General features: G+C 72.7%; 55 protein-coding genes (2 of these 55 only partly in view). 9 read left to right on the plus strand and 46 right to left on the minus strand.

The window, feature by feature from the left end; translation table 11 throughout:
* The 9 genes from H1226_RS19135 to H1226_RS19175 all read right to left on the minus strand — a co-directional run.
* Positions 1-881 carry the 5' portion of a M24 family metallopeptidase gene (locus H1226_RS19135; protein WP_258341940.1) on the minus strand. Its footprint begins 229 nt before the window's first position, so only the first 881 of its 1110 coding nucleotides appear in the window; it begins with the start codon at positions 879-881; the stop codon falls past the left edge of the window.
* Between the two features lie 109 nt (positions 882-990).
* A complete protein-coding gene (locus H1226_RS19140; protein ID WP_258341941.1) occupies positions 991-2493 on the minus strand; it encodes a glycoside hydrolase family protein in 1503 nt (500 codons plus the stop codon).
* 115 nt (positions 2494-2608) lie between these two features.
* Positions 2609-3049 (minus strand): type II 3-dehydroquinate dehydratase, encoded by a 441-nt coding sequence (gene aroQ / locus H1226_RS19145; protein ID WP_224956587.1) that lies wholly within the window; start codon positions 3047-3049, stop codon positions 2609-2611.
* The gene (gene aroB / locus H1226_RS19150; RefSeq protein WP_224956588.1) at positions 3046-4158 is read right to left on the minus strand and encodes a 3-dehydroquinate synthase; all 1113 of its coding nucleotides are present in this window, start codon (positions 4156-4158) and stop codon (positions 3046-3048) included. The genes aroQ and aroB overlap by 4 nt, the downstream gene beginning before the upstream one ends.
* Before the next feature lie 76 nt (positions 4159-4234).
* Positions 4235-4780, minus strand: a complete 546-nt coding sequence (locus H1226_RS19155) for a shikimate kinase (protein WP_258341942.1) — start codon at positions 4778-4780, stop codon at positions 4235-4237.
* Positions 4780-5985: a chorismate synthase gene (gene aroC / locus H1226_RS19160; protein WP_258341943.1), complete on the minus strand. Its 1206-nt coding sequence runs from the start codon at positions 5983-5985 to the stop codon at positions 4780-4782. Before aroC ends, H1226_RS19155 begins: the two co-directional genes overlap by 1 nt.
* A gap of 53 nt (positions 5986-6038) precedes the next feature.
* The gene (locus tag H1226_RS19165) at positions 6039-6692 is read right to left on the minus strand and encodes a prepilin peptidase (protein ID WP_258341944.1); all 654 of its coding nucleotides are present in this window, start codon (positions 6690-6692) and stop codon (positions 6039-6041) included.
* Between the two features lie 128 nt (positions 6693-6820).
* Positions 6821-7276: a PTS sugar transporter subunit IIA gene (locus H1226_RS19170; protein WP_224956592.1), complete on the minus strand. Its 456-nt coding sequence runs from the start codon at positions 7274-7276 to the stop codon at positions 6821-6823.
* A complete protein-coding gene (locus H1226_RS19175; RefSeq protein ID WP_224956593.1) occupies positions 7273-7509 on the minus strand; it encodes a glucose PTS transporter subunit EIIB in 237 nt (78 codons plus the stop codon). The genes H1226_RS19170 and H1226_RS19175 overlap by 4 nt, the downstream gene beginning before the upstream one ends.
* A gap of 289 nt (positions 7510-7798) precedes the next feature.
* On the opposite strand from H1226_RS19175, the gene H1226_RS19180 reads away from it, so the two are divergent.
* The 3 genes from H1226_RS19180 to H1226_RS19190 are packed head-to-tail and all read left to right on the plus strand — an operon-like array spanning position 7799 to position 10250.
* Positions 7799-8575, plus strand: coding sequence for a GntR family transcriptional regulator (locus H1226_RS19180; protein ID WP_258341945.1), 777 nt, complete (start codon positions 7799-7801; stop codon positions 8573-8575).
* Positions 8572-9936 carry a PTS transporter subunit EIIC gene (locus H1226_RS19185; protein WP_258341946.1) on the plus strand — a complete coding sequence of 455 codons (1365 nt, stop codon included), beginning with the start codon at positions 8572-8574 and terminating at the stop codon, positions 9934-9936. The genes H1226_RS19180 and H1226_RS19185 overlap by 4 nt, the downstream gene beginning before the upstream one ends.
* A 44-nt stretch (positions 9937-9980) precedes the next feature.
* Positions 9981-10250, plus strand: coding sequence for an HPr family phosphocarrier protein (locus H1226_RS19190; RefSeq protein ID WP_224956596.1), 270 nt, complete (start codon positions 9981-9983; stop codon positions 10248-10250).
* A 65-nt stretch (positions 10251-10315) separates the two neighbouring features.
* Here H1226_RS19190 and H1226_RS19195 read toward each other — a convergent pair whose 3' ends face one another.
* The 14 genes from H1226_RS19195 to aspS form a co-directional block, all read right to left on the minus strand.
* The gene (locus tag H1226_RS19195) at positions 10316-11119 is read right to left on the minus strand and encodes a S1 family peptidase (protein ID WP_258341947.1); all 804 of its coding nucleotides are present in this window, start codon (positions 11117-11119) and stop codon (positions 10316-10318) included.
* 112 nt (positions 11120-11231) lie between these two features.
* On the minus strand, positions 11232-12092 hold the full coding sequence (locus H1226_RS19200; RefSeq protein WP_258341948.1) for a shikimate dehydrogenase: 861 nt from the start codon (positions 12090-12092) through the stop codon (positions 11232-11234).
* The gene (mltG, locus tag H1226_RS19205; RefSeq protein WP_258341949.1) at positions 12079-13296 is read right to left on the minus strand and encodes an endolytic transglycosylase MltG; all 1218 of its coding nucleotides are present in this window, start codon (positions 13294-13296) and stop codon (positions 12079-12081) included. The genes H1226_RS19200 and mltG overlap by 14 nt, the downstream gene beginning before the upstream one ends.
* A gap of 11 nt (positions 13297-13307) precedes the next feature.
* Positions 13308-13790 (minus strand): Holliday junction resolvase RuvX, encoded by a 483-nt coding sequence (ruvX, locus tag H1226_RS19210; RefSeq protein ID WP_258341950.1) that lies wholly within the window; start codon positions 13788-13790, stop codon positions 13308-13310.
* Complete coding sequence (gene alaS, locus H1226_RS19215) at positions 13787-16462, minus strand: alanine--tRNA ligase (protein ID WP_258341951.1); 2676 nt, start codon at positions 16460-16462, stop codon at positions 13787-13789. The genes ruvX and alaS overlap by 4 nt, the downstream gene beginning before the upstream one ends.
* Positions 16463-16602: 140 nt before the next feature.
* A complete protein-coding gene (locus H1226_RS19220; protein WP_224978431.1) occupies positions 16603-16944 on the minus strand; it encodes a hypothetical protein in 342 nt (113 codons plus the stop codon).
* Positions 16941-17342 (minus strand): DUF948 domain-containing protein, encoded by a 402-nt coding sequence (locus H1226_RS19225; RefSeq protein ID WP_224962481.1) that lies wholly within the window; start codon positions 17340-17342, stop codon positions 16941-16943. Before H1226_RS19225 ends, H1226_RS19220 begins: the two co-directional genes overlap by 4 nt.
* Positions 17343-17466: 124 nt before the next feature.
* The gene (locus H1226_RS19230; protein ID WP_258341952.1) at positions 17467-18426 is read right to left on the minus strand and encodes a 2-hydroxyacid dehydrogenase; all 960 of its coding nucleotides are present in this window, start codon (positions 18424-18426) and stop codon (positions 17467-17469) included.
* Between the two features lie 43 nt (positions 18427-18469).
* A complete protein-coding gene (locus tag H1226_RS19235) occupies positions 18470-19822 on the minus strand; it encodes a replication-associated recombination protein A (RefSeq protein ID WP_258341953.1) in 1353 nt (450 codons plus the stop codon).
* Positions 19823-19910: 88 nt separating this feature from the next.
* Positions 19911-21428 (minus strand): SulP family inorganic anion transporter, encoded by a 1518-nt coding sequence (locus H1226_RS19240; RefSeq protein ID WP_258341954.1) that lies wholly within the window; start codon positions 21426-21428, stop codon positions 19911-19913.
* A 310-nt stretch (positions 21429-21738) separates the two neighbouring features.
* Entirely contained in the window at positions 21739-22353 is a 615-nt protein-coding gene (locus tag H1226_RS19245) for a carbonic anhydrase (RefSeq protein WP_258341955.1), read from the minus strand.
* A gap of 65 nt (positions 22354-22418) precedes the next feature.
* Positions 22419-22769, minus strand: a complete 351-nt coding sequence (locus tag H1226_RS19250; RefSeq protein WP_224962492.1) for a hypothetical protein — start codon at positions 22767-22769, stop codon at positions 22419-22421.
* A 495-nt stretch (positions 22770-23264) separates the two neighbouring features.
* Positions 23265-24482, minus strand: a complete 1218-nt coding sequence (locus H1226_RS19255; RefSeq protein WP_258341956.1) for an aminoglycoside phosphotransferase family protein — start codon at positions 24480-24482, stop codon at positions 23265-23267.
* Between the two features lie 310 nt (positions 24483-24792).
* Positions 24793-26601 carry an aspartate--tRNA ligase gene (gene aspS / locus H1226_RS19260; RefSeq protein ID WP_224962496.1) on the minus strand — a complete coding sequence of 603 codons (1809 nt, stop codon included), beginning with the start codon at positions 26599-26601 and terminating at the stop codon, positions 24793-24795.
* Between the two features lie 430 nt (positions 26602-27031).
* Here aspS and H1226_RS19265 point away from each other — a divergent pair, with 430 nt between their 5' ends.
* Complete coding sequence (locus H1226_RS19265; RefSeq protein WP_224962498.1) at positions 27032-28051, plus strand: hypothetical protein; 1020 nt, start codon at positions 27032-27034, stop codon at positions 28049-28051.
* An 821-nt stretch (positions 28052-28872) separates the two neighbouring features.
* Here H1226_RS19265 and H1226_RS19270 read toward each other — a convergent pair.
* A complete protein-coding gene (locus H1226_RS19270) occupies positions 28873-29934 on the minus strand; it encodes an Rv2578c family radical SAM protein (protein WP_258341957.1) in 1062 nt (353 codons plus the stop codon).
* 813 nt (positions 29935-30747) lie between these two features.
* Between H1226_RS19270 and H1226_RS19280 the strand changes: the two genes are divergently transcribed.
* Entirely contained in the window at positions 30748-31932 is a 1185-nt protein-coding gene (locus tag H1226_RS19280) for a YibE/F family protein (RefSeq protein ID WP_308011235.1), read from the plus strand.
* A 64-nt stretch (positions 31933-31996) separates the two neighbouring features.
* On the opposite strand, the gene H1226_RS19285 is transcribed toward H1226_RS19280, so the two are convergent.
* The 3 genes from H1226_RS19285 to H1226_RS19295 are packed head-to-tail and all read right to left on the minus strand — an operon-like array spanning position 31997 to position 34621.
* Positions 31997-32647, minus strand: coding sequence for a hypothetical protein (locus tag H1226_RS19285; protein ID WP_258341958.1), 651 nt, complete (start codon positions 32645-32647; stop codon positions 31997-31999).
* Positions 32644-33909: a histidine--tRNA ligase gene (gene hisS, locus H1226_RS19290; protein WP_258341959.1), complete on the minus strand. Its 1266-nt coding sequence runs from the start codon at positions 33907-33909 to the stop codon at positions 32644-32646. Before hisS ends, H1226_RS19285 begins: the two co-directional genes overlap by 4 nt.
* A 34-nt stretch (positions 33910-33943) precedes the next feature.
* Positions 33944-34621, minus strand: coding sequence for an MBL fold metallo-hydrolase (locus H1226_RS19295; RefSeq protein ID WP_258341960.1), 678 nt, complete (start codon positions 34619-34621; stop codon positions 33944-33946).
* A gap of 169 nt (positions 34622-34790) precedes the next feature.
* Here H1226_RS19295 and H1226_RS19300 point away from each other — a divergent pair, with 169 nt between their 5' ends.
* Together H1226_RS19300 and H1226_RS19305 are read left to right on the plus strand one after the other, a co-directional pair.
* Complete coding sequence (locus tag H1226_RS19300) at positions 34791-35534, plus strand: peptidylprolyl isomerase (protein ID WP_224957008.1); 744 nt, start codon at positions 34791-34793, stop codon at positions 35532-35534.
* Between the two features lie 119 nt (positions 35535-35653).
* Positions 35654-36838, plus strand: coding sequence for a cytochrome P450 (locus H1226_RS19305; protein ID WP_258341961.1), 1185 nt, complete (start codon positions 35654-35656; stop codon positions 36836-36838).
* Positions 36839-36841: 3 nt separating this feature from the next.
* Here the strand turns inward: H1226_RS19305 and H1226_RS19310 are convergent, their stop codons facing one another.
* The 12 genes from H1226_RS19310 to pdxS form a co-directional block, all read right to left on the minus strand.
* Positions 36842-39154 (minus strand): RelA/SpoT family protein, encoded by a 2313-nt coding sequence (locus H1226_RS19310; protein WP_224957011.1) that lies wholly within the window; start codon positions 39152-39154, stop codon positions 36842-36844.
* Between the two features lie 187 nt (positions 39155-39341).
* Complete coding sequence (locus tag H1226_RS19315; RefSeq protein WP_224957012.1) at positions 39342-39884, minus strand: adenine phosphoribosyltransferase; 543 nt, start codon at positions 39882-39884, stop codon at positions 39342-39344.
* Positions 39884-41095: a protein translocase subunit SecF gene (gene secF / locus H1226_RS19320; protein ID WP_258349457.1), complete on the minus strand. Its 1212-nt coding sequence runs from the start codon at positions 41093-41095 to the stop codon at positions 39884-39886. Before secF ends, H1226_RS19315 begins: the two co-directional genes overlap by 1 nt.
* Entirely contained in the window at positions 41092-42678 is a 1587-nt protein-coding gene (secD, locus tag H1226_RS19325) for a protein translocase subunit SecD (protein WP_258341962.1), read from the minus strand. The genes secF and secD overlap by 4 nt, the downstream gene beginning before the upstream one ends.
* A 556-nt stretch (positions 42679-43234) precedes the next feature.
* Positions 43235-43651 (minus strand): preprotein translocase subunit YajC, encoded by a 417-nt coding sequence (gene yajC, locus H1226_RS19330; protein ID WP_258349458.1) that lies wholly within the window; start codon positions 43649-43651, stop codon positions 43235-43237.
* A 243-nt stretch (positions 43652-43894) separates the two neighbouring features.
* Positions 43895-45004 (minus strand): Holliday junction branch migration DNA helicase RuvB, encoded by a 1110-nt coding sequence (gene ruvB, locus H1226_RS19335; RefSeq protein ID WP_224956191.1) that lies wholly within the window; start codon positions 45002-45004, stop codon positions 43895-43897.
* On the minus strand, positions 45001-45603 hold the full coding sequence (gene ruvA, locus H1226_RS19340) for a Holliday junction branch migration protein RuvA (protein ID WP_258341963.1): 603 nt from the start codon (positions 45601-45603) through the stop codon (positions 45001-45003). The genes ruvB and ruvA overlap by 4 nt, the downstream gene beginning before the upstream one ends.
* Positions 45600-46187, minus strand: coding sequence for a crossover junction endodeoxyribonuclease RuvC (ruvC, locus tag H1226_RS19345; RefSeq protein WP_258341964.1), 588 nt, complete (start codon positions 46185-46187; stop codon positions 45600-45602). The genes ruvA and ruvC overlap by 4 nt, the downstream gene beginning before the upstream one ends.
* Positions 46188-46318: 131 nt before the next feature.
* Complete coding sequence (locus H1226_RS19350; RefSeq protein WP_224956194.1) at positions 46319-46825, minus strand: DUF4262 domain-containing protein; 507 nt, start codon at positions 46823-46825, stop codon at positions 46319-46321.
* A gap of 86 nt (positions 46826-46911) precedes the next feature.
* On the minus strand, positions 46912-47664 hold the full coding sequence (locus H1226_RS19355) for a YebC/PmpR family DNA-binding transcriptional regulator (RefSeq protein WP_258341965.1): 753 nt from the start codon (positions 47662-47664) through the stop codon (positions 46912-46914).
* A gap of 45 nt (positions 47665-47709) precedes the next feature.
* Entirely contained in the window at positions 47710-48339 is a 630-nt protein-coding gene (pdxT, locus tag H1226_RS19360) for a pyridoxal 5'-phosphate synthase glutaminase subunit PdxT (protein WP_258349459.1), read from the minus strand.
* A gap of 165 nt (positions 48340-48504) precedes the next feature.
* Positions 48505-49410, minus strand: a complete 906-nt coding sequence (pdxS, locus tag H1226_RS19365) for a pyridoxal 5'-phosphate synthase lyase subunit PdxS (RefSeq protein ID WP_258341966.1) — start codon at positions 49408-49410, stop codon at positions 48505-48507.
* A gap of 200 nt (positions 49411-49610) precedes the next feature.
* Here pdxS and H1226_RS19370 point away from each other — a divergent pair, with 200 nt between their 5' ends.
* Positions 49611-51680, plus strand: coding sequence for an elongation factor G-like protein EF-G2 (locus tag H1226_RS19370; RefSeq protein WP_258341967.1), 2070 nt, complete (start codon positions 49611-49613; stop codon positions 51678-51680).
* A gap of 64 nt (positions 51681-51744) precedes the next feature.
* On the opposite strand, the gene H1226_RS19375 is transcribed toward H1226_RS19370, so the two are convergent.
* The 4 genes from H1226_RS19375 to pgsA all read right to left on the minus strand — a co-directional run bounded on the left by H1226_RS19375 (position 51745) and on the right by pgsA (position 53919).
* Positions 51745-52155, minus strand: coding sequence for a hypothetical protein (locus H1226_RS19375; protein ID WP_258341968.1), 411 nt, complete (start codon positions 52153-52155; stop codon positions 51745-51747).
* A gap of 86 nt (positions 52156-52241) precedes the next feature.
* On the minus strand, positions 52242-52403 hold the full coding sequence (locus tag H1226_RS19380; RefSeq protein ID WP_373689965.1) for a DUF397 domain-containing protein: 162 nt from the start codon (positions 52401-52403) through the stop codon (positions 52242-52244).
* Positions 52404-52441: 38 nt separating this feature from the next.
* Positions 52442-53161, minus strand: a complete 720-nt coding sequence (locus H1226_RS19385) for a DUF5753 domain-containing protein (RefSeq protein ID WP_258341970.1) — start codon at positions 53159-53161, stop codon at positions 52442-52444.
* 140 nt (positions 53162-53301) lie between these two features.
* Positions 53302-53919 carry a phosphatidylinositol phosphate synthase gene (gene pgsA / locus H1226_RS19390; protein ID WP_258341971.1) on the minus strand — a complete coding sequence of 206 codons (618 nt, stop codon included), beginning with the start codon at positions 53917-53919 and terminating at the stop codon, positions 53302-53304.
* A 197-nt stretch (positions 53920-54116) separates the two neighbouring features.
* Here pgsA and H1226_RS19395 point away from each other — a divergent pair, with 197 nt between their 5' ends.
* The gene (locus tag H1226_RS19395) at positions 54117-54659 is read left to right on the plus strand and encodes a YceI family protein (RefSeq protein ID WP_224956204.1); all 543 of its coding nucleotides are present in this window, start codon (positions 54117-54119) and stop codon (positions 54657-54659) included.
* 67 nt (positions 54660-54726) lie between these two features.
* On the opposite strand, the gene H1226_RS19400 is transcribed toward H1226_RS19395, so the two are convergent.
* The 3 genes from H1226_RS19400 to H1226_RS19410 form a co-directional block, all read right to left on the minus strand.
* Positions 54727-55200: an HIT family protein gene (locus H1226_RS19400; protein ID WP_224956223.1), complete on the minus strand. Its 474-nt coding sequence runs from the start codon at positions 55198-55200 to the stop codon at positions 54727-54729.
* An 86-nt stretch (positions 55201-55286) separates the two neighbouring features.
* On the minus strand, positions 55287-57329 hold the full coding sequence (gene thrS / locus H1226_RS19405) for a threonine--tRNA ligase (protein WP_258349460.1): 2043 nt from the start codon (positions 57327-57329) through the stop codon (positions 55287-55289).
* 164 nt (positions 57330-57493) lie between these two features.
* Positions 57494-57671 carry the end of a putative bifunctional diguanylate cyclase/phosphodiesterase gene (locus H1226_RS19410; RefSeq protein WP_258341972.1) on the minus strand. Its footprint extends 1961 nt past the window's final position, so only the last 178 of its 2139 coding nucleotides appear in the window; its start codon lies beyond the right edge, outside the window — the gene reads right to left on this strand; its stop codon occupies positions 57494-57496.

The following is a 57671-nucleotide window of genomic DNA, read 5'->3' on the forward strand; positions in this document are numbered from 1 at the left end:
CCGCACCCCGCGTCCTCGATCACCTTCCGGGCCGCGCCGTCCACTTCGCGCACGTCCGCGCCGGGACGCACCGCCTCGCGCCCGGCCGCCTGCGCGGTCCGCACCAGCTCGTAGATCTCGCGCTGCCAGTCGGCGGGGGAACCCAGCACGACGGTGCGGGTCATGTCCGAGTGGTAGCCGTCCACCAGGGCGCCGAAGTCCATCTTCACGAAGTCCCCCGCGGCCAGCACCGCCGAAGTGGGCCGGTGGTGCGGGATCGCCGAGTGCGCGCCCGCGGCCACGATCGTCTCGAACGACGGACCGGCGGCGCCGTGCTCGCGCATCCGGGCCTCCAGTTCGCGGGCCACCTCCAGCTCGGTGCGGCCGGGGCGCAGCCCGCCGTGCTCGATGAGGTCTGCCAGCGCGCGGTCGGCCGCCGCGCACGCCATCCGCAGCGCGTCCACCTCCGCGGCGTCCTTGATCAGGCGGAGCTCCTCCACCAGGCCGGGGGCCCGGACGAGTTCGATCCCCGGGGCTGCCACGGCGATCACGTCGAGCCCGTCCACGGTGACGTGCCCGCTCTCGAAGCCGGTGCGCCGGTAGCGGGCCGGGTGCTGCGCGAGGTGTTCGGCCAGCACGAGTTCGCTGGGCCGCTCGATGAACCGCTCCAGGTCGGGGACCTGCTCGGCGGACTGGGTGCGGTAGCGGCCGTCGGTGCTGAACGCGGTGGCCCGCTCCGCACCGGGCTCGTCGGCGGCGTGCACCACCAGCGCGGCCTGCGAACCGGTGAACCCGGTCAGGTAGCGGATGTTGAGCAGGTCGGTGACCAGCACCGCGTCCAGATCCGCTCGGCGGAGCAGGTCGCGCAGGGCTTGGCGGCGGCGGGCGTGCGTCTCGGGCATGCGCACCAGCCTAACCAGACATCGCGCGAGGCCACGCCCGCTTGGCCGAAGGCGCCAGGTGCCCGGACCGCCTGCCCCGAGCACCCCTGGCGGACGGCCCGCCGAGGCGTCAGCGGAGGTCGCCGGCCCGGGGCAAGGCGTCCCAGGCGCGCTGGTCCAGGTCGGTCACCGGCGAGTCGTTCGCGGCCGCGCTGTCCGCCAGGATCGTCCAGGCCCGGCCGTGGTCGTCGAGCACGACCAGCTCCCCCGCCGGGGACCGCAGCACCGGTGCGCCGGCGCGGACCACGCCCGCCACCGGCACGTCCTCCAGCGCCGGGACCCGCTCGTCGAGGACGCGGCGCACCATCGTCGCGGCCACCGAGCGGCGCTCGACGCGCACCTTCCGCCCGCCGCGCACCACGTCCACCGTGCGCTCCGGCGACGGCACCCCGAACGCCTCCAGCACGTCGCGGGCGCCCGCCGGGGCGGCGCAGCCGGTCAGCCCGATCACGTCCAGCCCGAAGGAGCGCAACGCCGTCGGCGCCGGGTCCGGTTCGGTGGCGCGCAGCAGGTCCACCGGCACCGTGCCGCACGGGTCCTCGGTGGAGGTGGGTGCGTGCCCGTCGTCGCCGCGCACCAGCCCCGGTCCTTCCCGCCACGGACCGGGCACCAGCAGCGGTGCGTACGGGTGGCGGGTGAAGTCGCGGTCCCAGGAGGTGATCGTGGTGCCCCGCTCGGTCTGGTGGGCGATCAGGAACGCCCGCAGCGCGTCGCTCCACATCCAGTCCGCGCTGAACGCGTCCACCACGGACCGCCGCCGCGCCGCGTCGGTGGTGCCCGCCGGGGTGAAACCGGCCTCGCCGAGCGCCTGCACCCGGTCGGTGAACTCCGGGTCCTTGGCGCGCAGCACGAACTGCCCCGCGCCGTTCCACCCGGCGCCGGACGCGGTGGTGTCGGTGAACATCAGGTAGAACCAGCCGTCCAGGAACAGCGCCGAGGGCTGGCCCGCGCCGTAGTCGTTGGCCCGGTGCACCTCCCCCGACGGCCGCACGATCGACCGGCCGCCCGCCTCCCGCCGCCACGCGCGGCCGTCGCCGCTGCTCGCGACGCCGATGGCGTTGCCGTGGGCGTGCTCAGCGGCGGCCCCCGTGTAGTACAGGTAGTACCGGCCTCCGGTGCGCAGCACCGACGGGTCGCAGGTGTGCTTGCCGTCGAACGCGCCCGGTTCGGCGGTGAACACGGGGACCGCGGGGGCGCCGTCGGCGGAGAACTCCTCGTCCAGGGCACCGGATTCGGCGAACAGCACGTCGTCACCGGGCGGGCCGATCCCGGGCAGCTGGCTGCACCACCAGGCCCGGTGGTGCATGCCTTCGCCGTCCGGTTCGGCCAGCACGCTCGGCGCGTAGTTGTACGGGGCCGGATTCCCGCCAGAGGCCACCACACCGTCGCTGGAGCGTTCGTCCGCGGTGCGCAACGCGCCGCTGCTGAGGCTGCGCTCGACGGGCCGGTCGAACCGGGTCGGCGGGGCCTGCGGCACCGCCTCGGGCAGGGCGCACCCCGCGAGCAGCGCGAGCGCCGCGCCGAGCGGGACGAGCGCGCGCACCCGCCGGGACGGGCGGGATCGTTCGACCATGAGCGGAAAGAGCCTTCCCCCGTGCGATCCCCCGCCCCCGCGCGGGAATCCCGGGCGATCCCGGGCCGCACCAGTTTAGGAGATCGTCTCAACCGCCCGGACCCGAACCGGCCGCTCAGGCCTGGGCGGTGCGCTCCTCCGCGATCCAGCGCAGCGCCAGCGCGTAGCCGCGGACGCCCAGCCCGACGAGCACCCCGGTCGCGATGTCCGACAGGTAGCTGTGCCCGCGGAACGACTCGCGCTTGTGCACGTTCGAGATGTGCACCTCCAGCAGCGGACCCGTCAGCTGCGAGCACGCGTCCCGCACCGCGATCGAGTAGTGCGTCCACGCCGCCGCGTTCAGCACCACCGGGGTGCCCGCGTCGGCCGCCTCGTGCAGCCAGCCGAGCAGCTCGCCCTCGTGGTCGGTCTGCCGCACCTCGACGTCCAGGCCCAGCTCCGCACCGGTGCGCTCGCACAGCGCGACCAGGTCCGCGTAGGTCGTGGACCCGTAGATCGCCGGCTCCCGCGTTCCCAGCCGGCCCAGGTTCGGGCCGTTGAGCACCAGGACCTTCACAGGAACACCTCCGACCCGGCCTGCTTGCGCTCGCCGCCGGTCAGCGCCGAGTAGGCGGCCGCCACCAGCGACGGGTCCGGGCCCTCCAGCCTGCCCGGCTTCGCGAGGCCGTCGAGCACCACGAACCGCAGCATCCCGGAGCGGGTCTTCTTGTCCAGCTTCATCGAGTCCAGCAGCTGGCCCAGCGCGTCCGGGTCGTAGGACGTGGGCAACCCCAGCAGGTCCAGCACCCGCTTGTGCCGGTCCGCGGTCTCGTCGTCGAGCCGGCCGGCCAGCCGCGCCAGCTCCGCGGCGAACACGAGGCCCACGCTGACCGCCGCGCCGTGGCGCCACCGGTAGCGCTCCCGGCGCTCGATGGCGTGCGCGAGGGTGTGGCCGTAGTTGAGGATCTCCCGCTGGTGCGATTCGCGGAGGTCCGCGGCGACCACGTCGGCCTTCACCTGGATGCTGCGGCGCACCAGCTCGCCGAGCACCTCGCCCGTCGGGTCCAGCGCGGCGTCCGGGTCCTGCTCGATCAGCTCCAGGATGCGCGGATCGGCGATGAAACCGGTCTTGACGACCTCACCCATGCCCGCGATGAGCTCGTTGCGCGGCAGGCTCTCCAGCGTCGCCAGGTCCACCAGCACCGCGGTCGGCTCGTGGAACAGGCCGACGAGGTTCTTGCCCGCCTCGGTGTTGATGCCGGTCTTGCCGCCGACCGCGGCGTCCACCATGCCGAGCAGCGTCGTCGGCACGTGCACCACGCGCACGCCGCGCATCCAGGTGGCGGCGATGAAACCGGCCACGTCGGTGACCGCACCGCCGCCGAAGGACACCACGACGCCGCCGCGGTCCATGCCGATCTTGCCGAGGACCTCCCAGCAGAACCCGGCGACCGCGAGGCTCTTGCCCTCCTCGGCGTCGGGGATCTCGACCCGGTGCGCGTCGATGCCCGCGTCGGCGAGCTCCTCGCGCACGGCCTCGACGGTCGCGGTGATGCTCGGCTGGTGCAGCAGCGCCACCACCGAGGTCCCGCTCAGCAGCTCGACGAGGTCACCGAGCAGGCCCCGCCCCACGACCACGTCGTAGGGCTGCTCGGATCCGACCCTGATGCGCACCGGCTCGGGCATCGTTCTCCACTCATTCAGTCGCGGCTCGGCACACCGCCGGGACGTCGAGCGCCCCGCGGCGTTCCCCCGCGATTATTCACGCTTCGGCGGCCGGGTTGGTGCCGCCCGGACGGATCTCGGCGAGCTTCCCGGCGACCAGTTCCGCCAGGCGCCACGGTTCCAGGCCGTCGGTGGGCTGCTCCACGTCGGCGGCCTCCCGGTACAGCGGGAGGCGCGCGTCCAGCAGCGCCTTGAACGTGGCGCGCGGGTTCACCCCGGCCAGCAGCGGGCGGGACGTCTGGGCCAGCCCGGTGCGGCGGGCGCCTTCGGCCAGGCCCACGGTCAGGAACACCACCGGGTGCTCGGCGAGCAGCTTCCGGGTGCGTTCGGAGATCACCGCGCCGCCGCCGAGCGAGAGCACGCCGGGGTGCTCGTCGAGCGCGGTGGCCACGGCCTGCTCCTCCAGCGCGCGGAACGCCGGTTCGCCGTCGGTGGTGAAGATGTCCGGGATCGGTTTGCCCGCCAGCCGCACCACGTCGTCGTCGGTGTCGCGGAACGCCACGCCGAGGTGGTCGGCGAGCAGCCTGCCCACCGTCGTCTTGCCCGACCCCGGCGGGCCGACCACGACGGCGCGCGGCGGCATCAGCGCACCTGCCGCTTCTCGGCGCGCTCGGCCAGGGCGGCGAGGTAGCCCTCGACGTTGCGGCGGGTCTCCGGCAGCGAGTCGCCGCCGAACTTCTCCAGCACCGCCTCGGCGAGCACCAGCGCCACCATCGTCTCGGCGACCACGGCGGCCCGCGGCACGGCGGTGATGTCGGAGCGCTGGTGCATGGCCTGCGCCGGTTCGCCGGTGTCGGTGTCCACGGTGGCCAGCGCGCGGGGCAGGCTGGAGATCGGCTTCTTCGCGGCGCGCACCACGAGCGGTTCGCCGTTGGTGATGCCGCCTTCGAGCCCGCCCGCGCGGTTGCTGCCGCGGCTGACCCAGCGGGCGCCGTCGGCCGGGTAGATCTCGTCGTGCGCGGCGCTGCCCCGGCGGGTGGCGTTGGCGAACGCCTCGCCGATCTCGACGCCCTTGACGGCCTGGATGCTCATCAGCGCTCCGGCGAGGCGCGCGTCGAGCTTGCGGTCCCAGTGCACGTGCGAGCCGATGCCCGCGGGCAGGCCGTAGGCGATGACCTCGACGACGCCGCCGAGGGTGTCGCCATCGGCCTTCGCGGCGTCGACCTCTGCCATCATGCGCTCGGTCGCGTCGTCGCCGAAGGCGCGCACCGGGTTCTCGTCGATGGCGGCCAGGTCGTCCGGCCCGGGCAGCGCTTCGCCGGCGACGCTGACCGAGCCGAGGCTCACCACGTGGCTGACGATCTCGACGCCGAGCAGCTGCTGCAGGAACCGGCGCGCGACGGTGCCCGCGGCGACGCGGGCCGCGGTCTCGCGGGCGCTGGCGCGCTCCAGCACCGGCCGCGATTCCTCGAAGCCGTACTTCTGCATGCCGGGCAGGTCGGCGTGGCCGGGCCGCGGGCGGGTCAGCGGCTCATTGCGGGCGAGCCCGGAGAGCACGTCCTCGTCCACCGGGTCGGCGGACATGACCTGCTCCCACTTGGGCCATTCGGTGTTGCCGATGCGGACGGCGACCGGGCCGCCCTGGGTCCGCCCGTGGCGGACCCCACCGATGATCTCCAGCTCGTCGGATTCGAAGTTCATCCGCGGGCTGCGGCCGAAGCCGAGCTTGCGCCGCTCCAGCTGGGTCGCGATGTCGGCGGTGGTCACCTCCACTCCGGCGACCATGCCTTCCAGCACCGCCACCAGGGCGGGACCGTGCGATTCTCCGGCTGTCATCCAACGCAACACACCGAAATCCTGCCACGCAACGCCGCAGGCCGGGCGGGCCGGGTGCGGATCGGTCAACCGCTCCCGAGAACCGGGCCGACCGCCGTGACCAGCCAGGCGGGCAGCAGCATCGCCGGGCCGTGCGGCACCGCCGACCGCCGGACCGCGCAGGCGTGCAATGCGGTGAGCACCGCGCTCACCAGCACGCATCCGAGGACCGCGGGCACCGACACCGCGCCGATCAGCGCGCCGAGCGGCCCGGACAGCTTGAGGTCGCCCGGCCCCAGCGCGGGCGGCGAGAGCATCCGTACCAGGCCGTAGCACCCCGCGAACAGGGCGGCGCCGACGAAGGCCGAGACCAGCATCACGGCGTTCCCGGCGGCGCTCGCGGTCCCGGCCACCGCGGCGAACGCCAGCGGCCAGGCGGGCAGCGTCAGCGCGTCCGGGAGCCGGTGCGCGCGCAGGTCGCAGACCGCGAGCAGGACCCCGGCCCATCCGAGCAGCAGCGGCACCGGCGCCCACCACACCGGTAACGCCCCGCCCACCGTCCGGGCGGCGACCGGTGCCCACAGCAGCGCGGTCCCCGCTTCGCAGCACCACCTCGGCACCGGTATCCCGATGCGCGCGGAGCGCAGCAGCGCGCGGCCGGCCCAGCCGGCCACCGCGCCGAGCGCTCCGGCCGCGCAGGCGGCGCCGGTGAGGTGTGCGAACCCGCTCGTCAGATCCATGCGCCCAGCGTCGCGCCCGGACGCGGTGAGCTCCGTGCCGACATTCCCCGGCGTGTCGGCGTCCCCCACGACCGGACACGAAAGAGCGGCCCGCCGCACCGCTCGCGGGCCGCTCTCCGACGCGGGGGTCAGCCTTCGACGGTGAACAGCGGATCGCCCGCGGCGACCTCGCCGTCCTCGCGGAGGTCGTGCAGGGCCTCCGCGGTGAGGTCCAGCGCGATCACCGGGCACACCGCGGAGTACCCGGCCGCCTCCACCGCCGACGGGTCCCAGGACACGACGGGCGCGCCCGCTTCGACCGCGTCGCCCTTGGCGACGTGCAGGGTGAACCCCTCGCCCTTGAGCTGGACCGTGTCGATGCCCAGGTGCACCAGCACCGCGGTCCCGCCCGGCGCGGCGACCACGAACGCGTGCGGGTGCAGCGTGGCGACCGTCCCGGCGATCGGCGCGACCGCGTCCGCGGGCCCGGCCGCCGGTTTCACCGCCACTCCGGGGCCGACCATGGCCTGCGAGAACACCGGGTCCGGGACGTCGGCGAGCGCGGCGGCCAGCCCCGTCACGGGGCTCCGCACCTCCACGCTCACAGCAGGTCCTCGATGTCCCCGGCCAGCGTGTCCGCCTCCGGCCCGACGACGACCTGGACGACGGTGCCCTGCCGCAGCACCCCGTGCGCGCCCGCCGCCTTCAGCGCGGCCTCGTCCACGCGCGACTCGTCGCCGACCTCGCAGCGCAGGCGCGTGATGCACGGTTCGATCTCCACCACGTTGTCCCCGCCGCCCAGCGCGGCCAAGATCGCGGCGGCCTTGTTCTGAGCCACCCGAAGCTCCCTTCGTCTCCCGGCGGTCTACGTCCGTCCGGTGCGCGTTCGTCGTCCGGGAAGGGTCCCGCACTCGGTCGATCTTGCGTTACCGAGTGTCGAAGCGGCAACAAAAACAGCCCCGCCTTGACACCCATCCGTGTGAGCCAGCATTCTTCCGCAGCAACTGGTATAGACCGGACAGTACCAATGATCCCGATCACGGTGGAGCCGTTCCCGCCGGAACGATCCGGATCGATCCGGCAGACACCGCGGTCCGGCCGAGCAGGCCCTGATCAGGGAGGGCGTCGTGGCCCAGCGCAGCACAGCGGACGCGCTGCTCGACGGACCCACGCCCAAGCACGCCCAGTTGCGGGAGATCCTGCGGGAGCTCGCCGCCGCGCAGCTGCCGCCGGGCGCCGCGCTGCCCTCCGAACGGGACCTCACGCTGCGCTACGGCGTCTCCCGGTTGACGGTGCGCGAGGCCATCGGCCAGCTCGTGTCCGAAGGCCTGCTGGTGCGGGTCCGCGGCAAGGGCACCTTCACCGCCCGCCCCCGCGTCGACGTCCGGCTGGACCTGGCCTCGTTCACCGAGGACATGCGCCGCCGCGGCCTGCGCGCGGAGACCGAGGTGCTCGGCCACGCCGAACTGCCGCCGCCCCCGGACACCGCCGAAGCGCTCGGCCTCGAACCGGGTGCTCCCGCCTACTGGCTGACCCGGCTGCGCAAGGCCGACGGGACACCGCTGGCCGTGGAGCGCGGCTGGTTCCACCCGGCCGCGGCACCGGGCCTGCTCGGCCGCGACCTCACCGAATCCATGTACTCGCTGCTGGAGCGGCACTACGGCGTCCGGCTGGAGCACGCGATGCAGACGGTGCTGGCCGAGAGCGCCGACGCGGAGACCGCCCGGCTGCTGCGGGTGCAACCCGGCAGCCCGCTGCTGGTGTTCCGCCGCATCTCGACCTCCCGCGACACCCCGGTCGAGGACGTGCGCTCCTGGTACCGGGGCGACGCGTACCAAGTGACGATGCCCCTGCGAACCCAGGCCGGAACCACCGGCCGCCCACCCGAGGAGGTAGCCCCATGACCGTCGGCTCAGCGAGCGGCGGCGCGAGCTCGAAGGGCTTCGCGCTGCTGCAACGGCTCGGCCGGAGCCTGATGCTCCCGATCGCCGTGCTGCCCGCGGCCGCGCTGCTGCAGCGGCTCGGTCAGGAGGACCTGCTGGGCAGCGTCTCGGGGTTGCAGACCGTCGCCGGGGTGATCGGCGCGGCCGGCGGCGCCCTGTTCGACAACCTGCCGCTGCTGTTCGCGATCGGCGTGGCGATCGGTTTCGCCCGCAAGGCGGACGGCACGACCGCGCTGTCGGCCGCGGTCGGCTACCTGGTGCTGGCCGGGGTGATGTGGGAGATCACCGGCCAGGAGGCCGGGACCTCGTTCAACAAGGGCCCGTACGGCGTGCTCGGCGGCATCATCGCCGGTCTCGTCGCGGCCTGGTTGTGGCAGCGCTACCACCGGATCAAGCTGCCCGACTACCTCGGCTTCTTCGGCGGGCGCCGGTTCGTGCCGATCGTGACCGCGGTGGCCATGCTGGTGATCGGCACCGTGCTGGGCCTGCTGTTCCCGCTGTTCGACGCAAGCCTGACCGCGTTCAGCGACGTGGTGACCGCCAACGCCGTGCTCGGCGGCGGCATCTACGGCCTGATCAACCGGCTGCTGCTGCCGTTCGGGCTGCACCACATCCCGAACAACGTGGTGTGGTTCCTGTTCGGCGACTACCACGGCCAGAAGGGCGACATCGCCCGCTTCTTCGAGGGCGACCCGACCGCGGGCACCTTCCAGACCGGCTTCTTCCCGATCTTCATGTTCGCGCTGCCCGCCGCCGCGCTGGCGATCTGGCGCAGCGCGCCGCCCGCGCAGCGCAAGGTCGTCGGCGGCGTGATGCTCTCGGTGGGGCTCACCTCGTTCCTCACCGGCATCACCGAGCCGCTGGAGTTCTCGTTCATCTTCGTGGCGTGGCCGCTGCTGCTGATCCACGCGGTGCTCACCGGCACCTCGCACATGCTGGTGAACTACCTGGACATCCACTCCGGGTTCGGGTTCTCGGCGGGCGCGATCGACTACGTGCTGAACTTCGGCATCTCGCAGCGGTCGCTGTGGCTGATCCCGATCGGCCTGCTCTACGCGGTGATCTACTACTTCGTGTTCCGGTTCGTCATCACGAAGTGGAACCTGCGGACCCCGGGCCGGGAGGACGCGGGCGAAGGCTCGGCGCTGCTGGACGAGGGCCAGAGCAGCGGTGACGCGAAGCCGGCGAAGGCGGATCCGGCCGCGAGCGCCGAATCCCAGGAGAACTCCAGCTCCACCACGGCGACGATGTCCACCGACACCCCGGCCGAGAGCGGCGCCGATCCGAAGCCCGCCGACGGCGAGGGCACCGGCAAGTCCTGAGCCGCGCACCGGCTCCAGCACCTCCACCAGGAAAGGGGAACCCCATGCCCGAGCGACGGGTGACCGTGGCCAGCAAGGTCGGCCTGCACGCGCGTCCCGCCGCGCTGGTCGCCAAGGCGGCCGCGGCCCAGACCGTGCAGATCACCATCCGCAAGTCCGACACCGAGCCCGTCCAGGCCGGCAGCATCCTCGGGCTGATGACGCTCGGCGCCGGTCACGGCGACGAGGTCGTCCTCGCCGCCGAGGGCGACGGGGCGGACGCGGCCTTGGACCAGCTCGCGGAGCTCGTCGGATCGGATCTCGACGCGCAGTGACACCGTGCTGAAGCGGGGGTGGTGCCGGTCGGCACCACCCCCGCTGTCGTTCCGGCGTGCGGCGATCAGACCGCGTTCTGCTCGATCCAGTCCGCGTGCGCGGTCAGGTCGGTCCAGATCCCGGTGCCGGTGCCGCACAGCGGGCTCTCGTCGCCGTCGCGGCTGGTCGCCCCGATCAGCTCCCAGCGCCCCGGCTCACCGGTCAGCTGCGGTCCGCCGGAGTCGCCGTTGCAGCCCTGGGCGCCTTCGGTGGGGCTGTCCGTGCACAGCTCGGTGGCGCCGTCGAACTGGTTGGCGCACCGGTCGCCCGGGACGAGTTCGGTGTCCAGCTCCTGCAGCTGCGTCGGCAGCTCGGGGCACTGCTCCCGGTCGTCGCAGGTGACGCCCCAGCCGATGATCCGGGTCGCGTCACCGGGCGCGCCGGAGTCGGCGGCGAGCGCGATCGGCTGCTGCTCCACGGCCCGGTCCAGCTTCACCAGCGCCACGTCGTTGCCGGGGTTCTCCCCGTCGTAGCCGGGGTGCACGACCAGTTCGGAGACGCCCACCAGGGTTCCGCCGGTGGTGTTGTCCGCGCTGCCGACCCGGGCCTGCACGTCGCCCGGCTGCTGCCCGGCGGCGCAGTGCGCGGCGGTCACCACCCAGTCCGGCCGGATCAGCGAGCCGCCGCAGAAGTGGCCGCCGCCGTCGGTGAGTTGCAACGACACCATGAACGGGTACTGCTCGGTGGCATCGTGCCCGCCGACGATCATCGGTTCCATGTCGGGTTGGGCGGCGGACGCCGCCACCGGGGCCGCCGCGAGCGTGATCGCCCCCAGCACCCCCAGCAGCACTGCTCGTCCGTCCCGGGTCCGGCGGGTGGGTCGGGTCATCGCTCGCTCCTCGCTCCGTGCTGATCTGCTGCGAAGCGAGATTAGGGGGATCCGCGCGCCGGGGGATCAGCCGAACGGACAAGGCGATCTCGTCCTTCCAGCCAGGAAACGATCAGAGCGGGAGGGCGAGCTCCCCGCCGGTGGCGGCCAGCAGCGCGTCGCGCATCGCCGCGCGCGGCGCCGTCCTGCCGGTGAACAGCTCGACCTGGCCGAACGCCTGGTGCAGCAGCATGTCCAGCCCGGTCGCCAGCCGCCCGCCCGCCGCGGACACCGCGTCGGCCAGCGGAGTCGGCCACGGGTGGTAGATCACGTCGAGCACGCAGGCCGCCCGCGCCAGCTCGGCCGCGTGCGGATCGGCGGCACCCGCGGGCAGCGTGGAGACCAGTACGTCCACTTCGGACGCCGCCGCGCCCAGGTCCAGCGAGTCCAGCCGTTCGACCGACACCCGCAGCCCCACCTGCTCCGCGGTCAGCACCACGTCCCGCGCCCGCGCGGGCTCGCGCACCGCCACGGTCAGCTCCGCGAGGCCCAGCTCCGCGAACGCGGCGACCGCGGCGGCGGCCGTGCCGCCCGCGCCGAGCAGCAACGCGCGGCGGCCGCCGGTGAACCCGCCCGCGGCGCGCAGCGCACCGGTCACCCCGTCCACGTCGGTGCAGTCCGCGGCCCACTCCCCCGATCCGAGCCGGGTCAGGGTGTTCGCCACGCCGACGGCGGCGGCCCGATCGGTGACCTCCTTCGCCAGGCCCAGCGCGGCGCGCTTGCCCGGCATGGTCACCGACAGGCCCGCCCACTCCGGCCCGAGGGACCCGACGAGCTCGGCGAGCCCGTCGGCGTCCCGGTCGAACCGCTCGTAGCTCCAGCCGGTCAATCCCAGCTCGCGGTAGGCCGCGGTGTGCAGCACCGGCGACAAGGAGTGCCCGATCGGCGAACCGACCACGGCCGCCTTACGCCCGGTCCGATCAGAACGCGCCACGTTGCTGCGCCTCGGTGATGTAGCGGTCGTGCTCGGCCATCGTGGTGGCGAAGCAGGACGTGCCGTCCGGGTAGCACTTCACGAAGTACGCCCAGGTCCCTTCGGCCGGTTTCTCCGCCGCGACCACCGCGGCCGTGCTGACGGTGGAGATCGGCGTCGGCGGCAGGCCGTAGTTCTGGTAGGTGTTGTACGGCCCCGGCCGCCGGCGGTCCTCCGGCTTGGTCAGCAGCGTCGGCTTGTCCAGCGGGTAGTTGATCGTCGAGTCGAGCTGCAACTGCATCTGCGGGTCGGTCGTCCGGTTGTAGATCACCCTGGAGACCTTGTCGAAGTCCCGCTCGATGCCTTCGCTCTGCACCAGCGACGCGATCGTCAGCAGCTGGTACGGGGTGCGGCCGGTGCCGTCGGCGGCCTGCGGCAGGCCCGCGGCCTCCAGCAGCGCCGCGGACTTCGTCACCACCTGGCGCAGCACCTCCTCCGCGGGCTCGCCCGGCTTCACGTCGTAGATGCCGGGCATGATCAGCCCTTCGAGCCGCCGTTCCGGCTCGGCCTTCGACGCGCCCTCGATCGCCCAGTCCGGCACGCCCAGTGTCGCCAGGTCGGCGGTGCCCGCGGCCTCGTGCATCTGCTCCGGAGTGGTGCACTTGCTCTCGTCGCCGGTGCAGGTGGCCTCGGCGAGCTTGGTGAGGATGCCCGGCGTCTTGCCGCCGTCGGGGCTCTGCTGGTCCTCCAGCCGCTGCCCGCCGCGCACCTCGATGCGTCCGGTCTTCGCCTCCGGCGACAGGATGTGGCTGACCGCGGCCGAACCGGACATCTTCGACCGCATCAGGTAGAAGCCCGGCTGGATGCTGTTGATCTGCTTGTTGTCCTGCGCCGCCTTGGTGAACGCGGTGGTGGAGGCCACCACGTCCGCCTTCGACAGGGCCCGGCCGATGGCGCTGACGGTGTCGCCGGAGGTGACCTCCACGATCACCTCGCCGGTGCCCTCGCCTTCGTAGTCCTCGTAGGACCCGATCTGGAGCATCTGCATGGCGCCGTACACCACGCCACCGCCCACGAGCAGCAGGACCAGGAGTCCGGCCAAGGCGGTCACCGAACCGCGTCGTTTCCGGCGGCGCAGTTCGGCCCGCTGCTCGCGGGCCTCCCTGCGGCTTCGCCGCGGCGGCTCGCCCGCGTCATCCGCGAACAGGCCGAGATCGTCGCTCACGAAAGGTCCTCTCAGGTGGTCTGCGACCGGGCGTCAAGCCATGCCTGCAAGATCTCCACTGCGGCGGCCTGGTCGACCACGGCGCGTTGTCGCTTGCCGCGAACCCCCCGTTGGGAGAGCATGCGGCTCGCCGTGACCGTGGTCAACCGTTCGTCGTGAAAGCGCACCGGGACCGGGTCGATCCTGGTGGCCAGTGCTTCCGCGTAGGCGTGGGCGGATTCGGCGGCGGTGCCGTGCCTTCCCGCGAGCGTCTTCGGCAGGCCGATCACGACCTCGACCACCTCGTGCTCGGCGACCAGCTGGGCCAATTCCACCAGGTCGCGTTCCGCTTCCACATCTCGCTGGAGCGTGACCAGCGGGGTGGCCAGCATCGGTGCCGGGTCGCTGAGCGCGATCCCGACGCGCACCGCGCCGACGTCCACCCCGATCCGGCGTCCCGCTCCCGGGTCAGGGGCGTCGGCGGCCGGGCCGACGCCCCGCAATCCTGAGGTCACCCCTGGACCGCCTCGCCCAGGGCGCGGCGCAGCGCTTCGATCGCGGCGGGCACGCCGGCCGGGTTCGAGCCACCGCCCTGCGCCATGTCCGGCTTGCCGCCGCCGCGCCCGCCGACCTCGGCGGCGAACGACGGGACCAGCTTGCCCGCGGCGAGCCCGAGGTCCCGCGCGGCGTCGTTGATGCCGACCACGAAGGACACCTTGCCCTCGCCCGGGTCGGCGGCGAACAGCGCCACCACCGCGGGGCGTCCGGCGAGCCTGCCGCGGACCTCGCCGGCCAGCGCGCGCAGCGCACCGCCGTCCACGCCGTCCGGGACCTGCTCGGCGACCAGGCTCACGCCGCGCACGTCGGCGGCGCGCCCGGCGAGGTCACCGGCGGAGGACAGCACCTGCTGCACGCGCAGCTGCTGCAGCTCCTTCTCGGCGCCGCGCAGCCGGGCCACCACGCCCTCGATGCGCTCCGGGAGTTCTTCGGCAGGCACCTTGAACTGCTCGGCGAGCTGGGTGACCAGCAGGTGCTCCTTGCTGATGTGGCGCATCGCGTCCATGCCGACGAGCGCCTCCACCCGGTGCACGCCGGAGCCCACCGAGGAGTCCGCGACGAGCTTGACCACGCCTAGCTGGCCGATGCGGCCCACGTGCGTGCCACCGCACAGCTCCCGCGAGTAGTCGCCCATGTCGACCACCCGCACCTGGTCGCCGTACTTTTCGCCGAACAGCGCGACCGCGCCCAGCTCCATCGCCTTGTCCATCGTCGTGGTGTAGGAGGCGACCTCGACGTCGTTCTGCAGGTAGGAGTTGACCTCCTCCTCCACGCCGCCCAGCACCGCGGCCGACACCGAGGCGGGGGCGGTGAAGTCGAACCGCATCCGGCCCGGCGAGTTCAGCGAACCGGCCTGCGCCGCCCGCTTGCCGTAGGCGCTGCGCACCGCCGCGTGCACCAGGTGCGTCGCCGAGTGCGAGCGCTCGATGGCACGCCTGCGGTCGCGGTCCACCGCCGTCTCCAGCTCGGTGTCCACGCCCAGCTCGCCGGAGACGACCGTCGCGCGGTGCACGAACAGGCCCGGCACCGAGCGCTGCACGTCGTGCACCCGCACCTCGACGCCCGGGCCGACCAGGGTGCCGGTGTCGGCGATCTGGCCACCGCCCTCCGCGTAGAACGGGGTGCGGTCGAGCACCAGCTCCACCTCGGCGCCCGCGGCCGCCGACTTCGCGGGGACGCCGTCGACGAGCAGCCCCAGCACCCGGCTCTGCGACTCCAGGTCGGTGTAGCCGATGAACTCGGTGGTTCCGTGCTGGTCCAGCAGCGTGCGGTAGGTGGACAGGTCGCCGTGGCCGGTCTTGCGGGCCTTCGCGTCCTCCTTGGCGCGGCGCCGCTGCTCGCCCATCAGCTCGCGGAAGCCCGCCTCGTCCACGGCCAGGCCCTGCTCGGCGGCCATCTCCAAGGTCAGGTCGATCGGGAAGCCGTAGGTGTCGTGCAGCTGGAACGCCTTGGCGCCCGCCAGCTGCGCCCCACCGGCCTTCTTGGTGTCGGCGACCGCCACGTCGAAGATCTTCGAGCCGGCGGTGAGCGTGGTCAGGAACGCCTCTTCCTCGTTCCGGATCACCGAGTCGATGCGCTCGAACTCGGTCGTGAGCTCGGGGTAGGACGGCGCCATCGCGTCCCGCACGACCTGGGTGAACTCGCCCAGCACCGGCTCCTGCACGCCCAGCAGGCGGGTGGAGCGCACGATGCGGCGCAGCAGCCGGCGCAGCACGTAGCCGCGGGCCTCGTTGCCGGGGGTGACGCCGTCGCCGACGAGCATCACGCCGGAGCGGGCGTGGTCGGCGATGACGCGGAACCGCACGTCGTCCTCGGGGTTCGCGCCGTAGCTGCGGCCGGAGAGCTCCTCGGCCTTCGCGATCACCGGGCGCACCAGGTCCGTCTCGTAGACGTTCTCCACGCCCTGCAGCAGGCAGGCGACCCGCTCGACGCCCATGCCGGTGTCGATGTTCTTCGTCGGCAGCTCACCGAGCAGCGGAGCGCCCTTCTTCGGGCTCTCCTCACCCCGGATGTCCTGCATGAACACCAGGTTCCAAATCTCGATGTAGCGGTCCTCGTCGACGTTCGGGCCGCCCTCGCGGCCGTAGTCCGGGCCGCGGTCGTAGTAGATCTCCGAGCAGGGACCGCCGGGGCCGGGCACGCCCATGTCCCAGTAGTTGTCCTCCGCGCCGCGCACCTGGATGCGGGCCGGGTCGATGCCGGTGGTGTTGCGCCACAGCGCCGCCGACTCGGTGTCGTGCTCGTAGACCGTGACCCACAGCCGTTCCGGGTCGATGCCGTAGCCGCCGTCGGCGACCGAGGAGGTCAGCAGCTTCCACGCGTGCTCCATGGCGCCTTCTTTGAAGTAGTCGCCGAAGGAGAAGTTGCCCGCCATCTGGAAGAACGTGTTGTGCCGGGTCGTCTTGCCGACCTCGTCGATGTCGCCGGTGCGCACGCACTTCTGGATGCTCGTCGCACGCGGGTACGGCGCCGGGGCGTCACCGAGGAAGTACGGCTTGAACTGCACCATCCCCGCGTTCACGAACAGCAGGGTGGGGTCGTCCAGGATCAGGGAGGCGCTGGGCACCACGGTGTGGCCGGTGCCGCGGAAGTGCTCGGTGAAGCGGTGGTTGATCTCGTGGGTCTGCACGGTGGTTCCTTCGGAGGGTGCTGCGGGGTCGGGGTTCGGGGTCGCGGCGGGACGCGTGGGCGGGGCGTTCGGGGAACCGGGGGCGGTCCGCTACCGGCGGGCCGGGACGGGCCGCACCGGTTCCCCGGAACGCCCGCCGTTCAGCGCTCCGCCCGGCGAGCTCGCCGAGCCGGTGCGCGCACACCATCACCGGCCGGGCGCACCCGGCCTTCCGCCGGTCGAGCGTCGATCGCGCGGGGCTCGGACGGCCGGCGGGGCACCGAGGTGCCGTCGACGACGTCCTGCAGCTCCTGCTCCCGTTCGCTCATCCCGGCGCGCACGTCCGCACCGAACGAGCCGACGGCTCCCGCGAGTTCGCGCATGGCGCCGCCGAGCTGTTCGGCGACGCCGCTCGGGGTCGCCTTGCGGGCGGTCTCGTTGACCTTGCGGGTCACGAACACGCCTGCGGCGATACCGGCCCCGAACCAGAACATCCGCCTCACTTGCGTCCTCCCTTGCGGCGGGAGTGCTTGCCCCACGGCTCTTCCTTGCGCTTGCGGCGAGCTCGGAGAGCCTTGCTCACCCCGTACGAGAAGGCCGCGGTCTTCACCAACGGGCCACCCAGTGTAGCCGTGAACAGCGACGACAACGCCGAGACGTTGCCGCTGACCGTCTTGGCGTTGGCCGTGATGCCGTCCACCCGCTCCAGCTGGGTGTTGACGTGCGTCAGGGTCGAGTTGGCCCCGGTGAACAGCGGGTCGGTGTTCTCGTGCGCCTTGCGGATCGCGACGGTCGCCTCGTCCAGCGTTCGGCCGAGCTTGACCAGCGGGATCGCCAGCAGCACGACCAGCAGCACGAACGCGCCCGCGACGATCAGCGCGGCGATCTGCGTGGGCGTCACGTGCCCTCCCGGTTTCCACGTGGTTTTCCTGCCACCGACGAGGATTCGCCGGTGTCTTGATCGCGCGTCACGTTACCGTGCCACCCCCGGGCGAGCGCTTCCGGTTCGTCGGCGCGTCCGTTGGTCAAGCCGCCACCGGGGTGACCGGGCCGTTCCCGGTCAGCACGCCGACCACGTTGCGGGCGGCGAGCTCGGCCATCGCCGTGCGGGTCTCCTCGGTGGCCGAACCCAGGTGCGGGAGGAGCACCGCGTTGTCCAGCTCCAGCAGCTCCGGGTGCACGGCCGGTTCCTCCTCGAACACGTCCAGCCCGGCGGCGGCGATCCGGCCCGCGCGCAGCGCCGCGGCCAGCGCCGCCTCGTCCACCACCGGGCCGCGGCTGGTGTTCACCAGCACCGCGGACGGCTTCATGGCGGCCAGCGCGGCGGCGTCGATCAGGTGCCGGGTCTGCTCGGTCAGCGGGCAGTGCAGCGAGACCACGTCGGACTCCCGCAGCAGCTCGTCCTGCGGCAGGAACCGGGCGTCGAGCTCGGCCTCAACCGCGGCGGCGGCCCGGCGGCGCCCGGAGTAGGCGATGCGCATGCCGAACGCGCGCGCCCGGCGGGCCACCGCCTGCCCGATCCCGCCGAGGCCGATGATCCCCAGCGTCTTGCCCTGCAAGCCCGTGCCCAGCATGAACCCCAGGTGGAAGAACCACGGCGTGCCGGAGCGGATCAGCCGCTCCCCCTCGCCGAGCCTGCGGGTCGCCATCAGCACCAGCGCGAACGCGAGATCGGCGGTGGCGTCGGTCAGCACCCCGGGCGTGTTCGTCACGGTGACGCCACGGCCGGTCAGCTCGGGCACGTCCACGTTGTCGTAGCCGACGGCCACGTTCGCCACCACCTTCAGCTGCGGGCCGGCGGCGTCGGCGAACGCGGCGTCCACCCGGTCGCCGAGCATCGCCACGACCGCGTCGGCCCCGGCCACCGCCCGGCGCAGGTCCGCCGGGTCCAGCGCCCGGTCCCGCTCGCAGACGTGCACCTCGCCCGCGGTGCGCAGCAGCGCCACGGCCGGTTCAGGCAGGTTCCGGGTCACGACGATCCGCACGGCGGCTCCTTCGGTGCTGATGGTTTGGTCCCTGCGCTGCGGTTCACCCGCCGCGGACGATGCCGCGCAACTTCGGGACCCGCTCGGCCAGCACCCGCTCGGCGCCGCGCACCGTCGGCTCGTAGTAGTCGGTGCCGAGGAGCTCGTCCGGCGCGTACTGCTGCTCCAGCACGCCCTCCGCGCGGTCGTGCGGGTAGCGGTATCCCTTGGCGTTGCCGAGCTTCTGCGCGCCCGCGTAGTGCCCGTCGCGCAGGTGCGGCGGCACCGGGCCGGACTTCCCGGCGCGCACGTCGCCCATCGCCGCGTCGATCGCCGTGATCACCGCGTTCGACTTCGGCGCGGTCGCCAGGTGGATCGTGGCCTGCGCCAGCGCCAGCCTGCCCTCCGGCATCCCGATGAACTGCACGGCCTGCGAGGCGGCGACCGCGGCCTGCAGCGCCGTCGGGTCGGCCATCCCGACGTCCTCGCTGGCGTGCACCACCAGGCGGCGGGCGATGAACCGCGGGTCCTCCCCCGCCTCCACCATGCGGGCCAGGTAGTGCAGCGCGGCGTCCACGTCGGAGCCGCGGATGGACTTGATGAACGCGCTCACCACGTCGTAGTGCTGGTCCCCGCCGCGGTCGTAGAGCACCGCGGCCCGGTTCACCGTGGCCTCCACGGTGGCCAGGTCGATCCGGCCGGAACCGGTGGACGCGGCGGACTCGGCGGCCGCCTCCAGCGCGGTCAGCGCGCGGCGCGCGTCCCCGCCGGCCAGCGCCACCAGGTGCTCCAGCGCGTCGTCGGCGAGCTCCAGCTCCCCGGCCAGCCCGCGCTCCTCGGCGACCGCGCGGCGCACCAGCTCCCGCACGTCGTCCTCGTCGAGGCTGCGCAGCTGCAGCACCAGCGACCGGGACAGCAGCGGGGCCACCACGGAGAAGTACGGGTTCTCGGTGGTCGCGGCCACCAGCAGCACCGTGCGGTCCTCGACCGCGCCCAGGAGCGCGTCCTGCTGGGTCTTGGAGAACCGGTGCACCTCGTCGATGAACAGCACCGTCGCCTCACCGGAGCGGCCGAGGCGGCGGCGCGCCTCCTCGATGACGGCGCGCACCTCCTTCACCCCGGACGACAGCGCCGAGAGCGCCACGAAGCGGCGGCCCGTCGCGCGGGACACCAGGTTCGCCAGCGTCGTCTTGCCGGTGCCGGGCGGGCCGTACAGCAGGATCGACGCGGGGGCCGCGCCCTCCACCAGCCTGCGCAGCGGCGCGCCCGCGCCCAGCAGGTGCCCCTGCCCGAGGACCTCGTCCAGCGACCGGGGCCGCATCCGCACCGCCAGCGGCGCGTTCTCGGCCAGCTTCTCCCCGGCGCGGTCCTCGGTCTCGGCGCCGAACAACCCCTCGTCGAACAGCCCGTCGCTCACCCCGCCGACGCTACCCGGGACCCCCGACGCGGCCGCGCCAGAGGTGCCCGGGCGGGGCACCTCCGGCGCGGCGCTCGGACGGCCGGGGTCAGCGCACGCCCGCGGGCATGGCCACCTCGGTGCGGGCGTTGTCCCGCTCGCGCTGCGCGACCCAGTTCTGCACCGCCTGGTGGCAGGCCTGGTCCAGGTGCCGCACCGTGCTCAGGTCCAGGTGCACGCTCTTGTCCGCGGGCACGTTCTCCAGCCGCTCCAGCAGCCTGGGCAGCCGCAGGAAGGTGGCGTTGCCGCCGAGCTCCAGGCGCAGGTGCCCGTCGTCGTGCTCCTCCTCCGTCACCGACAACCGCGACACGTCGAAGGCGGTCTTCACGACCGCGGCGCCGAGGCCGATCAGCGTGCCGATGAGCAGGTCGGTGGACACGATCATCACCGCGGTCAGCACCAGCACCAGCGCCTCGGGCCGGTTCGTCCGCAGCATCTCGACGACCTTGTTCAGCTCCAGCAGCTTCCAGCCCGCCTGGATCAGCAGCGCCGCCAGCACCGCCGTCGGGATGAAGCCGAGCAGCCCGGGCAGCGCCACCACGAACAGCAGCAGCCACACGCCGTGCAGCACGCGGGACGCCTTCGTCTTCGCCCCGGCCCGCACGTTGGCGCCGGACCGGACGATCACCGCGGTCATCGGCAGCGCGCCGAGCAGACCGCAGGCCGCGTTGCCCGCGCCCTGGGCGATGAGCTCCTTGTTGTACTGCGTCTTCGGGCCGTCGTGCATGCGGTCCACGGCGGCCGCGCTGAACAGGCTCTCCGCGGAGGCGATCAGCGCGAACGTGATCATGGAGCCGATCACCGCGGGGGTGATGGCGGCGGCCCACGCCTCGCCGGTGGGGATGTTGATGGTCTCCAGCAGCGAGCCGACCTCGGTCATCTTCAGCGGCAGGCCGAGCGCCCACACCCCGGCGCTGACCGCGACGACGGCGACCAGCGCGGCGGGGATGCCGCGCACCTTCTCCGGCATCTTCTGCCAGCCGAACAGGATCACCAGGGTGACGACGGTGGCGCCGAGCCCGGCCAGCCCCTGCGGGGTGGTGAACATGGCCGCGACCAGGCCCGGCAGCCCCGCGAACTTCTCCGCGGTGTGCGCGGGCTGCTCCAGCCCGCCCACCGGGTACAGCTGGCCGAGCATGATCACGAGCCCGATGCCGGCCAGCATGCCCTGCACGACCGAGGGCGAGATCGCCCGGAACCAGGTGCCGATGCGGCCGATGCCCATCACGATCTGCATCAGCCCGGCCCCGAGCACGATCACCCCGAGCGTGCCGAGGCCGTGTTCGGACACCGCCGAGGCGACCAGCACGGTCAGGCCCGCGGCCGGACCGCTGACCTGCATGGTGCTGCCGGGCAGCAGGCCCACCACGATGCCGCCGATGACACCGGTGATGATGCCCAGCTCGGCGGGCACGCCGGAGGCGACGGCGACGCCGACGCACAGCGGCAGCGCCACCAGGAACACCACCAGGGACGCGCCGAGGTCGGCGCCGAAGGTCCCCTTCGGCCACTGCGGAACTCCGGAACCGGTGCGCCGCTCGGCGGACGCGTTGGTCTGAGTGGTCACGATGCACTCTCCGTTGATGTCTGGGGAGGAGACGCCCGCGGCCGCGTTCGCACGCGGGCGGGCGCTGAGCGGCGGGCCGCGGCCGTGGCGCGCGAGCCCGCGGGATCACCGCGGGTCGGTCGCGCGCGGCAGGCGGCCGCACCCGTTCCGCTCGGGAGGACCGGCGTTCCGCGATCGGGAACGCCGAGTTCGGAACCGCCGGTGCGCGCCCTCTTTCCGAGCGCGCACCCGGACGGGTCCGCTTCGAGGTGTTCGGTTCAGCGAATCGCGCCGAACGCCGCGTGGACCGCGCGCCGGTGCGCGGCCGCGATCACAGCGGCAGGAAGTCCACGTCGGCGGGCGAATCCGGGGTGCGATCCGGGCTGCGGAACACGAGACCGGTGTCGATCTCGTAGAACCACCCGTGCACCCGCAGATCGCCCTGCGCCACGCGGTCCCGGATGAACGGGTACTCGAACAGCGTGTCCAGCTGTTCCCGGACGTGGGCCTTGCTCTCGGAGCGCACCGCCGGGTCGGGCCCGACCGGTGCGGTCCGCGGCGGTTCGCCGGTGCCCAGCCAGGAGCGCAGCGCCGGCAGCTGCTCCAGGCCGCACCCGGCCACGCACTTCGCGGTCACGGCACCGCAGTGCGAATGCCCGCAGACCACGATCTCCGGAACGCGCAGTTGCAGCACGGCGTACTCGATCGTCGCCATTTCACTGGACGCGGAATCCGGGACGTAGTGCGGCACCACGTTCCCCGCGGTGCGCAATTCGAAGAGTTTTCCGGGTTCGGCCCCGGTGATGCGGGAGGGCATCACCCGCGAATCGGAACAGGTGATGAACAATGCCACCGGCTGCTGCCCGGAGGCAAGTTCCCGGCGGTGTGCTTCGGAGATCGTGCGCGGATGCCGACGCGCGTGGTCCACCAGGTGTTCGAAGTTCATTGCGCCGCCTCACTGAGCGTCTGAAGAGATCACGGGCCTTCGGTGTTCCGTTCCTGGAACACCGATCAGTGCCGGTAGACCTGCAGCACTGCCGGCGCGTGTCTCTCCCGGACGCACTGCGCGTCGCGCTGCGAGCACGCGTGCCCGCCGGATCGGGAGGTGGCGGGGGTGTGCCGCGCGGCGATGTCCTCGCGGAAGGCCCTCGGCAGCAGCTCCCGCGGCTCCGGCTCCCGGACCTCGCGCCGCGACGGCGAGGACGCCGCCGGGCGCTGGCGCAGCTTCTCGCTGTGCTCCTTGATCTCGTTCGTCTTGATCTCGGAGGTGTTGCGCACCGCCAGTTCCGCGCACAGCGTCGACTGGAACGGCACGACGACGGCGAGCAGAACCGTGAACAGCAGGAACACTCCTGCTCTCACGATCCTGATGCGCATCATGCCTCCTGGAACGGCGTGCGGTGGCGGCCTGCGGCCGAGGGGGTGGGGGCGACGGTGCCCGATCGGTACGTCCCTCCGGAAGGCGCTCGCGCCATCGCGGCGAACGTTCGCTCCGATGTCCGCGCCCGGGGCGCTCCCGCTTCAGGAGGGGCGCGTCCACCGGTTGCTCGACACAACGTATCCGACTCACCCAGTATAAATGCAAGGGTGATCATCGCCCCAAAGATGAAGAAAGATTAATGCGCACAGCCGGCCCACCCGATAAGACGCAGGAAGAGCGCTCGACATGCACGTTCCGCTACCTGTCCGGAGTCGAATCCGAAACGTGGACCCGTTCGAGTGGCATCGAGCGGACGCACGTTTCACTTCGATGAGATCTCAACGAAATCCGGATGTCCAGCACGTGACGTCGGGATCACGGCGACGTGGAACGGCCCCGGGCACCGGGATCGGTACGCGGGGCCGCGGAAGAACGGGTCACTTCTCCTCGTCGCGGAACGCCGGGTAGCGCAGCAGCTGGAGCGCGCCGGCCCCGAACCGCTCCACCAAGGCGTCGACCATCGAGGACGCGTAGCCGGCCAACCCCGGCTCACCGCACTCCACGGCGTCGTCGCGCAGCTTGCGCCAGCGGTCCACCAGCGCCGTGCTCCGCCGCGGTGACGGCATGTGCAGGTCGATCGGCCGGTCCGACTCGCCCGTGCGGGGCAGGAACCACCACGTCGAGACCCACACCCACAGCACCTGCGCGTCGAACAGGCGGGGCAGCAGCACCTTGTCGTCGTCCAGCTCCGGCCACACCTCGGCGATCTCCGACCGCCAGGTCGCCAGCATCCCGTCCGCCAGGTTCTCCGGCAGCGAGTACGAGCACCAGGACGACGGGAACGGGTACTGCAGGTAGGCCGCGTCCAGCGCCACGTCCCGCACGCAGCCCCACTCGAAGTCCAGGAACCGCACCCCGGTCCCGGTCACGAGGCTGTTGTCCGGGCAGATGTCCGACGGGCTGAACGAGCGGTAGCGGCTCTGGTTCAGCAGCTCCGCCGCCGACTGCAGCCGGGCCGAGACCTCCGGCGGCGTGGGCACGCCCAGCGACTGCTCGATCAGGCCCGGCAGGTCGTCCAGCGAACGCACGATGTCCTCGGCCACCGGGTCCGCGCAGGACTTGGCGCCCACCCGGCGCATCAGCGCCTCGAAGTCCGCCTCCCGGCCGGCCAGCGTCGTGTGCAGGCGGCCCAGCGCCCGCGCCCACGCCAGCAGCGCCCGCTCCGCGGCCCGCGGGTCCTCGCCGAACAGCACGTCCGCGAGCGTGGAACCGCGCCCCAGGTCCTCCAGCACCAGCAACCGGCGATCGGCGTCGTGCGCGATCAGCTCGGGACCGACGCGGATCTCCGGGGGCAGCGCGGTCGCGAGCTGGCAGCTCGCCGCTTCGTGCGCGAACGGGTCCGAGCGGGCCTCCTCCGGGCATTCCCCGTAGTGCTTGAGCACCAGGGTCCGCGGCAGCTCGTACGGCGTCTCGGCGACCCGCACGCGAAGCACGACGGAACGCTCGCTGCCACCGAGGTCCTCGGCGTCGGCGAGGCGGACCGGGGCTCCCATGCGCTTGCTGAGCACGGCTTCGGCGGTGCCGACGGTATCGGTCACCGTGGTGCTGGCGGGCACACGGACCTCCGGAGGGCCGGAAGTGATCTCCACGCTCATCGTCTCCAGACACTACCCCCACAACCTGAACCCGAACGGGCAAGACCGGTCAAGTGCGCCACCGCAGGTAGTGGCGCGCGCACCGCACGTGCTCGTTCGGCCGTACCCCACTCACGCCGACGGGTACCCGGAACCGGACCCGCGAGACCGTCGCGCACCGGTCCGGCGTTCCCACGTCATCCCGACGGAAGCGAACCGGGCTCGCGTTGCATCGATTCGCGCGCGACATGCTCCGCCGGACGAAGAACGGGGCCGTGCTGCTCCGCGCAGCACGGCCCCGCCCCCGGTTCCCGGCCCGGCGGCCGCCGGGTCAGCTCTGCTTCTCGGTGAGCTTCTCCGTCGGCACCGGGTCCGCGCCCTTCGCGGCCGGCTTCGCGTCCACCCCGGCCTCCTTGCGCTGCTCGGCCGTGATCGGCGCGGGCGCGGAGGTCAGCGGGTCGAAACCACCACCGCTCTTCGGGAAGGCGATGACCTCGCGCAGCGAGTCCGCACCGGCCAGCAGCATGCAGATCCGGTCCCAGCCGAGCGCGATGCCGCCGTGCGGCGGCGGGCCGAACTTGAACGCGTCGAGCAGGAAGCCGAACTTCTCCTGCGCCTGCTCCTCGGAGATGCCCAGCACCGAGAACACCCGCTCCTGCACGTCCGCGCGGTGCACGCGGATGGAGCCGCCGCCGATCTCGTTGCCGTTGCAGACGATGTCGTAGGCCCAGGCCAGCGCGTGCTCCGGGTCCTCGTCGAACGTCTCCGCCCAGTCGGCGTTCGGCGCGGTGAACGGGTGGTGCACCGCGGTCCAGCGGCCGCTGCCCACCGCGACGTCGTCGCTGTCGGCGATCGGCGCGAACATCGGCGCGTCCACCACCCAGACGAACGACCACGCGTCGTGGTCGATGAGCCCGCAGCGCTCGCCGATCTCCAGCCGTGCGGCGCCCAGCAGCGCCCGCGACGGCGACCGCTCGCCCGCGGCGAAGAACACGCAGTCGCCCGGGTTCGCGCCGACCGCCGCGACCAGGCCGTCGCGCTCGGCGTCGGAGAGGTTCTTGGCGACCGGGCCGGACAGGGTGCCGTCCTCGCCGACCAGCACGTAGGCCAGGCCCTTGGCGCCGCGCTGCTTCGCCCAGTCCTGCCAGGCGTCGAGCTGCCGCCGCGGCTGGCTGCCGCCGCCCGGCATGACGACGGCGCCGACGTACGGCGCGCGGAACACCCGGAACGGGGTGTCGGCGAAGTACTCGGTGAGCTCGGTGAGCTCCAGCCCGAAGCGCAGGTCCGGCTTGTCGCTGCCGTAGCGGGCCATCGCGTCCGCGTAGGTCATCCGCGGGATCGGCAGCGGGATCTCGTGCCCGATGAGCTTCCACAGGCCCGCGACGATCCGCTCGCCGAGCTCGATGACGTCGTCCTGCTCGACGAAGCTCATCTCGATGTCGAGCTGGGTGAACTCGGGCTGCCGGTCGGCGCGGAAGTCCTCGTCGCGGTAGCAGCGCGCGATCTGGAAGTAGCGCTCCATCCCGCCGACCATGAGCAGCTGCTTGAACAGCTGCGGCGACTGCGGCAGCGCGTACCAGGAACCGGGCTGCAGGCGCGCGGGCACCAGGAAGTCGCGGGCGCCCTCCGGGGTGGAGCGGGTCATCGTCGGCGTCTCGATCTCGACGAAGTCCCGCTCGTGCAGCACCTCGCGGGCGACCCGGTTGATGTCGCTGCGCAGCCGCATGATCCGGGCGGGGCCGGAGCGGCGCAGGTCCAGGTAGCGGTGCTTGAGGCGGATCTCCTCGCCGACCTCCAGGTGCTCGTCCAGCGGGAACGGCAGCGGGGCGGACTCGGAGAGCACTTCGAGCTCGGTGGCGTAGACCTCGATCTCGCCGGTGCCGATCTCGGTGTTCTCGTTGCCCTCCGGCCTGCGCACCACGTCACCGGTGATCCGGACGCAGAACTCGGCGCGCAGCCGGTGGGCGCGCTCGGCCATCTCGCCTTCGCGGAAGACCACCTGGGCGACGCCCGACGCGTCGCGGAGATCGATGAAGATCACTCCACCGTGATCGCGGCGGCGCGCCACCCAGCCTGCCAGGGTGACGGACTGCCCGGCATGACCGGCGCGAAGCGATCCGGCCTCGTGCGTGCGCATCACGGGTACTGAGCTCCTCTTCAGGTCGACTGGTGCGACAACCGCCCTGCGGCGGTGCTGCGACGTCCGGGCGCGGCACGGCTCGGTGGCGACCGCGGACGTGAGGGGCACCAGGCTATCCAACGTGGCAGGGGCGCCGTCCAGCAGGTTTCCGCGCGCCGGTGCCGGTTTCGGCGGACCGCTCCCGACGTGGCGCGGGGCGCCCGGAATCCCGGTTCGGCGGATGCGCGTTCTCATCGGGACCCCGAGCACCGGTTCGCGCACTCGGGGAAGTGGAGAGGGCCGGGCGGAGCAAAGAACGCTCGGCCGAACACAAAGAGCGCGAATTGGCCTCACACTTTAGTAGGTGGGTGGAACCGAAACTTGATCGTTGCGTGCCCGAGTCTCACTCATTAGCGTAAGTTCGCGAGTTCGGCGGACACGAGGAGTAACCATGACCGGTCCGAAGACCGACATCCGTTCCACGTCGCGCACAGCCGTCCGCAGCGAGCCCGCCCCACCGGTATCGCCCGAGCTCGCTGAACTCCTGCGAACCGGACCGTTCGAGGTGGCGCTGCGCGCGGCGATCCGCGCCAGCAGGCTGAGCCTGGAACGCATCCAGCACCGGCTCCAGACCCGCGGCACGCCGGTGAGCATCACCGCGCTGAGCTACTGGCAGTCCGGCCGCAGGCGCCCGGAACGCCCCGATTCGCTGCTCGCGCTGCAACAGCTGGAGAACGTGCTCGGCATCCCGGACGGCGCGCTCTCGGCGCTGCTCGGACCGCCGCGGCCGCGGGGCCGCACCCGGCAGGCCGCGCACGACGCGCCGCCGCTGAGCGAGCTGTGGTCCGAGAACGAGTCCGCGGTGGAGCTGCTGACCAGGATCGACACCACGCACGACAGCAAGCTGACCCGGCTCTCGCAGCACGACGTGGTGCACATCGACGCCTACGGCGACCAGCGCATGGTGCGCGCCAGCAAGCTGGTGCGCGCCGAGGCCAACGGCGCCGACCGCTGGGTGGTGATGTTCGACGGCGCCTCGACGAGCCCGGTGTCGCCGACGATCCGCCCGCTGCGGTCCTGCCGCATCGGCCAGGTGCTCACCGACCACGCCCGGGACGTGATCGTGGCGGAGCTGCTGTTCGACCGGCCCCTCGAACGGGGCGAGACGATGCTGCTCGAATACGAGATCTCCGACATGCCGACCGGCGCGAACGAGCCGGAGCACACCTTCTGCCGGCTGTTCCGGCTACCGGTGCGGCAGTACGTGGTGGAGCTGGAGTTCGACCCGGCCTGCCCGCCCGACCACGTGGAGAGCTTCGTCGGCGACTCGGCCGCGAACGAGGTGGCGCCGCCGAAGCCGTTGTCGCTGGACCGGCACGCCCGCACGCACGCGGTGACGCTGGACTTCGGCATGGGCGTGTTCGGCGTCCGCTGGCAGCCGTCGCGCCGCGCCCTGCTCGACGGGCGCTGAGCCTCCGGCGCACCCCCGCTTCCCGACGGCCTCCGGTTCCACCGGGGGCCGTCGAAGCATGTACGGGCCCGCCGGGGCAGCCCGGGACGGCCGTCGCGGCAGGCGCCGCGGGCCGGACCGGGTCGAAGCACAGGCGGTCGCAGCGGGCCCGGCCGATCCGGGGACACGGGCGGCCGCAGCGGAACGAGCCGACGGGCCACGCCAGGACACGGGCCGCCGCAGCTAGCCGGACTGAGCCAGGGCACCGGCGGTCGCAGCAGACCGGGCCGGGACACGGGCGGGCGCAGCCCGTCGGGCCGGACCAGAACCGAGCCAGGGCACGGGCGGCCGTCCGCCGGGCCGGGCCGAGCCGATCCGGGCCGAGCCGATCCGAGGCACGGGCGGCCGCAGCGGGCCGCCGGCTACCCCGAGCGGACGCCGAGCGTTCGGACGGGCGGCCGCACGGGCACGACTCCGCCGGACGGGTCGGCGGCGGCAGCCCCCGGCGCCCGAACCGCGCCTGCCGGTGTTCGTGCCGCCGCAATCACCTGGCTCGGTCACTCGTTCAGCGGATCAGCCTCCGGCACTCAGAGTAGTCACCTTCCCTTCGAAATGAATCATCGACCAGGGATTTCAGCCGGGGACACGATTAGTTCACGCGGAAGAAATCAGTGCGTCCAACCTACTTTAGTAGGTATTTCGACAACGATTTTCAGCCCCGGATCGCGAGTCCGGAAATCGTCGAGCCGAACCGGGAAACCACGAGTCCCGCGACCGCGGATTCACCGGCGGCACCGATTCCGCCGAAGTTGGACCAGACCTCTGCTCGAGGCGGCCCCGGCTCACAGCAGCGCGAGCTGATCGGCACCACCGCCTCCCCCGGCCGGCGCCGCACTTCCCGCCACCAGGCGGAACCCGTCGTCCGGCCGGTCGGTGCGCATCCCGTGCCGCCGCTGCGCGGCCCGCACCCGCTCGACCACGCCGTCCCGGTAGGACTTCGGCGGATGGGCGCCGTGGCGGTACAGCCGCTCGTACAGCGGCAGCAGATCGGGACGCCGCTCGCTCAACCAGGCGTGGTACCACTCCCGCGCGCCGGGGCGCAGGTGCAGCACCAGCGGCGTGATGCTGGTGGCGCCCGCCGCCACCAGCGCGGCGACCGTCTCCTCCAGCTGCTCCGGCGCGTCGCTGAGGCCCGGCAGGATCGGCGCCATCATCACCGAGCAGCCCACGCCCGCCTCGGTCAGCCTGCGCACCACGTCCAGCCGCCGACCCGGCGCCGGAGCACCCGGTTCGACCTCCCGCCACACCCGCTCGTGCAGCGAGCCGAGGGACACCGCCACCGAGACCGGCGCGACCCGGGCCGCCTGCCGCAGCAGCTCCAGGTCCCGCAGGATCAACGTGCCCTTCGTCAGCACCGAGAACGGGTTCGCCCGGTCCCGCAGCGCGGCGATGATCTCCGGCATCAGCCGGTACCGCCCCTCCGCCCGCTGGTACGGATCGGTGTTGGTACCCATCGCGATCGGATCACCGGCCCAGCGCGGGTGGGCCAGCTCCCGCCGCACCAGGGCGCCCGCGTTCACCTTCACCACGATCTTGCTGTCGAAGTCGCGACCAGAATCGAGGTCCAGGTAGGTGTGCGTCCGGCGGGCGAAGCAGTACCGGCAGGCGTGCGAGCAGCCCCGGTACGGGTTGATCGTCCAGCGGAACGGCACACCGTACTCCCCCGGCACCCGGTTGATGATCGTCTTCGCCTGCACCTCGATCGCGACCGCCTCGTCCGTTCCCGCGGCCACCGGACCCGGCCCCGGCTCCGCGAGCCCGGCCCGGCCGCCACCGCGCCCTTCGTCCAGGTCCAGCGGCAACCGCTGGTGCGCCCCCGCCGTTCGCTGCTTCTCCCACCGCATGACTCGAGTCGAACACACATTCGATTCGGTGTCCAGAGGTCGCACCTAACTCGATCGAGCTGCATCCGACGACCGGTGCGCTGCGGTGATCGCGCGACGGCGGAGAGTCGATGCGGCCCCGGCGGCACCCCATACGATTGGCGGGTGACCGACGTGCCTCCAGCAGGGCCTCCCGGCGGCGGAGAGCATCGCCGACCTCGCCCCGGCCGACCCCGGCCCCCGCGCCGTCCCGGAGCGGAGGAAGGCGGACCGCCGCCCGGCCCCCGATCGCGGCCCGCGCCCCGATCCGGCGAACCCGGTGGACCGCAGCCCGCACCACCGGGCCGCCCGGCCGATCCCGACGCGACCGGACCGCGCGCCCGGCGGCGGCGACCCGACGAACCGGGTCGCGGCGGCCGACCCGGGCGCGACGAACCCGGCGGCGACTCCGCGAGCGGCCAGCCCGGCGGCGCCGAACCCGGCGCCCGCGAACCGGGACGCGGCGGGCAGCGCAGGCCGGACGGCGATCCCGGACGGGCCGGAACACCCGGACGCGGCGCTCCCGGGCGGAACGCCGACCGCGGCGGTGCTGACCCCGGCCGGCCGCGCGCGCGGCGCCGCCCACCGGGCGACCGGGCCGAGCCCGAGCGGACCGGAGCCCACGCCGCTCCCGCGGCGGGCGGCGGGACGACGCCCCCGGCCGCGGGCGACCCCGGCCCGAGCACCGGCGCCACCGCCATCGGACACGGACACGGACACGGACACGGACACGGACACGGACACGACGGTCCTCCCGCCTCCCGCACCGTCAAGCGCCTGCTCGCCATCGCCCTGGTGCCGTTCGCACTCGCCGCGATCATCGGCACCGCGCTGCTCTACCCGTTCGGCCACCAGCAGCGCACCGGCGCCGACCTGGGCCTCGGCCAGTACCCGGTGAACGGCGAGGTCGTGGCCTCCGCCGCGGGCGGCTGCGGCGACACCGGCGGCTGCGTCACCCTCCAGGTGCGGATGTCGGACGGACCGACCCCGGGCCGGACCATCGCCCAGGTGATGCCCGTCGAACCCGGCACTCCGCGGTTCGCCGTCGGCGACCGGGTGGTGCTGTCCTACGCGGGCGCCAACCCGGAGGAGGAATCGTCCTTCCAGGTGGTCGACTTCCAGCGCGGCAGTCCGCTGCTGGTGCTCGGCCTGGTGTTCGCGGTCGCGGTGCTGCTGCTGGGGCGCTGGCAGGGCCTGGCCGCGCTGGGCGCACTGGTGCTGAGCTTCGTGGTGCTGATCGGGTTCGTGCTGCCCGCGATCCTGGCCGGGGAGAACCCGCTGCTGGTGTCCGTGGTCGGCTCCGGCCTGATCATGTTCGTGGTGCTGTACCTGACGCACGGGTTCTCCGCGCGCACCTCGACGGCGGTGCTCGGCACGCTGCTGAGCCTGGCGCTGATCGGCGGGCTCAGCGCGCTGTTCTCGGCGACGACGCAGCTGACCGGGCTGGACGACGACACCTCCAGCCTCATCGCCGCGCTGGGCACGCCGATCGACGCGCGCGGCCTGCTGCTGGCGGGCATCGTGATCGGCGCGCTGGGCGTGCTCGACGACGTGACGGTCACCCAGACCAGCGCGGTGTGGGAGCTGCAGCGGGCCGATCCGTCGATGGGCTGGCGGAAGCTCTACCAGGCGGGACTGCGGATCGGGCGGGACCACGTGGCCTCGGCGGTGAACACCCTGGTGCTGGCCTACGCGGGTGCGTCGCTGCCGCTGCTGCTGGCGTACTCGCTGTCGGGCCGCAGCTTCGGGGAGATCATCAGCACCCAGGCGGTCGCCCAGGAGGTGGTGCGCACCCTGGTGGGCAGCATCGGCCTGGTCGCCGCGGTGCCGATCACCACGCTGATCGCGGCGCTCGTCGCGGCCAGGGAGACCGGTGGTGCCGACCGCGCGAGCGCGGCCGAGCGGGCCGGTGCCGCGGCGGCGGAGAGCGCCACGTCCCGCGTCCACCACCGCTCCCGCCCGCAGCCGCCGACGGCCTGAGCACCGGCGGGTGGCCCGGGGTGCGCGAACCCCGGTCGGGGGTCGTGCACCCGGGCGGAGCCGCTCAGTCCAGGGTGGTGACGAAACCGGCGACGGCCTGCGGGTTCAGCTTCTGCGCCATCCGCCCCTGCGGGGCCAGCGAGGCGAGCCGGTACAGCGGGCGGGCCGCCGCTCCGTCGCCCCTGGCCTCGGACTTCAGCTGCGCCACGACCAGCTCGGAGAGCACCAGCGCGTGCGTGTCCCCGATGGACGCCAGCGCGTCGGCGATGCGCCGCAGCGCGAGCACGCCGAGCTCGCGCCCGCCGGTGCCCGCGTACATGGCCAGCGCCACCGACACGGCCTTGCCCTTCGGCGGTCCGCCGACCAGCAGGCTCACCGTCCGCATCCCGCGCACGTCGGTGATCACCAGGTCGAGCCGGTCCGCCGTCCGCAGGTCCACCGTCCGGGTGCCGAGCGCGCGCACCGAGACCTCGCCGCCGCGCAGCCACGTGGTCTTGCGGGATTCACCGAGCGCGAGCAGCAGCAGCGGCACCGCCACCACCGCCGCGCCCACCGCGAACCCGGCCGGGCCCGCGACGAGGCCGACGACGCCGCCGAACGCGGCGGCCACGACCAGCGCGGCGATCACCACGTTGCGGGCGCGCTTGCGCACGGTGGCCCGGTCGAGCAGGTCCAGCTCGACGGTCTCGACCGGCGCGTCCGCGGGCTCGGTCATAGCTCGGCCACGGCCGCGGCGACCTGGGGCACCAGCTCGTCCAGCGGCACGGACCGCTGCTCGCCGCTGCCGAGGTCCTTGAGCTGCGCGCTGCCCGCTTCGACGTCGCGCTCGCCGAGCACCAGCGCGAACCGGGCACCGGAGCGGTCGGCGGCCTTCATCGCGCCCTTGAGCCCCTTGCCGCCGTAGGCGATGTCGGTGCGCACCCCGGCGTCGCGCAGACCAGCGGCGACCGTGACGAGGCGCCGCTTCGCGGACTCGCCCAGCGGCACGCAGTACACGTCGCACCGGGTGCGGTCCCCGACCTCGATGCCCTCGGCCTCGCAGGCCAGCAGCGTGCGGTCCACGCCGAGGCCGAAGCCGATGCCGGACAGCTCCGCGCCGCCGAGCTCCGCCATCAGCCCGTCGTAGCGGCCACCGCCGCCGATCCCGGACTGGGCGCCGAGGCCGTCGTGCACGAACTCGAAGGTCGTCTTGGTGTAGTAGTCCAGGCCGCGCACCAGCCGCGGGTTCTCCACGAACGCCACGCCCAGGTCGGCCAGGTGCTGCTTGACCTGCTCGTAGTGCTCCTTCGACTCCGCCGAGAGGTGGTCCACCATCAGCGGGGCGTCGGCGACCAGCTCGCGCACCTCGGGCCGCTTGTCGTCGAGCACCCGCAGCGGGTTCAGCTCGGCGCGCTGCCGGGTCGCCTCGTCCAGCGGCAACCCGCCGAGGAAGTCCTGCAGCTTCGCGCGGTAGTCCGGCCGGCAGGTGGCGTCGCCGAGCGAGCTGAGCTCGATGCGGTAACCGGTGAGGCCGAGTCGCTTGTAGCCCTCGTCGGCGATGGCGATCACCTCGGCGTCCAGCGCCGGGTCGTCCACGCCGATGGCCTCCACCCCGACCTGCTGCAGCTGCCGGTAGCGCCCGGCCTGCGGCCGCTCGTAGCGGAAGAACGCGCCGCCGTACTGCAGCTTCACCGGGAGCTGCCCGCGGTCGAGGCCGTGCTCGATGACCGAGCGGATCACGCCCGCGGTGCCTTCGGGGCGCAGCGTGACCGAGCGGCCGCCGCGGTCGGCGAAGGTGTACATCTCCTTGCTGACCACGTCGGTCGACTCGCCGACGCCGCGCGCGAACAGGGTGGTGTCCTCGAACAGGGGCAGTTCGATGTGGCCGTACCCGGCGCGGCGGGCCGCGTCGGCGAGCGCGTCGCGCACGGCCAGGAACCCGGCGGACTCCGGCGGGTAGTACTCGGGAATGCCCTTGGGGGCGGTGAAGGTGCTCATCAGGGGTGCTTCGCTGTCCTCAAGCTGGGGTGGGTCACCGGTCGGCGGGAACCAGGTCCTGCAGGAACGGGTTGCTCGCGCGCTCGCGACCGATGGTGGTGGTGGGTCCGTGGCCGGGCAGGACGACCGTGTCGTCGACGAGCGGCAGGATGCGCGTGCGCAGCGTGTGCAGCATCGTCGAGTGGTCGCCGCCGGGCAGGTCGGTGCGTCCGATGGCACCGGCGAACAGGGTGTCCCCGGCCAGCAGCAGCCGGCCGCCCTCGTCCGCGCCGACGCCGAACAGCACCGACCCGCCGGTATGGCCGGGGCTGTGCGTGACGCCGATGTCGAGCCCGGCGAGCTCCAGCACGTCGCCGTCGCCGAGGTCCCGGACGTCGCCGGGCGCGACCAGCGGCGGCAGCGCCGCGAACAGCTCCGCGCCCTGCGGGCCCATCGAGGCGGCGGGGTCGGTGAGCATGTACCGGTCGGCCGGGTGGATCCACGCGGGCACGTCGTGCGCGCGGCACACCTCGCCCGCGGAGAAGACGTGGTCGAAGTGCCCGTGGGTGAGCAGCACCGCCACCGGGTTCAGCCGGTGTTCGCGCAGCTGCTCGTCGAGCGCCTCGGTCGCCTCCTGGCCGGGGTCGACGATGACGCAGTCCGCGCCGTCGCCCGCGGCGAGCAGGTAGCAGTTCGCCTGCAGAGGTCCGGCGGGGAACCCGAGCACCAGCACGCGTGCGCCTTTCGTCGTCCAACACGAGATCATCGACCGCCGCGGACGGGCGGGCCGTGGCCTGTTCAGCCTAGAACATCGTCCCGCACGGTCTGCCGGTTCCGTGGAACCGGGCGGCCCATAAACTCCAGGTGTCCTGATCGTGTCGGAGCCCCCGGGGAGGGAGCAGGTGCCGAGCAACGAACAACGTCGCCAGAACGCCAAGCGCAAGCTCGAACGGCAGTTGGAGCGGCGTGCGGAGCAGGCGAAGCGACGTCGGATGATGACCCTCGGCGCCACGGTGCTGGTGGTCATCCTGGCCGTGGCGGGCGTCGTGTACTTCATCAACAGCAGCGGTGAGTCGGAGGCCGCGCCGACGTGCACCTACCAGCCGACGCCCGGCCAGCCCGCGGCGAAGCCGGTCGACCCGCCGGAGTCCCCGGGCGCGGACGCGCCGAAGACCCAGCAGGTGACGCTGAGCACCGGCCAGGGCGACATCCCGGTGACGCTGGACCACGCGAAGGCGCCGTGCGCGGCGAACAACTTCGCGCACCTGGCGGAGTCGAAGTACTTCGACGACACCGACTGCCACCGGCTGACCACCACCGAGGGCCTGAAGGTGCTGCAGTGCGGCGACCCGACCGGCACCGGTTCCGGCGGCCCCGGCTACTCGTTCGCCGACGAGGTCGACTCCCAGCCGACGTACCCGCGGGGCACGCTGGCGATGGCGAACTCGGGGCCGGACACCAACGGCAGCCAGTTCTTCATCGTCTACGGCGACTCGCAGCTGCCCCCGAACTACACGGTGTTCGGCACCGTCGGCGAGCCCGGCCTGCAGGTCGTGGACAAGGTGGCCGCGGCCGGTGACGACACCGGTCAGGGCGACGGCAAGCCGAAGCTGCCGGTGCACATCGACAGCGCGAAGGTCGCCTGACCCGCTCGCGACGTCTGCGGAGGGCCGCGGGACCGGACGGTTCCGCGGCCCTGCGTCGTTCCGGGACCTACTCGGAGGGGCCGTGAGCGCCTAGGCTCGGTCCGATCGGAGGTGCGCAGGTGATCGACGTGGCGGCGCTGGACCCGGCCGATCCCGGTTTCGTCGCGGACCCGTACCCGGTGTTCCACGCCTTGCGCGCGGGCGGTGCGCTGCACCGGCACGAGGCGTGGGGCGCGCACGTCGCCGTCTCGCACGAGCTGTGCTCGGCGGTGCTGCGCCACCGCGACCTGCGGCGGGTGTGGGTGGACCGGGTTCCGCTGGAGGAGTTCGAGGCGTTCAACGCGCTGCACCGGCTGAGCATGCTGGAGAACGAGCGGCTGCACGGCAGGCTGCGCGCCGCCGTCGCCCCGCTGTTCCACCGCCGCGCCGTGGCCGCGATGCGCACCACCGTCACCGAGCTCGTCCGCCCGCGCCTGGACCGGCTGCGCGCGGAGGTCGACGAGCACGGCCGCGCCGAGCTGATGTCCGCGCTGGCCGGGCCGGTGCCGGTGGACGTGATCGCCGCGCTGCTCGGCTTCCCGCCGGCCGAGGGCGCACTGCTGCGGAACTGGTCGAACCGCATCGTGCGGATGTACGAGCCGGAGCTGGACGACACGGGCCGCCGGGACGCCGAGCTGGCCGCCGGCGAGTTCCGCGACCGCGTCACCGAGCACGTCGAGCACCGCCGTGCGCACCCCGGCGACGACCCGTTCAGCGCGCTCGTCGGCACCGGCGCGCTGGACCGCGACGAGCTGGTGGCGACGTGCGCGCTGCTGCTGATGGCCGGGCACGAGGCCAGCGTGAACGGCATCGGGAACGCCGTCGTCGCGCTGCACGACCGGCCCGCGCAGTGGCGCCTGTTCCGCGGGCTCGGGCCGGACGCGGTCGCCACCGCCGTGGACGAGCTGCTGCGCCACGACACCCCGAACCAGTTGTTCGGGCGCACCGCGGTGCGCCCGGTGGAGCTGGCCGGGACCCGCGTCGAGGCGGGCGAGAAGGTCGTGGTGCTGCTGGGCGCGGCGAACCGGGACCCGGCCGCGTTCGCGGCACCGGACGAGCTGGACCTGACCCGCGCGCCGAACCCGCACCTGGCGCTGGGCATCGGGATGCACTACTGCCTGGGCGCACCGCTGGCCCGGCTGGAGATCGGGGTGGTGCTGGCCGAGTTCGCCGCCCGCTTCCCCGATTTCGCCCTGCTGGAGCGCCCCCGCCGCTCGGCCGCCTTCGCCCTCCGCGGCTACGACCGGATCGACATCACGGCCTGACCTTCACGCCGCCGAGGTGACCCGGTAGACGTCGTAGACGCCTTCGATGTTGCGCACCGCCTTGAGCACGTGGCCGAGGTGCTTCGGGTCGCCCATCTCGAACGAGAACCGGCTCACCGCGACCCGGTCCTTCGAGGTGGTGACGGAGGCGGACAGGATGTTCACCCGCTCGTCGGCGAGCACCTTCGTCACGTCGGACAGCAGCCGGTGCCGGTCCAGCGCCTCCACCTGGATGGCCACCAGGAACACCGAGGACGAGGACGGCGCCCAGTACACCTCGACCAGCCGCTCCGGCGACTTGCGCAGGTCGTCGGCGTTGGTGCAGTCGGTGCGGTGCACGCTGACCCCGCCGCCACGGGTGACGAAGCCCAGGATCTCGTCGCCCGGCACGGGGGTGCAGCAGCGGGCGAGCTTGGACCACACGTCCCCGGCGTCCTTGACCACGACCCCGGAGTCGCCGGTGCTGCGGCGGCGCTGCTGCACGGTGGACGGGGTGGAGCGCTCGGCGATCTCGTCCTCGGCCTGCTCCACGCCGCCGATCAGCGCGACGAGCCGCTGCACCAGGTGGTGCGCGGAGACCTGCCGCTCCCCCACCGCCGCGTACAGCGCGGTGACGTCCACGTAGTGCAGTTCGCGGGCGACGGCGGCGATGGAGTCGGCGGTGACGAGGCGCTGCACCGGGAGCCCGAGCCGCCGGATCTCCTTGGTGATCGCCTCCTTGCCGTGCTCGATGGCCTCTTCGCGGCGTTCCTTCGCGAACCACTGCTTGATCTTCGCCTTGGCCCGCGGCGAGGCGACGAACGACAGCCAGTCCCGGCTGGGGCCAGAGCCCTCCGCCTTGGAGGTGAAGATCTCGACGACCTCGCCGTTCTCCAGCTTCCGCTCCAGCGCGACCAGCCGGCCGTTGACGCGGGAGCCGATGCAGCGGTGCCCCACCTCGGTGTGCACCGCGTAGGCGAAGTCGACCGGCGTCGACCCGGACGGCAACGTGATCACATCGCCCTTGGGGGTGAACACGAAGATCTCGCGGGTGGCGAGGTCGTAGCGCAGCGATTCCAGGAACTCGCCCGGGTCGGCGGCCTCCCGCTGCCAGTCCAGCAGCTGGCGCATCCAGGCCATGTCGTCGACCTCGACGCCGGCCTGCCCGCCGCTGCCGTTGCGGCCCTTCGTCTCCTTGTAGCGCCAGTGCGCGGCGATGCCGTACTCGGCGGTGCGGTGCATCTCGCTGGTGCGGATCTGCACTTCCAGCGGCTTGCCCTCGGGGCCGATGACGGTGGTGTGCAGCGACTGGTAGACGCCGAAGCGGGGCTGGGCGATGTAGTCCTTGAACCGGCCGGGCATCGGCTGCCACAGCGCGTGCACCACGCCCATCGCGGCGTAGCAGTCGCGCACCTCGTCGACGAGGATCCGCACGCCCACCAGGTCGTGGATGTCGTCGAAGTCGCGGCCGCGGACGATCATCTTCTGGTGGATCGAGTAGTAGTGCTTCGGGCGCCCTTCGACCTTCGCGGCCAGCCGCGCGGTCTCCAGCTGCCCGGAGAGCTCGTCGGTGACGGTGCGCAGGTAGGTGTCCCGGGACGGGGCGCGGTTGGCGACGAGCCGCACGATCTCGTCGTACTTCTTCGGCTGCAGGATGGCGAAGGCCAGGTCCTCCAGCTCCCACTTGATGGTGGCCATGCCCAGCCGGTGCGCGAGCGGCGCGAGCACTTCGAGGGTTTCGCGGGCCTTGCGGGCCTGCTTCTCCGGCGGCAGGAAGCGCATGGTGCGCATGTTGTGCAGCCGGTCGGCCAGCTTGATCACGAGGACGCGGGGGTCGCGGGCCATCGCGATGATCATCTTGCGGATGGTCTCGGCCTCGGCGGCAGCGCCGAGCTTCACCTTGTCCAGCTTCGTGACGCCGTCGACCAGGTGCGACACCTCGTCGCCGAAGTCCGCGCTGAGGTGCTCCACCGAGTAGTCGGTGTCCTCGACCGTGTCGTGCAGCAGCGCCGCCACCAGCGTCGTGGTGTCCATGCCCAGCTCACCCAGGATGGTGGCGACGGCCAGCGGATGGGTGATGTACGGGTCACCCGATTTGCGGCGTTGGTGGCTGTGCTTGTCCTCGGCCACGTCGTAGGCCCGCTGCAGCAGCGCCAGATCCGCGTGCGGGTGCAGCTCGCGGTGCACCGCGGCCAGCGGTTCGAGCACTTGCTTGACCTCCGCGGCGCGCTGCGCCGTGATCCGTCTGGCCAAGCGGGCGCGCACCCGCCTGGTCGCCGAGGCGGGACGCACCTGCTCGGTTGCTGCTGGGGCAGGAGACTCGACGTCTTGGCTCACCGCGCGCTCCCGGGCATGGAGGGGACGTTGCACCCGGATCTTGAAGTGGTCACGACCCGGGCATCGAGAATAACGCCGTTCGGGCTATCACCCTTCCCCGGCCGTCCCCCGAAACGTTGAACGGTCACTCTCAGCTTCGAGTCGACGGGAAAACTTCACCAGGACCGATCAGCCGGGCCGAAGATCCTCACACCGCCAGCAGCGCCTGCACGTCCGAATCCATCCGGTCCCGGCCGCCGAGCGCAGTGAGCTCCAGCACCACGGACGAGGCCACCACCTTCGCGCCGGCGCGGCCGAGCAGCTCGCAGGCCGCGCGCAGCGTGCCGCCGGTGGCCAGCACGTCGTCCACCACGAGAACCCGCTGACCAGCACTGATGGTGGCCGCCGGGAGCTCCAGGCTCGCCGAGCCGTATTCCAGCTGGTAGTCCACGCGGTCGGCGACCTCCGGCAGCTTGCCCGGCTTCCGCAAACCCACGACCCCGGTGCCGCGCGCGTGCGCGACGGCGGCACCGAGCAGGAAGCCGCGTGCTTCCACTCCGGCCACCACGTCGAACTCCAGGCCGTCACCGAGCGCGGTCACGACCGCCGCGAACGCCTCCCCGTCGGCCAGCAGCGGGCTGATGTCGCGGAACAGGATCCCGGGCTCCGGGAAGTCCGGGACCTCGCGGATCAGCCGCGCCGCCTGCTCCAGCGCGGGGTGCAGCACCCGCACGCCGTCCGATCCCGCCATCAGCGCCGCTTCTTCCCGGTCGGGCGGCTGGACTTGCCCGCGGGCCGCCGCCGGTTCTGCGGGGCGTCGGAGCGCTTGCCCGCGGCGCTGGACGCGCCGGCCAGGGTCCGCTCCGAGCTCTCCTCGGCCTGCTCGTCCGCCGGCTCGCCGGTCTCCTTCGCGGAACCGCGCTCCCGCCGCTGGGCGACCTTCGCCGCCTGCTGCCGGTACCGGCGGTCCCGCATCTTGAAGTCCACCAGCAGCGGCGTCGCCAGGAAGATCGACGACACCACACCGGCGATCATGCCGACCAGCTGCACCAGCGCCAGGTCCCGCAGCACGCCCACGCCCAGCAGCCAGGCGCCGACCACGAGCAGGCCGATCACCGGCAGCAGCGCGATCACCGAGGTGTTGATGGAGCGCATCAGCGTCTGGTTCACCGCGAGGTTCGCGGCCTCCGGATAGCTGCGGCGGGTCAGGCCGAGCAGCCCGCGGGTGTTCTCCTTCACCTTGTCGAACACCACGACCGTGTCGTACAGCGAGAACCCGAGGATCGTGAGCAGGCCGATCACCGTGCTCGGCGTGACCTCGAAGCCGGTGAGCGCGTAGATGCCCGCGGTGACCACCACGTCGTGCAGCAGCGCGATCAGCGCCGCCACCGCCATCCAGCGCTCGAAGTAGAACGCGAGGAACACCGTCACCAGCACCAGGAACACGCCCAGCGCCAGCAGCGCCTGCTGGGTGATCTCCCCGCCCCAGGTGCCGCTGACCGCGCTGTCGCTGACCGCGGCCGGGCTCGGCTCGCCGTCGGCGCCCAGCGGCTGGAGCCGCTGGAACATCGTCTCCTTGACCTCGGAGACCTGCGCGGTGTTCAGCGACTCGGTTCGGACCTGGATGGTCTGGCTGTTCGCGGTGCCCACCAGCTGCACCGTCTCGGCCGGGTGCCCGAGCGCTTCGGTGAACGCCTCCTGCACCTGGTCCTCGCTGATCGGGCCCTGCGCGCCGACGGCCGGGACCTGCAGCTTGGTGCCGCCCTCGAAGTCGATGCCCAGGTTGAAGCCCTTGAGGCCCATCGCGCCGATGCACACCAGCACCAGCAGCCCGAGGGACACGTACCAGCGCATGCGCTTGCCGACGATGTCGAAGGCGCCGTTGCCGATGTAGAGGCGTTCGAAGACGCTCGCGCGCCGGTTTCCGCCGTCGCCGGCGGTGCTGTGGATGACCACCGTCAGGCCTCCTTCGCGCTGGAAGCACCCCGGGAGCGCGCGGAGCGCTGCTGGGCGGCGTAGCGCTGCGTCGCGCCGAGGCCGGACACCGAGGGCTTGGACAGGAACTTGTTCTTCGACGCCAGCGCCACCAGCGGGTGCGTCACCAGGAACACCACGACGAGGTCGAGCACCGTCGACATGCCGAGGGTGAACGCGAAGCCCTTCACCTGGCCGACCGCGAGCACGTAGAGCACGGCCGCGGCCAGGAAGCTCACCGCGTCGGCGGACAGGATGGTGCGCCGCGCCCGGGTCCACGCCCTGGGCACCGCGGAGCGGAAGGTCCGGCCCTCGCGGATCTCGTCCTTGAGCCGTTCGAAGAACACGATGAACGAGTCGGCGGTGATGCCGATCGCCACGATGAACCCGGCGATGCCCGCCAGGTCGAGGGTGAAGCCGATCCACCGCCCGAGCAGCACGAGCACGCCGTAGACGATGCCGCCGGAGAGCACCAGCGACAGCACCGTGAGCACCCCGAGCAGCCGGTAGTAGGCGAGGCAGTACACCGCGACCAGGAACAGCCCGATGCCACCGGCGATCAGACCGGCTTCCAGCGCGGCCACGCCCATCGTCGCGGACACCGTCTCGGCCTCGGACTGGTCGAACGCCAGCGGCAGCGAGCCGTACTTGAGCACGTCGGCCAGGTCCGTCGCGGTCTGCTGGTTGAAGTCGCCGCTGATGGAGGCGTTGCCGCCGAGCAGCGCCTCGTTGATCCGCGGTGCGGAGACGACCTCGCCGTCGAGCACGAACGCGGCCTGCTGGCCGACGTTGGCGGAGGTGAAGTCCGCCCAGCGCTTGCCGCCGTCACCGGTGAAGTCCAGGCTCACCGTCCAGTTCGGCTCCTGCTGGTTCGGCGGCTGCGCCGCCGCGTTGGCGATGTCGGTGCCTTCCATGAACACCGGCTCCAGCACGTACTTCTGCGCCTTCTGCTGGTCGCAGGCGACCAGCGGGAGCTTCGGGTCGGCGTTGCCGCGCAACGGGTCCTCGACGTTGCAGTCCAGCGCTCCGAGCGCCTCCATCTGCACGTTCGGGTCGGTGCTCTGCCGGGTCTTCTTCGCCTCTTCGATCGCCGCCTGCTGGGCTTCGGGGTCGGCGGGCTGCTGGGCGTGGGCGCCCTGCGGGGCGGTGCCGGAGGGCTGGCCAGGCTGCGGCGGCGGGGCCTGCGCGGGCGCCACCATGTTCGGCACGACCTTGCGGAAGCTCAGCTCCGCGGTCTGGCCGAGCTGCTTGGCCTGGTCGCCGCCCTCACCGGGCACGGTGATCACCAGGTTGGAGCCGTCGAGGTTCACCTCGGAACCGCTGATGCCCATGCCGTTGACGCGGGTCTCGATGATCTGGCGCGCCTGGGCCAGCGACTCCTGCGTCGGCGGCCGGCCGTCCGGGGTGCGCGCGGTGAGCGTCACCCGGGTGCCGCCCTGGAGATCGATGCCCAGCTTCGGGTCGGGCTTCTGATCGCCGGTGAGGAATACCAATCCGTACAACGCCACGACGATCAGCGCGAAGATCGCGAGGTAACGCCCTGGGCGGATCTGCCCGGCCGGAGGTGCCACGGTGCGTCGGTCTCCTGTCCACTGTCTACGGAATGCGGGCGGGACATCGGCACGCGCAGGGCGGAGCGCCCGCGATCTGATGCCCCGGATGATCGGCCGCTCCAGGTGTCCCCGGAACGGCCGTTGATCACAGTACGCGCCCGAACAGCACGAGCACGCCGCACGATCTGGGAAGGCCCGCGACCAGTCTGCCAGGCGGGTGGTGCGGACGGACGCGAGGGGCGGCCGCGCGGGGCCGCGAACTGGGGATATCGCCCGAGTCGGGCGCGGACCGGCGGATCCGGCGGAGTTCGGCGCGGTTCGTAAACCCGCCACGCCGGTGCTCGGCGGAGGTCCGCTTCGGCCGCTCGGCGGAACGCGGGCGTGCCGGGGAGGTGCGCGCGGCTGCGCCGGGGCGCGCGGCGGGCTGGCGTCCCGCGGCTGAGCCGGGGCGCGCGGCGGGCCGGAGTCGCCGCCTGGCGTGGGCGGCGACTCGACGGCTCCGCCGGACAGCCCGCGGTCGGGCCGGTCCGGGAACGCGGCGGCCAGGCCGGTGCGGTCACCGGCCGTACCGGATTCAGCTGGTCTTCTGCTTCTCGATCGGCTCGGCGATCTGCGCGGAGGACTCGGAGGTCGCGTCGGTGGCGTCCTTCTGCTCGCCCTCGGCCTCCTTCGCCTCGGCCGCCGGGGCGGCCTCGTCCTGCTCGGTCGCGGGGGCCTCGGCGGCCTCCTCGGTGGTGACCTTCTCGCGGACGGCGGCACGCACCCAGGTGGTGACGACGCCCGGCGCGATCTCCAGGTCGATGCTGTCGTCCGCGCTGGACACCACGGTGCCGAACAGCCCGGAGGTCGTCATCACCCGGTCACCCGCGGTCAGCGAGTTCTGCAGCTTCTGCTGCTCCTGCACGGCCCGCTTCTGCTTGCGCGCCTGCAAGAACATCGGCACGGCCAGCAGCACGATCAGCAGCGGCAGAAACAAGGATTCGAAAGACATCATGCTCCGTTTCGGCGGACGCCGTGGGATTCGCCCGACCACCAGCCGGGGCGCCCGAATTGTTCGGATGTAGCGCTTCCAGTGTGCCAGCCGTGTCGATGGGCGCGCCGCCGCCCACTGGCCACGCGGGCCGAACCGGGCTTCGGCGGCGGCCATCGGGGCCGTCGACGCCGCGCAGCCTATCGCCCGCGGGGTGGCCGGTCTCACAGCCCACCTGCCGCCGGAACCGCCCCGCGGCGGCCGCTACTCGAACAGCACGGCCTGCGATTCGCCCGGCGCGTGCGGCGGCGGGGTCAGGCCCACGTGCTGCCAGGCGGCGACGGTCGCGACCCGGCCGCGCGAGGTGCGGGCGAGCATCCCCGCGCGCACCAGGTACGGCTCGCAGACCTCCTCGACCGTGCTCGGCTCCTCCCCCACCGCGACGGCGATGGTGGTGATCCCGACCGGACCGCCGTGGAAGGAGCGCACCAGCGCCGAGAGCACCGCGCGGTCCAGCCGGTCCAGGCCGAACTCGTCCACGTCGTAGACCTCCAGCGCGGACCGCGCCACCTCCAGCGTGACCGCGCCGTCGGCGCGCACCTCCGCGTAGTCGCGGACCCGGCGCAGCAGCCGGTTCGCGATGCGGGGCGTCCCCCGGGAGCGGCGGGCGATCTCGACGGCACCGTCCGGGCGCAGGTCCACGCCGAGGATCCCGGCGGAGCGGCGCACCACCAGCTCCAGCTCGGCGGGCGAGTAGAACTCCATGTGCGCGGTGAACCCGAACCGGTCCCGCAGCGGGCCGGTCAGCGTCCCGGACCGGGTGGTGGCGCCGACCAGCGTGAACGGCGCGATCTCCAGCGGGATGCTGGTCGCGCCCGGGCCCTTGCCGACCACGACGTCGACCCGGTAGTCCTCCATCGCCAGGTACAGCATCTCCTCGGCGGGGCGGGCGATGCGGTGGATCTCGTCGATGAACAGCACATCGCCCTCGGCGAGGTTCGACAGCATCGCCGCCAGGTCGCCGGGCCGTTCCAGCGCGGGCCCCGAGGTCACCCGGATCGCGGAGCCCAGCTCCGCCGCCATGATCATCGCGAGGCTGGTCTTGCCGAGCCCGGGCGGGCCGGAGAACAGCACGTGGTCGGGCTGCTCGCGGCGGTTGAGCGCGCCGTGCAGCACCAGTTGCAGCTGCTCGCGCACGCGGGGCTGGCCGACGAACTCGCTGAGCCTGCGCGGGCGCAGCGTGCTCTCCACGTCCTGCTCGGCCGGTTCCTGCTGCGGGTCCAGCGGCGCCTCGCCGGGCAGCGCCTGCCGGGCCGGGAGCTGGCCGGGCAGGAGTCCCGCGTGCGGGTCCTCGTCCTCGTGCGGAGCGCTCATCGCGGGCCCAGCGCGGCCAGCGCCTTGCGCAGCACGGCGGAGGTGTCGGCGGGCGCGCCGTCGGCGGCGAGCACGGCTTCCACGCTCTGCTCGGCCTGCTTCGCGGAGAACCCGAGGCCCACCAGCGCTTCGGCGACCTCGGTGCGGACCCGGCCGCGGTCCGGGGCGCCGGGCAGCTCGCCGGAGCCGTTCCCGGCGAGGGTGCCGACCTTGTCCCGCAGCTCCAGGATCAGCCGCTCGGCGCTCTTCTTCCCGATGCCGGGCACCTGGGTGAGCGTGGTGAGGTTGCCGTCCGCGAGCGCGTGGCACAGCTGGTCCGGCGAGAGCACCGCCAGCGTCGCCAGCGCCAGCCGCGGCCCCACCCCGGACGCGGTCTGCAGCAGCACGAACAGGTCGCGCGCCTCCGGGTCGGCGAAGCCGTACAGGGTCAGCGAGTCCTCCCGCACGACGAGCGTCGTCGCCAGCAGCACCTCCTCGCCGCGGCGCAGCCCCGCGAGCGTGGCGGGCGTGGCGTGCACGGCGTGCCCGAGGCCGCCCACGTCGATCACGGCGTGGTCCAGCCCGATCGAGAGCACCGGCCCGCGTACCGAAGCGATCATCCTGTGAGGTCTCCTCTGCCTGCCGGGGGACGCCGCGCGTCCCGCAGCCGTTGCCGGTGCGCCTTGGCCAGTTCCGCGGCCTTCGCCTCCGCCGCGGCCAGCCGCGAGCTCATCGGCGCCCGCCACAGGTGGCAGACGGCGAGGGCGAGCGCGTCGGCGGCGTCGGCGGGCCGGGGTGCTTCGCTGAGCCCGAGGACCTTGGTGACCATGAGCGTCACCTGCCGCTTGTCCGCGCGACCGGAGCCGCTGATGGCGGCCTTGACCTCGCTCGGCGTGTGGAACGCGACCGGCAGCCCGCGGCGGGCGGCGGCCAGCGCCACCACCCCGGAGGCCTGCGCGGTGCCCATCACCGAGCGCACGTTGTGCTGGCTGAACACCCGCTCGATGGCCACCACCTCGGGCTGGTGCGCGTCCATCCACTGCTCGACGGCGTCGGCGACCGCCTTGAGCCGCATGGGCAGCTCGTCACCGGGCGGGGTGCGCACGACGCCGACGGCGACGCAGGAGATGTGCCGGTTCCGGCCGCCGTCCACCACGCCGATCCCGCAGCGGGTCAGCCCGGGGTCGACTCCCAGCACGCGCACGACTTCCTCCTCGGCCTTCAGCTCACCCGGGAACACCCGTTCGACACTCTAGCGCCCGCGCGGCCCCGCACCCGGCACGACACACCCGATGATCACCCGTCCGCGCGCCGCGCGCCGCACCGCCCCCGCGGTCACGGGCCGTCGACGCCGGGCGTCCACCGCTCCGGGGCGCCGCTCTCGGTCAGCACCGGCTGGTACTCGGCGAACCCGCCGGGCGCGTCCGGTTGCCACGGAAAGGTGCCGTCCGGCGCGGCGACGATCAGCTGCACCGCCGGGAAGTCCGCTCCCTTGTAGACGGCGAACGCGCTGCCCAGGTACTCCGGGTAGTGCCGCTTCGCGATCCGCTCGAAGGTGACCGGGCAGCCCTCCAGGAATCCCGCGTACAGCTGCCCGGGGCTGAACCGCTCGCCGCCGGAGACCCGCGCGACGTAGGTGTCCACCACCGCCTGCGCCACGTCCCGGGGCAGGCCGATCACCACGACCTCGGGTTTGCCGAAGCGTCGCCACGCCCCGACGGAGAACGCGTGGGCGGCGCCGCTGTCGTCCGCCGCCACGTGCACCACGGCGGCGCCGTGCCGCTCCGCGGTGTCCACCAACCACTGCCGCAGCTGCTCTTCCGTCTCCGCCACGGGCGCCATTCTGCCGATTCTCATCCGATCGGGGGAGCCCCGGGGACCGGTGGCGCGGGCCGCGCCGCCGGGTGCCGGCGCGTCCCGCGCGCCGATCAGGCGTTCAGCTCCGCCATGACCTCGTCGGAGGCGTCGAAGTTGGCGTAGACGTTCTGCACGTCGTCGCAGTCCTCCAGCGCGTCGATCAGCTTGAAGACCTTGCGCGCGCCCTCCGCGTCCAGCGGGACGTTCACCGAGGCCAGGAAGCTCAGCTCCGAGGAGTCGTACTCGATCTCGGCCGCCTGCACCGCCTTGCGGACCTCGACCAGGTCGGTCGGCTCGCACAGCACCTCGAAGCTCTCGCCGAGGTCGTTGACCTCCTCGGCACCCGCCTCCAGCACCGCGCCGAGCACGTCGTCCTCGGTGAGCCCGTTCTTCGGCACGATCAGCACGCCGCGCCGGGAGAACATGTACGACACCGAGCCCGCGTCGGCCATCGAACCGCCGTTGCGGGTCATCGCGGTGCGGACCTCGCCCGCGGCGCGGTTCTTGTTGTCGGTGAGGCACTCGACCAGCACCGCGACGCCGTTCGGGCCGTAGCCCTCGTACATCAGGGTCTGCCAGTCGGCGCCGCCGGCCTCTTCGCCGCCACCGCGCTTGCGGGCGCGCTCGATGTTGTCGACCGGCACCGAGTTCTTGCGCGCCTTCTGCATGGCGTCGTAGAGGGTCGGGTTGCCGTCCGGGTCTCCCCCGCCGGTCCGCGCCGCGACCTCCACGTTCTTGATGAGCTTCGCGAAGAGCTTGCCGCGCTTGGCGTCGACGGCGGCCTTCTTGTGCTTGGTGGTGGCCCACTTGGAGTGGCCGCTCATCTTTCCTCCGTCTTTCCACGCCGTCGCAGGCGAGACCCGGGGCCTTCAGCCTGCGCGAACGGTCTGCACGAAATGCCGGTGCACGCGCTCGTCGCCGTGGACCAGTTCCGGGTGGAAGCTGGTGGCGAGCACGCGCCCCTGCTGAACCGCGACGATCCTACCGGCGGCGGCCGGGTCGTCTGATGCGCGCGGGGTGACCTCGGCCAGCACCCGCACCTGCGGGCCGATGCGCTCCACCCACGGGGCGCGGATGAACACCGCGTGCACCGGGCCGTCGACCCCGGCGAAGTCGAGGTCGGCCTCGAACGAATCGACCTGCCTGCCGAACGCGTTGCGGCGCACGGTCATGTCGAGCGCGCCGAGCGGCGTGATGCCCGCTTCGGCACCGCCCAGCACCTCACCGGCCAGCAGCACCATGCCGGCGCAGGAACCGTAGGCGGGCAGGCCGTCGGCGATCCGCTGCCGCAGCGGTTCGAACAGCTCGAAGGAGTGCAACAACCGGCTCGTGGTCGTCGATTCCCCGCCGGGCAGCACGATGCCGTGCAGGTCCGCGAGTTCCTCGGGCCTGCGCACGGGTTTGGCGACCGCGCCGCTGCGGTCGAGGGCGCCGAGGTGTTCGGCGACGCCGCCCTGCAGGGCGAGCACGCCGATGACGGGAGCCGCCGCACCATCCATCACGAGTTCTCCGTTCCTGAGTTCGGCGGGGCCGCTCGACCGGCCCCGACCTGATGGGCCGCCCACCTGCGCTCCGGCGAGGCGCCCGCCTCCTCCGACCGCGCGAGCGGCCCACTCGACCGCGCTGCCCGGTCGAATGGGCCGTTCACCTGGTCCGGGGCCGCGTCACCAGCCGCGCTGGGCGTAGCGCTGGTCCGCCGGGAGGGAGTCGACGTTGAGGCCGACCATCGCCTCGCCGAGCCCGCGGGACACCTTCGCGATCACGTCCGGGTCGTCGTAGAAGGTCGTCGCCTTCACGATCGCCTCGGCGCGCTTGGCCGGGTCGCCGGACTTGAAGATGCCGGAGCCGACGAAGACGCCTTCGGCGCCGAGCTGGCGCATCATCGCCGCGTCCGCCGGGGTGGCGAGCCCACCCGCGGTGAACAGCACGACCGGGAGCTTCCCGGCGGCCGCGACCTCCTTGACCAGGGCGACCGGGGCGCGCAGCTCCTTCGCCGCCGCGTACAGCTCCTCCCCGTCGAGCTGTCCGAGCCTGCGGATCTCGGCGCGGATGGAGCGCATGTGCCGGGTGGCCTCGACGACGTTGCCGGTGCCGGCCTCGCCCTTGGATCGGATCATGGCGGCGCCCTCGGCGATGCGGCGCAAGGCCTCGCCGAGGTTGGTGGCGCCGCAGACGAACGGGACGGTGAAGTTCCACTTGTCGATGTGCAGCGCCTCGTCGGCGGGGGTGAGCACCTCGGACTCGTCGATGTAGTCGACGCCGAGGGACTGCAGCACCTGGGCTTCGACGAAGTGGCCGATGCGGGCCTTGGCCATCACGGGGATGGAGACGGCGTCGACGATGCCCTCGATCATGTCCGGGTCGGACATGCGGGCGACGCCGCCCTGGGCGCGGATGTCGGCCGGGACCCGCTCCAGGGCCATCACGGCGACGGCCCCGGCGGCTTCGGCGATCTTCGCCTGCTCCGGGGTCACCACGTCCATGATCACCCCGCCTTTGAGCATCTCCGCCATGCCGCGCTTCACTCCGTCGGTGCCGGTGGCCTGGGCGGTGGCTGCGGTGTCGGTCACGGTCTGCCTTCCCTCGGGGGTCCGGCGCGGCGGCGTGCCGCGCTCTCCCCTCCGACGCTAGGCCGCAACTGGACCACTTCCACGGTCCACTTACCCCTGTTCTCAGTAGTCCACTTCGCGATCGGCGCCGGTGAACGGCATTGCACGCAACGTCACCCGGGTGTGTGATCGGGGACACAACGACGTCCGAGGGGGCAGCGATGGGCAGCAAGCAGAACGCTCCGGGGGTGCAGGCGGCGCCCGCCCCCACCGATCCGAGCGGGATCCGCAACGTGGTCCTGGTGGGGCCGTCCGCGGCGGGCAAGACGACGCTGGTGGAGGCACTGCTGGCGACGACCGGCACCATCCCGCGCTCCGGTTCGGTGGTGGACGGGACCACCGTGTGCGACCACGACAGCGCGGCCGTCGAGCAGCAGCGCTCGGTGGCGCTGTCGGTGGCGCCGCTGGACCACGACGGGCACAAGATCAACCTGATCGACACCCCCGGCTACGCCGATTTCGTCGGGGAGCTGCGCGCGGGCCTGCGGGCGGCGGACGCGGCCCTGTTCGTGGTGTCCGCCGAAGAGGGCGTGGACGCGGCGACCCGCGCCATCTGGCAGGAGTGCGCCCGGGTGCGGATGCCGCGCGCGGTGGTGCTGTCCCGGCTGGACCAGCACCGGGCCGATCCGGCCACCGCGCTGGAGTCCTGCCGGGAAGCGTTCGGGGCCGGGGTGCTGCCGCTGCACCTGCCGCTGCGCGGGCCCGACGGCGGCACCACCGGCCTGGCCGGGGTGCTCACCGGCACCGTCTCGGGCACCGGCGCGGCGCGGGACTGCGAGCGGGAACGGGCCGAGCTGATCGAGGCGATCATCGCCGAGAGCGAGGACGAGTCGCTGATGGACCGCTACGTCGCGGGCGAGCGCATCGAGGAGCCGGTGCTGATCCGCGACCTGGAGACGGCGGTCGCGCGCGGCGGCCTGCACCCGGTGCTTCCGGTGTGCGCGGCCACCGAGCTGGGCCTGCCCGAGCTGCTGGACGGCGTGGTGCGCGGTTTCCCGTCCCCGCTGGAGCATCCCTCGGTGCAGGTCACTGACCCGCACGGCGGGAACCCGCGGGAGCTGCCCGCCGATCCGGCGGGCCCGCTGGTCGCGGAGGTCGTGCACACCTCGGTGGACTCCTACGTGGGCCGGGTGTCGCTGGCCAGGGTGTTCTCCGGGACGGTGCTGCCGGAGCGGGCGGTGCACGTGTCCGGGCACGGCATGGCCGAGCGCGGGCACCCGGACCACGACGAGGACGAGCGGGTCGCGCACCTGTACTCCCCGCTCGGCTCGGGGCTGCGCGGGGTCCCGCGCTGCGTGGCCGGCGACCTGTGCGCGCTGACGAAGCTCGGTTCGGCCGAGACCGGCGACACCCTGTCCGACCCGGGGAGCCCGCTGCTGCTGTCGCCGTGGCCGATGCCGGATCCGCTGCTGCCGGTCGCGGTCGTCGCGCGCACCCGCAGCGACGAGGACGCGTTGGCGCGGAACCTGAACCGGCTGGTCGCCGCCGATCCGAGCCTGCGGTTGCAGCGGGACGGCGAGACGCACCAGCTGGTGCTGTGGTGCACCGGCGAGGCGCACGCCGACGTCGTGCTGCAACGCCTCCGCGACGGCGGCGCGGAGATCGACACCGAGCCGCTGCGGGTACCGCTGCGCCAGACGTTCCGGCAGGCGGCGAAGGGCCACGGCAGCCACAAGAAGCAGTCCGGCGGGCACGGCCAGTTCGCGGTGTGCGACATCGAGGTGGAGCCCGCACCGCGCGGTTCCGGCATCGAGTTCGCCGACCGGGTGGTGGGCGGCGCGATCCCGAAGCAGTTCATCGCCAGCGTCGAGAAGGGCGTCCGGGCGCAGGTGGAGCGCGGCCTGGAGGACGGCCTGCCGCTGGTGGACCTGAAGGTGACGCTGGTGGACGGCAAGGCGCACAGCGTCGACTCCTCGGACGCCGCCTTCCAGACCGCGGGCGCCCTGGCGCTGCGCGGCGCCGCCGAGCAGGCCGGGCTGGTCACGCTGGAACCGGTGGACGCTGTCGCGGTGTCCATCCCGGACGAGCACCTCGGCGTGATCCTCGGGGACCTGTCCAGCCGCCGCGGCAAGGTCGTCGGCACCGAGCCGGAGGACACCGGCTGGACGGTGGTGCGCGCGCACGTCCCGGCCAGCGAACTCGCCCGCTATTCGATCAACGTGCGCTCGCTGAGCTCGGGCAGCGCCACCTTCACCCGACGCTTCGAGCGCTACGACCCGATGCCCACCTGACTCCCGGTTTCCCGGAACCGGCGCGACGAGCCGGTGGAGCCCGAGCCGGTTCAGCGGTGCCGGTTCAGCCGGCCGCGGGTTCCGGGTCGAGCTCGCCGTCGTCCTCGACCGGGGCCGGTTCGGTGCGGTCGGCGGCGGGCTGGACGTTGAGCTGGGTCTGCGGGTTGCGGACGTAGGCGGCGGCCTGCTCCGGGGTGAGGTGGTCGGCGATCAGGCCCCACGGGACCTTGCCGCCGGAGGACGGGTAGCGCATCCACACCGCGTACTCGTCGGCCTCGGTGATCGGGTGCGTGACCGGCGGGACCGGGTCGGCGGCGGACTCGGCTTCGGCCGCCTCGACGTCCCAGGCGGCGGTCTTTCGGAAGATCTCCACGGTTTCGGCGGGAACCGCCGACGCGAGCGGGAACCAGTCGAACTGCCCGCTCGCCCATGCCCGGATGCGGACGTCGTAGACCGCGTCGTCCGTCGAAGCCACCACGCCGCACCTCCGCTTGATCGAGCACTCGCGGCGAGCAGCCTAACCAGCGGCACCGACGGTTCCCGCACCCGCGTCGGCGCCCCTCACAGACCCCGCACGAACGCGGCCCACGCCGAGCGCCCGAACAGCAGCGCGGGGCCGTCGGGGTCCTTCGAGTCCCGAACGCCGACGGCGGACCGAACCGAGGCCAGTTCAACGCACGCGCCACCGCCCTGACCGCTGTAGCTGCTCTTCCGCCAGACCACGCCACCCAAGTTCGATGCGGCCGGAAGGTGCCACGATGTCATGCGAAGTCCTTTGCCAGTCTCCGTAAGAACGCTTCGGTCTCGCTGATCGACAACGCCTTCATTGTCAGCTCGTCGAACACATGGCGGAAGACCTCCACGACATCAGGTTCTTCGAGGCAACTACCGCCCGACTGGTTCTCCACGTAAACGACTCCGGGGTCATCGGCGTTCGCGAAGTCAACCAGGTGAAACGAGCCGAGCTGCCCTCGATGAGGACCGCCACCCAAAGCCATGACCTGCAAGGTCACCTGCGGAGTCGTGCAGAGTTTCGCCAGTTCCTCGACTTGCTCGAACATCACTTCCGGGGAACCGACCTCCCGGCGGAGCGCCGACTCATCGATGATCGCGTGCAGGGCCAGCCGCTCACCGTCCCTGGCCAACACGTCTCTTCGCCTCAGTCGCGCCTCTGCCTGCTTCTCCAGATGAGATTTGGGGGCTGACGAGCCATCCCGCAGCACCGCGTCCGCGTACCCCCGCGTCTGCAAGATCCCCGGGACGAAGCCGAGGTCCCACTCGCGGATCTCGCTCGCGCCCCATTCGAGGCCGACGTAGAGGGAGAACCACTCGGGGATGGCCTGGTTCCCGTCCCACCAGCCCTTCTGCTCAGCGACCTCGGCCAGCCGGAGGTACCAGTCGATCCGCTCGGCCGGGACGCCGAGGAACGGGAGCATGATCTCCAGGTCCGGTCCGCTGATCGCGTTCCGCATGCTCTCCATGTGCGCGATCTTGCCCTGGCCGCAGCGGAGCCTGGCCGCAGCGGAGCCTGGCCGCGATGTCGCGCGCCCGCAACTGAGCCAGGCCCCACGCGGTCAGGCAGCCGCGCCAGACGGCGGGCTGTTCGTCGCCGGGGAGCTCGCTACGAAGAGCTCGTGCCCGCCTGAGCGGAGCGGGCCGCCGCGCGCAGGCGCTGCAGGACGGTGAGCGCGGAGAGCACCACGAGCAGCCACACCGCCACGTCCAGCACGTAGGGCACGCCCAGTCCGTGCAGCCCGGTGCCGACCAGCACGAGCACGAACCGCTCGGCCCGTTCGGCGAGACCGCCGTCGGCGCTGAGCCCGTTGGCCTCGGCGCGGGCCTTCACGTACGAGGTGACCTGCGCGCCCACCAGGCACAGCAGCAACCCGGCGCCGAGCGGCCGGTCCCCGGCCACGACCAGCGCCCACCACACCAGCGCCCCGAACAGGGCGCCGTCGGCGATGCGGTCGCAGCCGGCGTCGAGCACGCCGCCGAACGTGGAGGACCCGCCGCCCGCGCGGGCCATCGCCCCGTCGAGCACGTCGAACAGCAGGAACACGGTGACCACGACGGTGCCGGTGAACAGCTCGCCACGGGGGAAGAACCACAGCGCGGAGGCGACGCTGGCGACCGTGCCGATGACGGTGACGGCGTTCGGTGTGAGCCCCGCCCGGACCAGCGCTGCGCCGATCGGGTGCGTCCAGCGGGAGATCGAAGCCCGCGCGAAGATGTTGAGCATCGCCTGTTCCGCCAGCCGCCTAGCGCACCGAATCCACGGTGCTCGTTCACCTGGCAGCGTATCCGTAGCCGAGGCGCTGATCGGTCGGCAGGCGAGCCGCCACACCGCGGTGAACTCGGTCACAGACGGAATGGTTGAAAGTTCAACACCGTTGACGGGACAGCAAGACCCCCGCACCAGCGTTCAGGAGAAGGCCAATGAGCACTGCCACCACGATCCCCGGTTACGTCGTCGGCACCTGGGACATCGACAGCGTGCACTCCGACATCGAGTTCACCCTGCGCCACCTGGGCGTCGGGCGCTCCCGCGGCCGCTTCGACGGCTTCAGCGGCGAGATCGTGACCGCCGAGAACCCGCTGGACTCCTCGGTGACCGCGGACATCGACCCGGCCACGATCAACACCGGCAACGGCGACCGGGACGCGCACGTGCGCAACAGCGACTTCCTCGACGTCGAGAAGTTCCCGAAGGCGGGCTTCCGCTCCACCGGCATCCGCCAGGACGGCAGCGACTACGTCATCGACGGCGAGTTCACCCTGCACGGCGTGACCAAGCCGGTGTCGCTGGCGGCCGAGCTCGGCGGCTTCACCGACAACGGCCAGGGCGGCACCCTGCTCGGCATCTCCGCCTCCACCACGATCAACCGCACCGACTTCGGCGTCGGCCCCGAGGGCGGCGCCATGCTGGGTGAGAAGGTCAAGATCACCCTGGAGATCGAGGCCAACCTCCGCGCCGAGTGATCACCGCTCGAAGGCGACGAAAGGCCGAGGACGCGATGTCCTCGGCCTTCGTCGTGTCCGGGGTCGGTCAGCCCGGCCATGCCTCCGCGAGGAGGCGGCGGGTGTCGCCGAGGAGCTGGGGCAGCACCTTCGTGTGGCCGATGACCGGCATGAAGTTCGCGTCCCCGCCCCAGCGCGGCACCACGTGCTGGTGCAGGTGCGCGGCGATGCCCGCGCCCGCCACCGGCCCCTGGTTGAGGCCGATGTTGAACCCGTGCGGCGCCGACACCTGGCGGATCACCCGCATCGCGCGCTTGGTGAACGCCGCGACCGCCGTCGTCTCCTCGTCGGTGAGCTCCGTGTAGTCGGCGACGTGCCGGTACGGCAGCACCATCAGGTGCCCCGGGTTGTACGGGTACAGGTTGAGGATCGCGAAGACCAGCTCGTCGCGGGCCACGATCAGCGTGTCCTCGTCCGGCAGGCCCGACTCCAGCAACCGGCAGAACGGGCAGCCCTCGCTGGCCTCGCCCTCCGGCTTGTTCTCGCCCTGGATGTAGGCCATCCGGTGCGGGGTCCACAGCCGTTGCAGCGCGTCCGGCACGCCGGTGCCGCGCTGCTCCGAGAACTGGACCCCGCTGTCGTCGGAGGTCACGCCGACTCCGCCCCGGCCGCCAGCTCCCGCTGGAAGACCTCCGCGGTCGGCGAGGTGTTCTCGCGGCGCTCCACCCAGCGGCCGATCGCGGCCACCGCCTCCGCCACCGGCACCCCGTTGATCTGGGTGCCGTCGCGGAACCGGAACGACACCGCGCCGGCCTCCACGTCCTTGCCGCCGGCCAGCAGCAGGAACGGCACCTTCTGCGTGGTGTGGTTGCGGATCTTCTTCTGCATCCGGTCGTCGCCGTGGTCGACCTCGGCGCGAATCCCCCCGGCGCGCAACGACTTCACCACGCCGACGAGGTGGTCGGCGTGCTCGTCGGCGATCGGGATGCCCACCACCTGCACCGGGGACAGCCACGCCGGGAACGCGCCCGCGTAGTGCTCGGTGAGCACGCCGAAGAACCGCTCGATCGACCCGAACAGCGCCCGGTGGATCTTGATGGGCCGCTGCTTGGCGCCGTCCTTGCCGGTGTACTCCAGGTCGAACCGCTCCGGCAGGTGGTAGTCCACCTGGATCGTCGACATCTGCCAGCTGCGGCCCAGCGCGTCCTTCGCCTGCACCGAGATCTTCGGGCCGTAGAACGCGGCGCCGCCCGGGTCCGGCACCAGCTCCAGGCCGGAGGACTCGGCGGCCTCGCGCAGCGCCTCGGTGGCCACCCGCCAGCTCTCGTCGTCGCCGACGTACTTCTCGTCGTTGCGGGTGGACAGCTCCAGGTAGAAGTCCTCCAGGCCGTAGTCGCGCAGCAGGTCCAGCACGAACGACAGCAGCGACTTCAGCTCGTCCTGCAGCTGCTCCGGCATGCAGTAGATGTGCGCGTCGTCCTGCGTCATGCCGCGCACCCGGGTCAGGCCGTGCACCACGCCGGACTTCTCGTACCGGTACACCGAGCCGAACTCGAACAGCCGCAGCGGCAGCTCCCGGTAGGAACGCCCGCGGGACCGGAAGATCAGGTTGTGGAACGGGCAGTTCATCGGCTTCAGGTAGTAGTCCTGGCCCGCCTTGCGCAGCACGCCGTTCTCGTCGCGCTCCTCGTCGAGGTGCATCGCCGGGAACATGCCGTCCTTGTACCAGTCGAGGTGCCCGGAGGTCTCGAACAAGGTGCCCTTGGTGATGTGCGGGGTGTTCACGAACTCGTAGTCCGCGGCCTCGTGGCGGCGGCGCGAGTAGTCCTCCAGCTCGCGGCGGATGATGCCGCCCTTCGGGTGGAACACCGGCAGCCCGGAGCCGACCTCCTCCGGGAACGAGAACAGGTCCAGCTCGGCGCCCAGCCTGCGGTGGTCGCGGCGCTCCGCCTCGGCCAGCCACTCCAGGTGCTCGGCCAGCGCCTCCTTCGACTCCCACGCGGTGCCGTAGACGCGCTGCAGCTGCTGGTTGTTCTGGTCGCCGCGCCAGTAGGCGGCGGCCACCCGGGTCAGCTTGAACGCGGGGATGAACTTGGTGTGCGGCACGTGCGGGCCGCGGCACAGGTCGCCCCACACGACCTCGCCGTGGCGGTCGATGTTGTCGTAGACGGTCAGCTCACCGGCGCCGACCTCCATCACCTCGCTGGTGTCGACCTCGTCCGCGCCGGACTTCAGGTCGACCAGCTCCAGCTTGTACGGCTCGTTCGCCAGCTCCTCGCGGGCGGCCTCCACCGAGTCGAGGCGGCGGCGGGAGAACTTCTGCCCGGACTTGACGAGCTGCTTCATGCGCTTCTCCAGCGCCTGCAGGTCCTCCGGGGTGAACGGGCGGTCCACGTCGAAGTCGTAGTAGAAGCCGTCCTTGACGGGCGGGCCGATGCCCAGCTTCGCGTCCGGGAACTGCTGCTGCACGGCCTGCGCCAGCAGGTGCGCGGCCGAGTGGCGGATGACGCTGCGCCCGGCCTCGGTGTCGGCGGCGACCGGTTCGACCTCCACGTCGGACTCCGGCGCCCACGCCAGGTCGCGCAGCTCGCCCTCCTCGTCGCGGACCACGACGATCGCCTGCGGGCCCTGGCCGGGCAGACCGGCTTCGGCGACGGCGGCGGCAGCGGTAGTGCCCGCCGGCACCTTCACCCTGGTGACCTGCTGGGCTTCGGGCGGCTGAACGGACACGATGACTCCTCGTGAAGGGCGGTCGCCGAGGAGGCGACCCGCGGATGAAACCGGCTGGTACTTGCCCCTTCGATGCTATCGGCCGCCCGCCACCCGATTTCCGCCCCTGCCCGGCGCGGACGGGTTCAGCCGAGATCACCTTCCGCGATCATCGCCTCGATCTCCATCGCGGAGGCGAGGCCGCCCGCGCACGGCCCGATCACGCCCTGCACGCCGAGCTTGCGCAACCGGTTCGCCTGCTCGATGGTGCGCACCCCGCTGCCGACGACGGCCAAGCCCAGCAGCTGGGCCGAACCGACCAGG

The organism is Saccharopolyspora gregorii, assembly GCF_024734405.1.
GTDB lineage: Bacteria > Actinomycetota > Actinomycetes > Mycobacteriales > Pseudonocardiaceae > Saccharopolyspora_C > Saccharopolyspora_C gregorii.

Bases quoted from the DNA above. Each gene is read 5' to 3' on its own strand.
- H1226_RS19355 (WP_258341965.1), bottom strand. From the start codon at position 47,664: ATGAGCGGCCACTCCAAGTGGGCCACCACCAAGCACAAGAAGGCCGCC.
- H1226_RS19400 (WP_224956223.1), bottom strand. From the start codon at position 55,200: ATGGCCTACATCCAGGGCGAGAACAAGCCGGAGGGCGAGGCCAGCGAG.
- H1226_RS19350 (WP_224956194.1), bottom strand. From the start codon at position 46,825: ATGGCGCCCGTGGCGGAGACGGAAGAGCAGCTGCGGCAGTGGTTGGTG.
- H1226_RS19185 (WP_258341946.1), top strand. From the start codon at position 8,572: ATGACCGTCGGCTCAGCGAGCGGCGGCGCGAGCTCGAAGGGCTTCGCG.
- H1226_RS19245 (WP_258341955.1), bottom strand. From the start codon at position 22,353: ATGAACTTCGAACACCTGGTGGACCACGCGCGTCGGCATCCGCGCACG.
- hisS (WP_258341959.1), bottom strand. From the start codon at position 33,909: ATGAGCACCTTCACCGCCCCCAAGGGCATTCCCGAGTACTACCCGCCG.
- yajC (WP_258349458.1), bottom strand. From the start codon at position 43,651: ATGTCTTTCGAATCCTTGTTTCTGCCGCTGCTGATCGTGCTGCTGGCC.
- ruvA (WP_258341963.1), bottom strand. From the start codon at position 45,603: ATGATCGCTTCGGTACGCGGGCCGGTGCTCTCGATCGGGCTGGACCAC.
- H1226_RS19195 (WP_258341947.1), bottom strand. From the start codon at position 11,119: ATGACCCGACCCACCCGCCGGACCCGGGACGGACGAGCAGTGCTGCTG.
- pdxT (WP_258349459.1), bottom strand. From the start codon at position 48,339: ATGGATGGTGCGGCGGCTCCCGTCATCGGCGTGCTCGCCCTGCAGGGC.
- H1226_RS19140 (WP_258341941.1), bottom strand. From the start codon at position 2,493: ATGGTCGAACGATCCCGCCCGTCCCGGCGGGTGCGCGCGCTCGTCCCG.
- H1226_RS19395 (WP_224956204.1), top strand. From the start codon at position 54,117: ATGAGCACTGCCACCACGATCCCCGGTTACGTCGTCGGCACCTGGGAC.
- H1226_RS19270 (WP_258341957.1), bottom strand. From the start codon at position 29,934: ATGCGGTGGGAGAAGCAGCGAACGGCGGGGGCGCACCAGCGGTTGCCG.
- H1226_RS19370 (WP_258341967.1), top strand. From the start codon at position 49,611: ATGGGCAGCAAGCAGAACGCTCCGGGGGTGCAGGCGGCGCCCGCCCCC.
- pgsA (WP_258341971.1), bottom strand. From the start codon at position 53,919: ATGCTCAACATCTTCGCGCGGGCTTCGATCTCCCGCTGGACGCACCCG.
- H1226_RS19155 (WP_258341942.1), bottom strand. From the start codon at position 4,780: ATGCCGCCGCGCGCCGTCGTGGTCGGCCCGCCGGGGTCGGGCAAGACG.
- H1226_RS19190 (WP_224956596.1), top strand. From the start codon at position 9,981: ATGCCCGAGCGACGGGTGACCGTGGCCAGCAAGGTCGGCCTGCACGCG.
- aroB (WP_224956588.1), bottom strand. From the start codon at position 4,158: ATGCCCGAGCCGGTGCGCATCAGGGTCGGATCCGAGCAGCCCTACGAC.
- ruvB (WP_224956191.1), bottom strand. From the start codon at position 45,004: ATGAGCGCTCCGCACGAGGACGAGGACCCGCACGCGGGACTCCTGCCC.
- H1226_RS19165 (WP_258341944.1), bottom strand. From the start codon at position 6,692: ATGGATCTGACGAGCGGGTTCGCACACCTCACCGGCGCCGCCTGCGCG.
- H1226_RS19315 (WP_224957012.1), bottom strand. From the start codon at position 39,884: ATGGCGGGATCGGACGGCGTGCGGGTGCTGCACCCCGCGCTGGAGCAG.
- H1226_RS19255 (WP_258341956.1), bottom strand. From the start codon at position 24,482: ATGAGCGTGGAGATCACTTCCGGCCCTCCGGAGGTCCGTGTGCCCGCC.
- H1226_RS19265 (WP_224962498.1), top strand. From the start codon at position 27,032: ATGACCGGTCCGAAGACCGACATCCGTTCCACGTCGCGCACAGCCGTC.
- H1226_RS19385 (WP_258341970.1), bottom strand. From the start codon at position 53,161: ATGGAGAGCATGCGGAACGCGATCAGCGGACCGGACCTGGAGATCATG.
- H1226_RS19285 (WP_258341958.1), bottom strand. From the start codon at position 32,647: ATGACCGAGCCCGCGGACGCGCCGGTCGAGACCGTCGAGCTGGACCTG.